Below are 56,056 nucleotides of genomic sequence, written 5' to 3'. Positions count from 1 at the left end.
CTGATGTCCCTGCTGCGCCCGGTGTACGAGAAGTACTTCCGGGTCGAGGTGAAGGGCCTGGAGAACATCCCGTCCGAGGGCGGCGCCCTGATCGTCTCCAACCACTCGGGGACGCTGCCGCTGGACGGCCTGATGCTCCAGGTCGCCGTGCACGACCACCATCCGGCGGGCCGGCATCTGCGCCTGCTCGCGGCGGACCTGGTGTTCGTGCTGCCGGTCGTCAACGAGCTGGCGCGCAAGCTGGGGCACACGCTGGCCTGCGCGGAGGACGCGGCGAAGCTGCTCGGCCAGGGGGAGCTGGTCGGGGTGATGCCGGAGGGGTTCAAGGGGCTCGGCAAGCCCTTCGGGGACCGCTACAAGCTCCAGCGGTTCGGCCGGGGCGGGTTCGTCTCCACGGCGCTGCGCGCGGGGACGCCGATCATCCCGTGCTCGATCGTCGGGGCCGAGGAGATCTACCCGATGATCGGCAACTCCCGGACCCTCGCCCGGCTGCTGGGCTTCCCGTACTTCCCGATCACGCCGACGTTCCCGTGGCTCGGGCCGCTGGGCGCGGTGCCGCTGCCGACGAAGTGGACGATCCAGTTCGGCGAGCCGATCCCCACCGACCACCATCCGGCGGAGGCGGCCGAGGACCCGATGCTGATGTTCAACCTGACCGACCAGGTCAGGGAGCAGATCCAGCACACCCTGTACAAGCTGCTGGTGCAGCGCCGGTCGGTGTTCTTCTGACAGACGCCGGTACGGCGGTGGAGACGCGCTCGTCCCCACCGCCGTACCGGCGAATGCCTCACCCGGTCATTCCGGGTCCTCGCCCTCGATGCCCAGGCCGGGCAGCAGGCCGGGGATGAGGGGCGGGAGGGTGATGTCCGGCTCGGGGACGGGCGTCTTGCTCTTGCTGCCGCCGGTGGGCGAGGAGGGGGCGCTGTCCTTCGGCGGGTCGAGCAGGCCGCCGGCGCCGCCGAGCAGGCCGTCGTCCTCGCTGCCGGATTCGGCGGGCTGGCTGGGCCGGTCGCTGCCGGTCCGCCCGCGCTCGGGGGTGTCGTCGCCGCCGGTGCTGGGGGGTGCCGTACGGCCGCTGCCGGGGGGGTCCGTGGTCGTGGGCCCGGAGTCGCCGCGCCGCTCGCCGTCGCCGCCGCTGTCCTTGGCGGGCGGCTCGGGGAGCAGGGAGCGCAGCGGGGCCACGTCCTGCTCTATGGCGTCGAACACCGACGACACCTGCTCGCTGACGTCCCCGAGCTGCACCGGCAGCCGGTCGCGCACGGCTCCCCAGGTCTCGCGGTGCGAGCGCGAGAAGGCGGAGAGGGTCCGCAGGGGGCCGAGCGAGTCGGGGTCGCGGGCGTAGGCCGAGCTGAGCAGCCGGTGGCCCTCGGCGGCGTCGTGCCGCATGCCGGTCAGGGCGCGGCGGATCTCGCCGAGGGACTCGTGGTCGAGCAGTCCGCCACGGTCGCGCTCCAGCAGCCGGCGGGCCTCGCTGAGCCGGGTGGACGCCAGGTCGAGGTAGGCCCGGCCGCGGTCGGCCTCGCCGTCGGCGAGGCCGAGCTTGAAGTCCTCGATGCCGCGTTTGAGCCCGTAGAGCGAGTCGCCGGGCAGGGCGTCGGTGCTGGCCGCGGCGATGGAGCCGAAGGCCCCGGCGGCGACGCCGACGCTGAGTCCGCCCGCGGTGAGCCCCTTGGCCAGTCGGCTGCGGGGGCGGAACCGCTTGAGCGGGGTCGCCCGGTGGGCGCCGCGGGACCGGCGCTGCTCGGGCACCGATGGGTCGGTCGCCTCGCCTTGGGCGGTGCCCTCCTGGAGCATGGCCTCGAACGCGGCCACCAACTGGGCTCGCTGGACGGCCTTGACCTCCGGGTCCAGCGTGGGTCTCGGCAGCGCGTCGAGTCCGGCGGCCAGGGCTACCAGCCGCCCTTGTCCGGTCGGGTCCGCGGCGGCCTCGGCCGGTGCCGGGGTGTCCGGCTGCTCGGCCGCCGTGTCCGGATCGGACTGCTCCTCCAGAGCCTGGGCGAAGGCGTTCGCCCGCCGGTGCGCCGATACGTTCGCGATCACTGGCGGCACCTCCTCTCGTCATCACGGTCGACTCCCCAGGGGGTCCTGAGGGTTGCACACCCCGACCACGACCACACGAACGTGTGACAGGAGTCGGCCAGGGTGTGACCACAGGGAGCCTGCATCCCGCACAACGAGCGGCGCGGCACTTGGGTTACGGACGACGGGCAAGCCGGCCGGTGAGTCAACGGTGCGTCACCGCTGGTGACTTGGGGTGGGGTCAGCGGGCGTCGTCGGGGAGCAGCCGGGCGAGGGTGCGCACGGCGCGGTACTGGAGGGTCTTGATGGCGCCCTCGTTCTTGCCCATCACGCGGGCGGTCTCGGCGACGGAGAGGCCCTGGAGGAAGCGGAGGGTCACGCACTCCTGCTGCTGGGGATTGAGCCGGCGGACGGCGTCCAGCAGGGCGGCGTTGGAGAGGGACTCCAGGACGGAGTCCTCCGGGGAGCGCTCGACCTCGTTGGCGTCGAGCATCTCGCCGGTGGTGACCTCCAGCCGGAAGCGGCTGGACTTGAAGTGGTCGGCGACCAGGTTGCGGGCGATCGTCACCAGCCAGGCGCCGAAGTCGCGGCCCTGCCAGGTGAAGGTGCCGATGCGGCGCAGGGCGCGCAGGAACGTCTCGCTGGTCAGGTCCTCGGCGGTGGCCTTGCCTCCCACGCGGTAGTAGATGTACCGGTACACGGTGTCGCTGTACTGGTCGTAGAGGCGGCCGAAGGCGTCGGCCTCGCCGGCCTGGGCGCGCTCGACCAGGTCCATCATGCGGGCGCTGTCGCTGTCCGCCGCGGGGCGGCGCACGGTCGTCCCCGGCGCGCGTCCGCGTCTGCCGACGGCGGCGCCGCCGTCGGTCAGCGCGTAGCACGGGCCGACGGGGGCGGTGGCCGTGGCGAGGGCGGGGACGGCGTACGCGGTGGGGACGAAGCCGCGCATCAGGTCTTGGACCGATTTGACCGTTGCGCGCAGCGTAGCCAGGCCCGAGGCGTCAACCCCGACGTGTGGGTACACGGGACTCCCAGAGGCAGAGCTTCCATCACGTGCAGTGCGGGACCGTTCACCCGTCGTAGCGACGGAGGGGTACCGGATTGCGTCTGAGGAGAATAACGCTTCGTACAGGTGCCGCTACACCCAGTTGCTCAAATCATCGATTACGTCGCTTGTGTAACCGATTGACGCCCGATCGACTGTCTGAGAGTGACCGTTTCCTGATCGGTTCGGTCCGTCTTCCGGCTGGCTACGGAGCGTGTCGTGCTCGGGTGAGGACAGGGGGACTGAGTGCCCGGTCCCCTGGGTACGCCAGAGGGATTGGCCGCCGGGCCCGGATCAGTGGCGGCGGCGGTGCAGGGCGATCGCCGCCGCCGTTCCGCCGGCCACCGCGCCGACGCCGGCCGCCGCGGGGATGCCGACCTTGGCGGCCTTGCGGCCGGTGCGGTAGTCCCGCAGCCGCCAGTCCAGTCGCCGCGCGTGTTTGCGCAGTTTCGCGTCGGGATTGATCGCGTAGGGGTGGCCCACCAGCGACAGCATCGGGATGTCGTTGTGCGAGTCGCTGTAGGCGGCGCACCGGCCCAGGTCCAGGCCCTCCGCCGTCGCCAGGGCGCGCACCGCCTCCGCCTTGGCCGGGCCGTGCAGGGGCTCGCCGACCAGCTTGCCGGTGTAGACGCCGTCGACGGACTCGGCGACCGTGCCGAGCGCGCCGGTCAGGCCGAGGCGGCGGGCGATCACCTGGGCGATCTCCACCGGGGCGGCCGTGACCAGCCAGACCTTCTGGCCCGCGTCCAGGTGCGCCTGGGCGAGCGCGCGGGTGCCGGGCCAGATCCGCTCGGCCATGTACTCGTCGTAGATCTCCTCGCCGATCGACTTCAGCTCGGAGACGCGGTGGCCCTTGACGATGGAGAGCGCCGAGTCGCGGGCCTCCTGCATGTGCTCGGGGTCCTCGACGCCGGCCAGCCGGAACCACGCCTGCTGCCAGGCGAACCGGGCCAGGTCGCGGGTCTCGAAGAACTTGCGCTTGTGAAGGCCTCGGCCGAAGTGGAAGAGGGCGGCGCCCTGCATCACCGTGTTGTCGAGGTCGAAGAACGCGGCCGCCCGCTCGTCGCCGTGCACCGGGAAGTCCGGTTCCTCGGCGGGGTGCGGGGCGGGGGCGTCCTGGGCGGACTTGCGGGCTGCCTCAGCCGAGGCCTCGCCGGCCAGCACGCTGCGCGCGGTGGCGGAGCGCCTACGGGGAGTGAGCCATCCGAGAGCGGCCATGCTCGTGAGCATAGTCAGTCTGTTCGGACACTTCGGAGCCGAGAGGTCGCGAGGCTGTGAACTTCGCGCGACCGGGCCGTCGAAGGACACGCGAGAATGGCCCGCATGAGTCCCGTCTTCCGCAGAAAGACGCAGCCGCGTCCTGAGCATCATCTGGTCACCCTCATCCGCAAGCCCGGCTGCCATCTGTGTGATGACGCACAGCAGGTGGTCGAGAAGGTCTGCGCCGAACTCGGCGTCCGGTGGGAGCCGAGGGACATCACCGAGGACCGGCGCCTGCACGACGAGTACTGGGAGCAGATCCCGGTCGTGCTCATCGACGGCAGGCAGCACACCTTCTGGCGTGTGAACGAGGAACGGCTGCGCAGGGCACTGACCGACCAGTCCGAGTAGTCCGGATGGTCGCTTAGGATCGATGGCGACTTGGTCTCGGGGGCGTTGATCGTGAGGAGCGTGTGCGGCTTTGCCCCCAATGAGAGAGGAACGCGTGTGCGGGCGCACCGGTTCCCCGCGAATGCGCCGGGGGCGCGTGACCCCGGTCACGTTGGCCGGGCAAATCGGACACCATCTTTGTGCACGCGTTCACAAAGACATAGCCTGCATTCGACGGGGCGGTCATGTAGGGACGTATGACCGCCTACAGCCCCGCTCTACCCGCAGGAGCACCGTGGCAACTGGCCGAACACACCGACCGGCGACCCGCAGCCGAGGGATTCCCGAGGCCACCGTCGCCCGGCTTCCGCTGTACCTCCGGGCCCTCACCGCGCTCTCGGAGCGCTCGGTGCCCACGGTCTCGTCCGAGGAACTGGCGGCAGCGGCGGGAGTCAACTCCGCGAAGCTGCGCAAGGACTTCTCCTACCTCGGTTCGTACGGGACCCGGGGCGTGGGCTACGACGTCGAGTATCTCGTCTACCAGATCTCCCGCGAACTCGGCCTGACCCAGGACTGGCCGGTTGTGATCGTAGGAATCGGCAACCTCGGGGCCGCGCTCGCCAACTACGGCGGCTTCGCCTCGCGGGGTTTCCGGGTCGCCGCGCTGATAGACGCCGATCCGGCAATGGCCGGAAAGCCCGTGGCCGGCATCCCCGTGCAGCACACCGACGACCTGGAGCGGATCATCCAGGACAACGGCGTCTCCATCGGCGTGATCGCCACCCCCGCCGGCGCCGCCCAGCAGGTCTGCGACCGGCTCGTGGCCGCCGGCGTCACCTCCATCCTGAACTTCGCGCCGACCGTGCTGAACGTGCCCGAGGGCGTCGACGTGCGCAAGGTCGACCTCTCCATCGAGCTGCAGATCCTCGCCTTCCACGAGCAGCGCAAGGCCGGCGAGGAGGCCGCCGCCGACACCGTCGCCCGGCCCGCCGCCCGCAAGCAGGCCGCCGACAAGGGACCCGACGGGGACGTGCCCGCCGTGATGCCGGCATGAGCCTCCTCGTCGTCGGCCTCAGCCACCGCAGCGCCCCGGTCAGCGTCCTGGAACGGGCCTCGCTCAGCGCGGACGCCCAGGTCAAGCTGCTCCAGGACACCGTCGCCGCCGAACCGGCCGCCGAGGCCGGGGTGCTGGCCACCTGCAACCGCATCGAGCTGTACGCCGACGTGGACAAGTTCCACGCCGGGGTCGCCGAGCTGTCCACGCTGCTCGCCCAGCACAGCGGGGTCGGCCTGGAAGAGCTGACTCCGTACCTGTACGTGCACTACGAGGACCGGGCCGTCCACCACCTGTTCTCGGTGGCCTGCGGCCTGGACTCGATGGTCGTCGGCGAGGGGCAGATCCTCGGCCAGATCAAGGACGCCCTCGCGCGGGCGCAGGAGCTGCACACCGCCGGCAAGCTGCTGAACGACCTCTTCCAGCAGGCCCTGCGGGTCGGCAAGCGCGCCCACTCCGAGACCGGCATCGACCGCGCCGGACAGTCCCTGGTCACCTTCGGCCTGGAGCAACTGGCCGCCGGCGGTGACGTGCGGAGCTGGGCCCGCGGCAAGAAGGCCCTGGTCATCGGCGCCGGGTCGATGTCCTCGCTGGCCGCCGCCACGCTGGCGCGGGCCGGGGTCGCCGAGGTCGTGGTCGCCAACCGCACCTTCGAGCGCGCCGAGCGCCTCGCCCGCATCCTCGCCGAGGGCGACGACACCGGGGTGACCGCCCGCGCGGTAGCCATGGACGCCGTCGCCGCCGAGCTGACACGTGCCGACGTGGCCGTCTCCTGCACCGGCGCGACCGGGCTGGTCCTGGGCACGGACGCCGTGGTCGCCGCCGTCGAGGACCGCACCGGCGAGCGCGTCGCGGTCACCGGGGCGTCCCGCACGGCCACCGTCCCCGGGCAGTCCCCGGCGCCCGCCGCCGAGGAGGGCTGCCCGCTCGACCTGACCGCCGTACCGACCGGCTTCTCCGTGATGGGGGAGGCCGCCGTGGCCGGCCTGGACGCGGCGGCGCTGGAGCAGCACGCCGCCTGGGTCGCCGGCGGCACGGCAGCGGACCGCACCCGCGAGTCCGGACGCCCCGGCCCGGAGGGCGACGCCGAGCTGATCGCCGCGCTGGCCGCCACCGCCGCGAGCACCGGCCGGGTGCCCGAGCTGCGCCGGCCCGAGCCGGTCGCCGAGGTGCCGCGCCCGCGGCCCGTGCTGTTCCTGCTCGACCTCGCCATGCCGCGCGACATCGACGCCGCCGTGCACCAACTGGCCGGGGTACGGCTGGTCGACATCGAGTCGCTCGCCGAAGCCTCCGCCGACGCCCCCATGGCCGCCGACGTCGACCAGGTCCGGCGGATCGTCGCCGACGAGGTCGCCGCCTTCGGGGCCGCCCAGCGGGCCGCGCACATCACCCCGACCGTCGTCGCCCTGCGCAGCATGGCCGCCGAGGTCGTGGCCGGTGAGATGGCCCGCCTCGAAGGGCGGCTGCCCGGCCTGGACGACAAGCACCGCGCCGAGATCACGCAGACCGTCAGGCGCGTGGTCGACAAGCTGCTGCACGCGCCGACCGTGCGGGTCAAGCAGCTCGCGGCCGAGCCCGGCGGCGCCGGGTACGCGGACGCGCTGCGCACCCTGTTCGACCTCGACCCCGAGACGGTGGCCTCCGTCTCCCGGGCCGGGAACAGCACCACCGGAGAGAACCGAGGGCCGGCATGACTGAGAAGGCACTGAGGCTGGGGACCAGGCGCAGCAAGCTCGCCATGGCCCAGTCCGGGCAGGTGGCGGACGCCGTGAGCCAGGTGACCGGACGGCCCGTGGAACTGGTCGAGATCACCACGTACGGCGATGTGTCGCGGGAGCAGCTCGCGCAGATCGGCGGCACGGGCGTGTTCGTGGCCGCGCTGCGCGAGGCGCTGCTGCGGGGTGAGGTCGACTTCGCGGTTCATTCGCTGAAGGACCTGCCCACCGCGCAGCCCGACGGCCTGGTCCTGGCCGCCGTACCCGAACGCGAGGACCCGCGCGACGTGATCGTCGCCCGGGACGCGCTGAAGTTCACCGACCTGCCCCGGGGGGCGCGCATCGGTACGGGCGCGCCCCGGCGGATGGCCCAGTTGAACGCGTACGCCCGGACGCACGGACTGGACATCGAGACCGTCCCGATCCGGGGCAACGTCGACACCCGCATCGGATACGTCCGCGGCGGTGAGCTGGACGCCGTCGTGCTGGCCGCCGCCGGGCTGAACCGGATCGGCCGGATCGACGAGGTGACCGACTTCCTGTCGGTCGACACGGTGTTGCCCGCCCCCGGCCAGGGGGCCCTGGCGATCGAATGCCCCGCGCACGACGCGGAGCTGATCGCCGCGCTCGGCGAACTCGACGACCCGTTCACGCGGGCCGCCGTCACCGCCGAGCGGTCACTGCTCGCCGCCCTGGAAGCCGGTTGCAGCGCGCCCGTGGGCGCGTTGGCCGACTTGCTGGCCGACGGGCAGATTGTCAAGGAAATGCGCCTGCGCGGCGTCGTCGGCACCACCGACGGCTCGACGCTGGTGCAGTTGTCCACCACCGGTCCCGTGCCCGAGACGCACGAGGCGGCACTGGCACTCGGTCGCGAACTCGCCACCGAGATGCTCGCCCAGGGCGCGGCCGGTCTGATGGGGGAGCGAGAACATTGAGCCCCACCACCCTTCCCGCCGGTCCGGAACACGGGCACGTCACCTTCCTGGGTGCCGGACCCGGAGATCCGGGACTGCTGACTCTGCGCGCCGTGGAGGCACTGGCGCACGCGGACGTCCTCGTCGCCGAGCACGAGGTGCTCGACGTCGTACGCACGCACGCCAGGCAGGGCGTCGCCGAGGTGCACACGGACGCGGACCCCGCCGGGCATCCGCTCCCGGGCACAGGCACGCCTCAACTGACGGTTGTTGACGGCGCGTCGACAACCGCCGGCGTCCCCGCCGTGCGGGATGCCGCACATCTTGTCATGGAGGCCGCGCGGGGCGGCAGGCGGGTCGTGCGTGCGGTGACCGGGGACCCCGGGCTCGACGCGTACGCCGCCGAGGAGATGCTGGCGTGCGCCGCCGCCGGGGTGCCCTTCGAGGTGGTCCCCGGGGTCGCGACCGCGGTCGGCGTGCCCGCCTACGCCGGTGTGCCGCTGCGGGACGCCGAGGGCGCGGACGTCCGGTTCGTGGACGCCCGGACCGCCTCCGACCGGTGCTGGACCGAGGTCGGCGCCTCCGACGGCACGGTGGTGGTGTCGGCGACGCTGGACTCGGTCGCCGCCGCCGCGGGCGAGCTGGTCTCGGCCGGCCGCAAGCCGGACACCCCGATGACCGTCACGGTCGCGGGCACGACGACCCGGCAGCGCACCTGGTCGGCGACGCTCGGCACCATCGCGCAGACCCTGAAGCAGGCCAAGGTGCTGCCGTCCCCGGACGGCGGCCGGCCGGTGATAGCCGTGGTCGGTGAGCGTTCCGCCCCCGCCCGGCGCGACCAGTTGTCGTGGTTCGAGTCCAAGCCGCTGTTCGGCTGGAAGGTGCTCGTGCCGCGGACCAAGGAGCAGGCGGCCTCGCTCTCCGACCAATTGCGGTCCTACGGCGCCGTCCCGCACGAGGTGCCGACCATCGCCGTCGAGCCGCCGCGCACGCCCCAGCAGATGGAGCGGGCGGTCAAGGGTCTGGTGACCGGCCGCTACGAGTGGATCGCCTTCACCTCGGTCAACGCGGTCCGCGCCGTCCGCGAGAAGTTCGAGGAGTACGGGCTCGACGCCCGCGCCTTCGCCGGGATCAAGGTCGCGGCGGTCGGGGAGCAGACCGCCAAGGCGCTCATCGCCTTCGGCGTCAAGCCCGACCTGGTGCCCAGCGGCGAGCAGTCCGCAGCCGGGCTGCTGGAGGACTGGCCGCCCTACGACCCGGTCTTCGACCCGATCGACCGTGTCTTCCTGCCCCGCGCCGACATCGCCACGGAGACCCTCGTCGCCGGGCTGATCGAGCTGGGCTGGGAGGTCGACGACGTCACCGCCTACCGGACGGTACGGGCCTCGCCGCCGCCGGCCGAGACCCGCGAGGCGATCAAGGGCGGCGGCTTCGACGCGGTGCTGTTCACCTCGTCGTCCACGGTGCGGAACCTGGTCGGCATCGCGGGCAAGCCGCACAACGTCACGGTGATCGCCTGTATCGGCCCCGCCACGGCCAAGACCGCCGAGGAACACGGGCTGCGGGTCGACGTCATGGCCCCCGAGCCGTCGGTGATGAAGCTGGCGGAGGCCCTCGCCGACTTCGGCACGCGGCGCCGCGCGGCGGCCATCGAGGCCGGCGACCCGGTGACGCGGCCGAGCGAACGCCGTCCGGGTGCCCGCAGACGCCGCTCCACGACGACGTGACACAGGACGAGGCGCCCTCGCCGGGCGCCTCGTCTCACCCGTTGTCCGGGGGTGTGGTCCCGGCGTACGGCAGGAAGCGCGTCCAGGCGGCGGAACCGATGGCCAGGTGGCCTCGATGCGGGGCCTTCGAGTCACGTACCCATATGTGGTCGTGGGCGGGGGTGGCGATCTCGACGCAGTCGGGGCCCTCGTCCGTGCTGTAGCTGCTCTTTATCCACTCCGGCGTCATGTCTCTCCCAGTACCTTCTCGATGAGGGCTGTCGACTCCCGGGGGCTGAGAGCCTGTGCCCGGATGATCCCATAGCGCATGTCGAGGAGTTGGACCTCTTTCGGATCGGTGATCACACGGCTGATGTGCTGCACCTCGACGTGCCCGACCGTGGTGCCGCCCTGGAGGCGGAGCAACCTGAATGATCCGGCGAGGCCCGAGTTCTCGTCGCGGTCCAGGGGCAGCACTTGGAGGTCGACGTTGCGCAACGCGGCGATCTCCAGCAGGTGTTCGAGCTGTCGGCAGAGGACCGCCCTTCCCCCGATGCTGCGGCGGAGGGTGGACTCGCACTGCACGAAGCTGAAAACCCGGAGCGGCGCCTCCTCAAGGATGTTCTGGCGAGCCACGCGGGCCGTCAGCCGCCGGTCCAGTTCCTCCGCCGGGAAGGGCGGGCGGCGCGCACTGAAGACACCCCGTGCGTACTCCTCCGTCTGCAACAGCCCATGGATCACGGAGTTGTTGTACGCGCACAGCTCGGTCGCGTCCGCCTCCAGTTTCTTGAGGTTCCGCACCTTCTTCGGGTACCGGACCTCCGCCACGTCCTCCTTCAGCGCGGCGATCTTGCCGTTCGCGCCCAGGACTTCGTCCGCGCGGTCCAGGTACTCGGGGCGGGGGATGCGTCGCCCGCGTTCGACGGAGGCGATGAGTTCCTCGCCGTAGCCGATGGCCGCCCCGAAGTCGGGGCGGGACAGGCCCGCCGACTCACGCCACAGGCGTAACTGCCGGGCCACCGTCCTGATCACCGCCCCCGCCTCGTCGTCCTCCGGACCCGCGTCCCACTCGCTCATGTCCACCACCCTCGCGTCGGCACTCACTTCACAGGGTACGCACGTTCCGACACGCTCTGTGACGTGAATCGCTTCCCCGGGACTGCGAACTGACCTGGTCCTGACCGGGGCGCCGGGATGACGACCGTCCTCGAACTGTCCGCCCGATACGCCCACTTCCTCGTCCATCCGCTGCCGCCCGGTCGGCGAATGCTTCTCGGGGGACGTCTGTGCTCTGCGAGGGTCCGCTCATGGCTGATTCGGCGGATTCAGTGGCCGACTCCGCGTCGGCAAAGGCACGGGCGGTGCGGGCGTAGCGTAGGTGGTATGTCGACGTACGGAAGCTTTCCCGGTACCCGCCCCCGGCGGCTGCGGACCACGCCCGTCATGCGTCGGATGGTCGCCGAGACCCGGTTGCACCCCGCCGACCTCATCCTCCCCGCGTTCGTGCGCGAGGGCGTGAGCGAGCCGGTGCCGATCGCGGCGATGCCCGGCGTGGTGCAGCACACGCGGGACACGCTGAAGAAGGCGGCCGCCGAGGCGGTGGCGGCCGGGATCTCCGGGATCATGCTGTTCGGCGTGCCGGAGGAGGACAAGAAGGACGCCCTCGGCACGGCCGGCACCGATCCCGACGGGATTCTCCAGGTCGCCCTGCGCGATGTGCGGGCCGAGGTCGGGGACGAGCTGCTCGTCATGTCCGACCTGTGCCTCGACGAGTTCACCGATCACGGGCACTGCGGGGTGCTGGACTCCGAGGGGCGGGTCGACAACGACGCGACCCTGGAGCGGTACGCCGAGATGGCCCAGGTGCAGGCCGACGCCGGCGCGCACGTCGTGGGGCCCAGCGGGATGATGGACGGGCAGATCGGCGTCATCCGGGACGCGCTCGACCAGATCGGGCGGGAGGACGTCGCGATCCTCGCGTACACCGTGAAGTACGCCTCCGCCTTCTACGGACCCTTCCGGGAGGCCGTCGGGTCCTCGCTGAAGGGCGACCGCAAGACCTACCAGCAGGACGCCGCCAATGTCCGGGAGGCGCTGCGCGAGCTGGCGCTGGACCTGGTGGAGGGCGCCGACATGGTGATGGTCAAGCCGGCCGGGCCCTACCTCGACATCCTCGCCAGGGTCGCGGACGCGGTGGACGTGCCCGTCGCCGCGTACCAGATCTCCGGTGAGTACTCGATGATCGAGGCCGCTGCCGAGAAGGGCTGGATCGACCGCGACCGGGCGATCCTGGAATCGCTCACCGGCATCAAGCGCGCGGGCGCCCGCAACATCCTGACGTACTGGGCGACCGAGGTCGCCCGCACGCTGCGCTGAGCCCGCGTGCCCTGGCCCGCCCCGGCGGGCGGGCCAGGCAGGGCGTACGTGCTCTTCAGTGGCTGAGGGCCTCGCCCATCGAGGTCAGCCAGTAGGTGACCTTCAGGGAGCTGTCGACGTAGACGCCGTCCGCGGGCAGGGCCACGGTGGCGATGGAACCGTTGTCGAAGGGGACCGTGAGGGTCTTCGCGGTGTAGCCGCCGGTGCCGCTGCCGTCGCCGGCGGACGTCAGCACGCCCGCGTAACCGGACTTGCCGGGGGCCAGGGTGGTCACCGCCTGCGGCTGGGAGTCCGCCACCACCGGCGGCACGGCCTGCGCCTCGCCGAACCGGGCCATCGGGTACGCCGGCAGGTAGCAGGTCGACGAGCCGGTGTTGGTGGCCGTCAGCAGCAGGTGGTTGATCGGGCGGGAGACCTCCGTGGCGGTGATCCGCACGTCGGAGGCGGAGCACTTGCCGGGCTTGTCCGAGGCGGTGCCCGTGCCGGTCCGGGCGGAGGTGTCGTCCTTCTTCGCGCCGCCGGCGTTCGGGGAGGCGTGCGAGCCGTCGGTCTTCCGCGCGCCGGTGTCCTGGTCCGTGCCGGACTGCGCGTCGGACTCCGCGTCGGGCTTGGCCTCGGGGGAGGCGGAGACCTCGGTGGTGGCGGTCGGGGCGGAGGTCGCGGCGGCGGAACCCAGGTCCGCGCCGTCCTCACAGGCCGTCAGCGACAGCGCGGCCAGCGCCACCGTGGAAGCGGCGAACAGGCGGATGCGGGTGGTGCGTGCGGACATGGGTCCCCCTTGGGTCACGTGGTGAGTTACGTGGTGAGTTACGTGGCTGGTACAGGCCGCTCGACCGTTTGCCGGGAGCGGCTGCTTGACTGGTCTCAGCCTGGGGCAGCGGCCGTGCCGCTCGCCAGCGCTGCCGGCCTTTACGGGACACTGGGATGCCGGGAACGGCCTGACCTGCGGGAACGTCTTCCCTCTGGGACGGCCCGCGGGGACGTGAGTACGGGGATACGGGGATTCGGGGAGTGGGAGGGACAGTGGCGGGGGACGACTTCGCTGGACTGCTGCGGGAGCTGAAGGAGCGGTCCGGGCTCAGCTACGGGGTGTTGGGCAAGCGGCTGCACATGAGCGCGTCCACGCTGCACCGGTATGTGAAGGGGGAGGTCGTCCCGGCGGAGTTCGCGCCCGTGGAGCGACTGGCGCGGCTCTGCCGGGCGACCCCCGAGGAACTGCTCGAACTCCACCGCCGCTGGCTCCGCGCGGACGCGTTGCGGGGGGTGAAGCCGGAACCGGCGGCCGGTGCGGCCCGTGCGGCGGGAGTGGCCGGTGCGGCGGGAGTGGCGGAGGCGGCTGCGGCCGGGGGCGCGGGGGCGGCATCGGAAGCGGTGAGGGTCGCGGGAGCGGCGGCTCAGGCGGCGCCGGGTGCGGCGCCCGGAACAGCGCCCCAAGCGCCGCCCGAGCCCGGGGCCGACGCGGCGTCCGAGGGCGCCGGGGAGCGCGGTGCCGGGGACGTACGTACCGTCCCTGCCGGGGATGTGCGTACCGCCCCTGCCGGGGACGTAGGTGCCGCCCGCACCGGCGACGTACGTACCGTTGCCGGCGGGGATGCAAGTGCCGCATCTGTCCGGCCCGTTGACGACCCGTCGGACGAGTCCGGTCCCGTCACCGTCGTAGGTGGCCCCCCGCGCGGCGAGGGCGGGCGGGTGCGGCGGCGGGCCGCTCTGTACGGCGGGGCCGGGGTCGGGGTCGCCGCCGCCGTCGCGCTCGTCGTGGCGCTGCTGCCGGGCGGGGGTACCGGTGACAAGGGGCCGGCCGGCGCGGTCGCCGAGGCGACCGTGTCCCCGCGGGCGTCGGAGTCCGCCTCGGCCCCGGCCTCGCCGTCCGCCGGTGCCCGGTCGAAGTCGCCCAGCGCGAGCGCCAGCGCGAGCGGCCGGGCCTCCGCCTCGCCGTCCGGGGCCGGGAAGCCCGAGGCCACCGCCGGCCGGGCCGACCCGGCCGCCCCGGCCGCCGGGGCCGGGGAAGCGGGCACGCCGGTCATCGTGCAGACCACGCCGTACTACTGGGACGTACCCTGCGAGCAGGACTTCCTGATCGACCGCAGCCCGGAGAACGTACCCGAGCCGCCCCCCATGCAGGACGCGGTCGGCTGGCTCACCCCGCTCGGGGCCGTCGCCGCCGACCGGCAGCAGGTCGCGCTCACCGTGCAGGGCACCGGCACGCAGACCGTCGTCCTGCGGGGCCTGCACGTCCGGGTCGTGGGCAGCGGGGCGCCGCTGGACTGGAACCGGTACACGATGGGCGTCGGCTGCGGCGGCGGCGTGGGCACCAAGTCCTTCGACGTCTCCCTCGACCTGGGCAACCCCATGGCGACGCCGATCAACGGGCATCGGGACTTCCCGTACAAGGTGAGCGAGTCCGACCCCGAGGTCTTCTTCGTCACCGCGCACACCAGCGGGCACGACGTCCGCTGGTACCTGGAGCTGGACTGGTCCAGCGGGACCCGCTCGGGCACCGTCCGGATCGACGACCACGGCAAGCCGTTCCGGACCAGCGCCGCGGGCAAGGACTACTACGGGTGGATGCTGGGCGGCACCAAGTGGGACCACTTCGACGGCGAGTGAGCGGAACCGGCGGGCGGGCCAACGGCCGTGCGACGTAAGGTGATCGAGCGTTCGAACGCCGTCCGTCCGCCTGCCCTCATTTCCCCATGGAGACGCCCATGACCGGTGACGCGCTCAGCCAGGACCCCGCGGAGCTGCGGAGGAGGATCGACAGCACCAAGGCGCACCCGGCCCGCGTCTACGACGTGTTCCTCGGCGGCAAGGACCACTACCTGGCCGACCGGGACGCGGCGGCCGCCGGGCTCGCCGCCAACCCGCGCGGCTACCTCGACGTACGGCACAACCGGGACTTCCTGCGCCGCGCCGTCACCGCGCTGTCCGGCGAGGACGGCATCCGGCAGTACCTCGACATCGGCACCGGGCTGCCGACCGCCGAGAACGTCCACCAGATCGCCCAGCGCATCGCCCCCGACTCCCGGGTGGTGTACGTCGACAACGACCCCGTCGTCCTCGCGCACGCCCGCGCGCTGCTGACCAGCGGGCCCGAGGGACGCACCGACTACATCGACGCCGACCTGCGCGACCCGGGGGCCATCCTCGAACAGGCCGCGAAGGTCCTCGACTTCGACAGGCCGATCGCGCTCTGCCTCGTCGCCGTACTGCACTTCGTGGAGGACGCCGAGGCGTACCCGATCGTGCGGGAGCTGGTGGAGGCGCTGCCCGCCGGCAGCCGGCTCGTGCTCAGCCACCTCACCGAGGACCTCAACCCGGAGAACATCCGCGCGGTCCAGCGGACGTACACCGAGCGGGGGTTCACCTTCGTGCTGCGGACGCGGGCGGAGGTGACGCGGTTCTTCACGGAGAACGGGCTGGAGCCGGCCGAGCCCGGGGTGGTGCCGGTGCACCACTGGCGGCCCGACCACGCCGCGCCCGTGCCCGAGCAGCCGGACGAGACGGTGCTCGCGGGCCTGGAGGACATCGAGAAGGTGCGCTACCAGGACATCAACGACGTGACGGACGCGGACATCAACGTGTACGCGGGGGTCGCCGCGAAGGGCTGATCCGGGGCCGCGGCGTCCGCATCACGGAAACGTGCCTGTAGGCGGCATGTATATGCCTAGGCTGCGGGACCAGCCGTGACCGCAGCCGAAGGGACCCGCCATGACCGTCACCGAGCCCGCCCCCGCCCCCGCCCCGGTCGCCGCCCCGGTCGAGCGCGCCCCGCTGCCGCCGCTCGCCGCGCGGGCCCGGTCGATCGGCGGGTCGCCGGTGCGGGACATCCTCGCCGTCACCGCCCGCCCCGAGGTGATCAACTTCGCGGGCGGGCTGCCCGCGCCCGAACTCTTCGACGCCGAAGGGGTCGCCGCCGCCTACCAGGCGGTCCTCACCACGGCACCCGGACGGGCCCTGCAGTACTCCACCACCGAGGGCGAACCCGCCCTGCGTGCCGCGCTCGCCGCCCGCACCACCGCCCGGGGCCTGCCCACCGGCCCCGACGACCTGCTCGTCACCACCGGTTCCCAGCAGGCGCTGTCCCTGCTCGCCACCGCCCTCCTCGAACCCGGCGACACCGTCCTGGTCGAGGACCCCTGTTACCTCGCCGCGCTCCAGGTGTTCGGCTTCGCCGGTGCCCGGGTGCTCCCCGTCCCCGGCGACGCGCACGGCCTCGACCCCGAGGCGCTGGAGGACCTGATCACGCGGGAACGCCCGAAGCTGCTCTACACCGTCCCCACCTTCCAGAACCCCACCGGCCGCACCATGCCCGCCGAGCGCCGCGCCGCCGTCGCCGAGGCCGCCGCCCGGCACGGACTGTGGATCATCGAGGACGACCCGTACGGGGAGCTGCGCTTCGAGGGCGAGCGGGTGCCGTGGACAGCCGCCCACGAGGCCGCCCGGGACCGGACCGTGCTGCTCGGCTCCCTGTCCAAGGTGATGGCCCCCGGCCTGCGGCTGGGCTGGCTGCGCGCCCCGGAGCACCTGCGGCGGGCCTGCGCGGTCGCCAAGCAGGCCGCCGACCTGCACACCCCGACCGTCAACCAGTTGGCCGCCGCCCGCTACCTGGCCGACCGGGACCTGGACGCCCACGTCCGCCGGGTCGCGGGGGTGTACGGCGAGCGCCGGGACGCCATGCTGGCGGGGCTCGCGGACGCGCTGCCCGAGGGGTCGGTGTGGAACCGTCCGGAGGGCGGCATGTTCCTGTGGGCCAGGCTGCCCGAGCGGTACGACACGGCCGCGCTGCTGCCCGAGGTGGTCCGGCACGACGTGGCCTACGTGCCGGGGGCGCCCTTCTACGCTGGTGAACCCGACCGCGCCACCCTGCGGCTCTGCTTCGTCACCCAGACCGTGGAGGAGATCGGGGAGGGGCTGCGCCGCCTGGGCGCGGCGCTGCGGGCCCGGTAGCGCTTCGTCCCGGCTCCGGGGTGGGGGTGAGTCCGCTGCCGGTCCGGCAGCGGATCGCCGGGCATCCGTCCGCAGCCGTCAGGCCCGCGGTGCCCGGGACGGGTGTCCCCCCGCCGGGGAGACGGGAGGCACCCGGGTGGGTCACACCGCCGCGGTGTGCCCCGTGATCGGGCAGGCGCCGGCCGCCGCGGTGCCGAAGGAGGCGGTCCTGGCGGTGGACGCCGTTCCGCCGATCTGCTGGAGGATCTCGTCGGAGAGCAGGTCCTCCTTGCCCTTGAGGGCGTCGGCGACCTTGAGGTCGGTGTTGAAGACCATCTCGGCGGCGACGTTGTCCTGGACGATCCGGGCCAGGTTGTCGAGGGCCACGGCGATCGGGTCCGAGGGGGTCTCGACGGTCGGCAGGTCGATGAGGTGGGTGTCCACCTTCGCCTGGTTCATGGTGCGGCGGATGATGATGGACGCCTGGTTCAGCTCGGCCGTGGTCCAGATCGACAGGACCGTGACGTAGAGGTCGCTCCACGCGGCCTCGCCGATCAGCGTGCGCCAGCGTTTCATCAGTCCTTCGATACCGGTGATCTGCGCGGTGGCGGCGAAGGTCATGTTGACGCGGATGGACGGGTAGACCTGGGCGGCGAACCGGTTGAACGACACCATGTCGAACGACTGCGCGGTGACGGAGGCGTCGATGAACGCGACGGCCTCGGAGAGGATCTTGGCGCAGGAGTTCTCCAGGTCCTCGGGGAGGTTCGCGGTGCCGAGCTTGGTGTACGCCGCCTGGAGCGTGGACTTGAAGGCGTTCAGCGGGGTGATCCAGCCCTTGTCGCCCGGCGCCTTGGTGACGACCATGGCGAGGTCGTGCGGGTCGATGCGGTCCGCGTTGGGGATGTTGGGGACCTGGTCGCTGAGGTAGGCGGCGAGCACCGAGAAGACGCCCAGGGGAACGTGGGCGATCGACTTGGCCAGTTCGAAGTACTCCGGGACCGGGTCGACGGTCTCGACCCGGGTGCCGTTGTTGATGAGGGTGAAGCGTCCGCCGACCGCGTTGTTGGACACGACGATGACGGGACTGAGCTGCGTCGTCAGTTCGCTCTTGAGGGTCGCGTAGTTCGCGCGCATCTTCGCGTTGACGGCGCGTATCGCGTCGCGGGCCGCCTTCTGGTCGGTCGCGGTGACTCCCGCGGTGGCCGCCGAGGCGGTGGAGGCCGATTGGCCGGTGAACAGCGTTGCCGCCCCGACGGCCGACGCGGTACCCAGGAATCCTCTACGTGTTGTCATGCCCCGTCTTTCCTGCTTCGGTGAGTGGAAGTGCCTTTTCGGCGATGTGGGGGGACAGCGTGGGGGGGATTCAGGGTGGGGGGATCTCAGGGTGGGGGGAGTCTCAGGTCAGGGACTTCTGCGACGGGACCACGACTCCGTAGAGATCCTGGACCGTGGCGAGAGCCGCCTCGTGGACCTGCTGGGCCGGGATGCCGTTCGGGTCGCCCTTCAGGGGCAGCGGCCGGGTCGCGGAGGCGTCGGCGACCACGGTCGGCGTGTTGCCGTTGAGGAATGCTCCCTGGGCGGTGAACAGGGTGCACATGTTCGTCATGAAGCCGGCGATGATGACGTTCTTGCGACCGGCCTTCTCGACCTGCTCGGCGAGGTCCGTGCCGTGGAATCCGTCGGGGACGCTCTTCTCGACGACGGGCTCGCCCTTGGCCGGCTTGAGCGCCGGGATGATCTGGCCCGCCTTCGATTTCAGGTCGTAGCCCTTGTCGACGATGTGGATGACCGGCGTGCCCGCCTCGCGGGCCCGCTTCAGCAGGGCCTCGGCGTTGTCCACCACCGGCTTCCAGCCGTCGAGTTCCATCACGCCGGAGGTGTAGGTGTTCTGGTAGTCGACGAGGATGAGCGTGGCGTCGGAGAGCGTCGCCGGGGTCTCGCCCAGGTCGTTCAGCTCGCGCAGGGTCGTCGTGTCCTTCGCGGCGTTCGTCGCGGTGGAGGCGGCGGCCGACGGCTCGTCCTTGGCGGTGGCGGCCTCGGAGTCACCGCCGCACGCGGTGGCGGTGACCGAGAGGACGGCGGCGGCGGCGAGCGCGACGGCCGGGCGGGACAGCTTCATCAGGAGATCTCCTTCTGCGACGGAACGACGACCCCGTACAGGTCGGCGATGGTGGCGAGGGCGCCCCGGTGCACCTGGTCGGCGTCCAGCTCGGTGCCCGCGACCGGCAGCGCGCGGGTGGCGCAGGCGTCGGCCACGACGGTGGGGCGGTTGCCGCGCAGGAAGGCGCCCTGGGCGGTGAAGGCCACGCACATGTGCGTCATGAAGCCGGCGATCACGAGGTCGCCGTTGCCCGCGGCGTCGACGTGCCGGTCGAGATCCGTGTCGACGAACGCGTTCGGCGCCTTCTTGACGACGACGGGCTCACCGTCGCGCGGCGCGACGCTCGGGTGGATCGCGCCGATCTCGGCCCGGATGTCGTAGGGGGTGCCCTCGCCGCCGTCATTGACGACGTGGATCACCTTCGCGCCCTCCTGGCGGGCCCGCGCCAGGAGCCGGGCGCCGGCGTCGAGCGCGTCGCGCCAGTTGTCCAGCTCCATGACGCCGGTCGTGTAGGTGTTCTGGTAGTCGATCAGGACCAGGGTCGAGTCGGCGAGCTTCGCGGGGGTGTCGTCGAGTCCGTTGAGCTGGCGCAAGGTCGTTCTGGGCATGGGAAACCGCCTCATGTGGCTTGTCGGGAAAGGCAGTTCACCGGCTCGGTGACCTGCGCCTATGACGCTACGGGCCACCTGTGGTGTCGGCAATGTCATCTAGCATGCAGTTACCGACATGGGGGTCGGTCTGAGTGTCGTCCGGTGTGGGGGTCCCGTGAGCGCTGTCCGAAGGCTGATCGTCATCGTCCTCTTCGAGCACGTCGACCTGCTCGACGTCACCGGTCCGCCGGAGGTGTTCTCCCTCGCGCGCCGGGAGACGGACGAGGCGGCGGGCTACGACGTGGTCCTCGCCGCGGAGACCATGGACCCCGTCACCACCGGCGCCGGGGTCCGGGTCCTGCCCGACACCACCTTCGACGAACTGTCGGTGCGGAGCATCGACACCCTGATCGTGCCCGGCGCCGTCGAAGTGGACGAGCGGCGCCGCGTCCACCCGCTCACCGACCCCGCCGTGGTGGCGCGGGTGGGGCAACTCGCGCGCCGGACGCGCAGGGTGACGTCCGTCTGCGTCGGCGCGCACATCCTGGCCGCCACCGGCCTGCTCGACGGCAAGCGCGCCACCACGCACTGGTCGACGGCCCAGCGGCTCGCCGCCGATCACCCGGCGGTCGAGGTCGACGCCGATCCGATCTTCATCCGCGAGGGGGATGTCTGGACGGGCGCCGGCATCAGCGCCTGCCTCGACCTCTCCCTCGCCCTGATCGCCGACGACCTCGGCGAGGCCGTCGCCCTGCGTGTCGCCCGGCAACTGGTGATGTACCTGAAGCGGCCGAGCGGCCAGAGTCAGTTCAGTGTCCCCCTGGAGCAGGTCTCCACGACCCGCCGCGTCGAGGACCTCCGCCACCACATCATGCGCAACCTCGCCGAACCGCTCACCGTCGCCGACCTCGCCGGGCACGCCCACATCAGCGACCGGCAGCTCACCCGGATCTTCAAGAACGAACTCGGCACGACCCCGCACGCCTACATCGAGTCGGTCCGCGTCGAGGCGGCGCGCCACCACCTGGAGTCCACCGACGCCACCCTCGAACGGATCGCGTCCGACTGCGGACTCGGCACCGTCGACACCCTGGTCAGAGCCTTCCGCCGCCGCCTCGACACGACCCCGACGGAATACCGGCGCCGCTTCCGGACCGGCGCGCACGGCTGACGCTGCCCCCGCGCGAGTCCGCTTCTCGCCTCGGGCCCGCCCTGCTGCGCGACCGCTCCAGCGACTGCTCCGGCCGGGCCGGGTTCCGGCCGGGGCGGGCGAGCCGGGCGTGTCACCCGTTCCGTACCGTGTGTCCATGGCTCACAGCACCCGGGAAACCCCCTTCGACCTCGACGGGTATCTCGAACGGATCGGCTGGCAGGGGCCCCGGCGGGCCGACGCGGACACCCTGCGGGGCCTGCACCTCGCCCACCTGCGGGCGATCCCGTTCGAGAACCTCGACGCCCTCGCCGGCCGGGCCCCCTCCCTCGACCCGGAGGACCTGACGGCCAAGCTGGTGCGCGGGCGGCGCGGCGGCTACTGCTACGAGCACAACACGCTGTTCGCCCGCGCCCTGCGCGCACTGGGCTTCGGCGTGACCCTGCTCGCCGCGCGGGTCGTGGTCGGCGCCGACCGGATCGAGGACCGGCCCCGCACCCACATGGCGCTGCTGGTCGAGGCGCCCGGCACACCGGAGCCCTACCTCGCCGACGTCGGGTTCGGGGCGATCGGGTCGCTGCTGGAGGCGGTGCCGCTGCGGGCGGACACCGAGTTCCACGACGCGGGCCGCCGGCACCGGCTGACGCGGACGCCGCACGGGGGACCGCTGGACCTGTGGCTGCTCCAGGCCTGGACCGGGGAGAGCTGGCAGGGGCAGTACGCCTTCACGCCGGAGCCGTTCGCCGAGTCCGACTACGAGGTCTTCAACTGGCACGTGGCGACCAACCCCCGCTCCCCGTTCAGCCGCCGCCCCTACGTCCAGCGGCTCACCCCGCGCGGGCATCTGCTGCTCGACGGCGACCGCCTGGTGGAGACCCGCGACGACGGCACCGTCACCGAGCGGAAGCTCACCGGGGACGACGAAGCCCGCCGGGTCGTCGAGGCGGAGTTCGGCCTCGACGTCCCGGCGGGCCTGGTGCTGCTCAGAGGCGCTCGGGCGTCCTGATGCCCAGCAGCGCCATGCCCCGGTGCAGGGTACGGGCCGTGATGTCGCACAGGAACAGGCGGTTCTCCACCTGCTGAGGCGACTCGGCCTTCAGCACCGGGCACTTGTCGTAGAAGGACGTGTAGAGGGAGGCGACCTGGTACAGGTACGCGGTCAGCTTGTGCGGCGCGTACTCCGCCGCCGCCTCCGCGACCGTCTCCCCGAACGCGTCCAGGTGCAGCCCGAGGGCCCGCTCGGCGGCGTGCAGCGCCAGCTCCGGGTGGGCCACCGGCCGCACCTCGTCCGCCTTGCGCAGGATCGACCGGATACGGGCGTACGCGTACTGGAGGTAGACGGACGTGTCGCCGTTCAGCGAGACCATCTGGTCCAGGTCGAACTTGTAGTCCCGGTTCGCCGACGTCGACAGGTCCGCGTACTTCACCGCGCCGATGCCCACCTGGGCGCCCCGCTCGGCGATCTCCGCCTCGGACAGGTCCTGCGCCTTCTCCCGTACCACCGCCGAGGCCCGGTCGACGGCCTCGTCCAGCAGGTCGACCAGCCGGACCGTCTCGCCCTCGCGGGTCTTGAACGGCTTGCCGTCCTTGCCGAGGACCGTGCCGAAGGCCAACTGCACGGCCTTCACGTCGTCGTTGAGCCAGCCCGCCCTGCGCGCCGTCTCGAAGACCATCTTGAAGTGCAGCGACTGACGGGCGTCGACCACGTACAGCAGCGTGTCCGCCTTCAGGTCGAAGACCCGGTCGCGGATCGCCGACAGGTCGGTGGCCGCGTAGCCGTAACCGCCGTCCGACTTCTGCACGATCAGCGGGACCGGCTTGCCGTCCGGGCCCTTGATGTCGTCGAAGAAGACGCACAGCGCGCCCTCGGAGCGGACCGCGACCCCGGACTCCTCCAGGAGCCGGCAGGTCTCCGCCAGCATGTCGTTGTACCCCGACTCGCCGACGATGTCCGGGTCCCGGATCTCCATGTCGAGCTTCTCGAAGACGGAGAAGAAGTAGATCTTCGACTCGTCGACGAACTTCTGCCACATGGCCAGCGTGTGCGCGTCCCCGGCCTGGAGGTCGACCACCCGGCGCCGCGCCCGCGTCTTGAACTCCTCGTCGGAGTCGAACAGCCTGCGCGCGGCCTTGTAGAGCCGGTCCAGGTTGGACATCGCCTCCTCGCCGGAGACCTCGCCGGCCCGGTGGTCCAGCTCGTGCGGGTGCTCGTCCAGGTACTGGATGAGCATGCCGAACTGGGTGCCCCAGTCGCCGATGTGGTGCCGCCGCACGACCGTCTCGCCGGTGAACTCCAGGATCTGGCGGACCGAGTCGCCGATCACCGCGGACCGCAGATGGCCGACGTGCATCTCCTTCGCCACGTTCGGCTGGGCGTAGTCGATGACCGTCGTGCCCGGGTGCCCCGCGAGCGGCACGCCGAGGCGGCCGGTGTCGTCCGCGTACCGCGCGGCCAGGTTCCCGGTGATCGCCCGGTCGCCGACCGTGATGTTCAGGAAGCCGGGGCCGGAGACCTCGACGTCCGCGATCAGCTCGCCCGTCGTGACGTGCGCGACGACCTCGGCGGCCAGCTCCCGCGGATTGGCCTTCGCCTTCTTGGCCAGCGCCAGGATGCCGTTGGCCTGGTAGTCCGCCCGGTCGCTTCGTCGCAGCAGCGGGTCCGCGGCGGCCTGGGGCCGCACCGCGGCGAGGGCGGACGCGAGCTGCTGCTGGACGGAGTCGCTGAGGGACGTGACCGAAGCCATAGGAAGGGGTGCCGTTCTCCTCGTGGGGATCGATAGACACGCCCAGTCTCTCACGGGGGCAAAGCGGTTTTCCCGAGCGCGATCCCGTCTGTGAGAATGGGCTGTCACCCCGTTCAGAAAGAAGGACGTGCCGATCGTGGCTCAGAGCACCGAGACCACCGACTGGGTCTCCCGTTTCGCGGATGAGGTCATCGCCGAGTCGGAGCGTCGGGCCCCGGGCAAACCGGTCGTGGTCGCGTCCGGCCTGTCCCCGTCGGGCCCCATCCACCTCGGCAACCTCCGCGAGGTCATGACCCCGCACCTGGTCGCCGACGAGATCCGGCGCCGCGGCCACCAGGTCCGCCACCTGATCTCCTGGGACGACTACGACCGCTACCGCAAGGTCCCGGCCGGCGTCGAGGGCATCGACGAGACCTGGGCGGAGCACATCGGCAAGCCGCTCACCTCCGTCCCCGCCCCCCAGGGCTCCCCGCACCCCAACTGGGCCGAGCACTTCAAGGCCGCGATGACCGGGGCCCTCGCCGACCTCGGCGTGGAGTTCGACGGCATCAGCCAGACCGCGCAGTACACCTCCGGCGTCTACCGCGAGCAGATCCTGCACGCCATGCGGCACCGCGCCGACATCGACGCGGTCCTCGCCCAGTACCGCACCAAGCCCAAGACCGCCAAGAAGCCCCAGCAGAAGCCGGTCGACGCCGCCGAGCTGGAGGCCGAGGAGGGCTCCGGCGCCGCCGCCGAGGACGACGGCAGCTCCGGCTCCGCCGGGTACTTCCCGTACAAGCCGTACTGCGGCAACTGCGAGAAGGACCTCACCACGGTCACCGCCTACGACGACGACTCCACCGAGCTGACCTACGCCTGCACCGCGTGCGGCTTCTCCGAGACCGTCCGGCTCAGCGAGTTCAACCGGGGCAAGCTGGTCTGGAAGGTCGACTGGCCGATGCGCTGGGCCTACGAAGGCGTGATCTTCGAGCCCAGCGGCGTCGACCACTCCTCGCCCGGCTCGTCCTTCCAGGTCGGCGGGCACATCGTCGGCATCTTCGGCGGCCGGCAGCCCATCGGCCCGATGTACGCCTTCGTCGGCATCAGCGGCATGGCCAAGATGTCCTCCTCCAAGGGCGGCGTGCCCACCCCCGCCGACGCCCTGAAGATCATGGAGCCGCAGCTCCTGCGCTGGCTCTACGCCCGCCGCCGGCCCAACCAGTCCTTCAAGATCGCCTTCGACCAGGAGATCCAGCGGCTCTACGACGAGTGGGACCGCCTCGACGCCAAGGTCGCCGACGGCACCGCCCTGCCCGCCGACCTCGCCGCCCACTCCCGGGCCGTCCGCACCGCCGCCGGCGACCTGCCGGCCACGCCCAGGCCGCTGCCGTACCGCACCCTGGCCTCGGTCGCCGACATCACCGCCGGCCACGCCGACCAGGCCCTGCGCATCCTCAGCGAGCTGGACCCCGCCCACCCGCTGACCTCCCTGGACGAGGCCCGCCCCCGCTACGACAAGGCCGAGGCGTGGATCAACACCCACGTCCCCGCCGACCAGCGGACCATCGTGCGCCAGGAACCCGACGCCGAACTGCTGAAGTCGCTGGACGAGCCGTCCCGGCAGTCCCTGCGCCTGCTGCTCGACGGCCTCGCCGACCACTGGTCGCTGGACGGGCTCACCCACCTCGTCTACGGCGTGCCCAAGGTCCAGGCCGGGTTCTCCCCCGACGCCACGCCCAAGGAACTGCCGCCGGAGATCAAGACCGCCCAGCGGTCCTTCTTCGCCCTGCTCTACCACCTGCTCGTCGGCCGCGACACCGGCCCCCGGCTGCCCACGCTGCTGCTGGCGGTGGGGCAGGAACGGGTGCGGGCACTGCTCGGGGAGTAGACCGGAACCAGAAAAAGAGGGGGCCCTCGTCGGAGGGTCCCCTCTTCTCTCGTGCTTCTCTCCTGCCTCAGGCGATGTGGTCTTCCTCCAGCTCCGCGTTGTACCGGTTGGTGAAGCGGTTCACCATGCGCTTGGCCTCCTCCGCAGGCAGCGAGATGCCGAACTCCGCCTCGACGTTCTCACCGAACTCGCGGGGCGTCGGGTAACCACCGCCGGGGATCGCCTTCTTGAAGACCTGGTAGTAGTCCTCCTCGTCCGGCTCCGCGACCGGCGTGCCACCGCCCTCGCCCAGCTCGCGGGTACGCCCCGGACTCACCGGAATGGGGAAACCGCCCGTCTCCTCCGGCGGCGGCTCCTCCTCGTACTGCTCCCGGTACTCCTCCGCCAGCCGCTGCTCCTCGTACCACTCGGCGTACTGGTCGGGGTCGTAGTCCGGGTCGTAGCCGCCGTGGTACTCGACGGACTGCGGGTCGCGGGCGTGCAGCCACGGATTGCGGTCCTCGGCGGGCTTCGCGCCGGCCGGCCCGGCCTCCGGGGCACCGGCCAGCTCGGGCCGCTGCTCACCGACGGCCACCGGCTGAAGCCGCGGTTGGGTCTGGGCTTGGGCCTGGGTCTGGGTCTGGGCCTGCGGCTGCGGCTGCGGGGCCGGGGGCAGCACCGCCGGTTCGATGCCCGCCGCCGCCAGACCCGCCGGGGCGGTCTCCGCGAGCGGGACGCCGTACCGGGCCAGCCGCAGCGGCATCAGCGACTCCACCGGAGCCTTGCGGCGCCACGCGCGGCCGAACCGGGAGCGCAGCCGGGCCTGGTAGACCAGCCGCTCCTGCTCCAGCTTGATCACCTGCTCGTAGGACCGCAGCTCCCACAGCTTCATCCGCCGCCACAGCAGGAACGTCGGCACCGGCGACAGCAGCCAGCGGGTGAGGCGGACGCCCTCCATGTGCTTGTCGGCGGTGATGTCCGCGATCCGGCCGATCGCGTGCCGGGCGGCCTCCACCGAGACCACGAACAGCACCGGGATCACCGCGTGCATCCCGACGCCCAGCGGGTCCGGCCAGGCCGCCGCGCCGTTGAACGCGATCGTCGCCGCCGTCAGCACCCACGCCGTCTGCCGCAGCAGCGGGAACGGGATACGAATCCAGGTCAGCAGCAGATCGAGGGCGAGCAGCACACAGATGCCCGCGTCGATGCCGATCGGGAAGACGTAACTGAAGTTCCCGAAGCCCTTCTGCAGCGCCAGTTCGCGGACGGCCGCGTAGGAACCCGCGAAGCCGATCCCGGCGATGATCACCGCACCGAAGACGACGACGCCGATCAAGACGCGGTGCATCCGTGTCAGCTCAAGTGGCGCGGCCACTCGTACTCCCCTCCCAGTGCGTGTTGTTGCGCGCAACAGAGTGGCACATGTGTGCGGGAGCCGAGTGGCCGGACGGGTGAGTGGGCCCCGGGTCAGCTCTGGGTGGCGGACTCCGACGGCGACGCGGAGGCCGACGCGGAGGGGGACTTCGAGGACGAGTCCGAGGACGGCTTCGACGAGTCCGAGGACGGCTTCGAGGACGACTCGGACGGGGAGGCGGCGGTGTCGCCGTTGGCCTCGGCCACCGCGGCGACCACCTCCTTCGCCGCCTTCTCGGCGTCCTTCACCAGGTCGGATGTGTCGGGCGTCCTGTCGCCCGCCAGACCGGCACCGTTGTAGTCGACGGTGACGACGACGTTCTCCGCCCGCACCACCACCGTCTGCTGCTTGAAGGTGCCTTCCTTCTTCTTCAGCTCGTACGTCACCACCGACGCCTCGTCACCCGCACCGGTGAACGGCTCCGTCTTCACGCCCTTCGCGCCGTCCGCGCTCTGCGCGTCCTGGAGCTGCTTCGTGTAGTAGTCCCCCGCCAGCGCGTCGCCCGCGCCGCGCGTCGCGTCCGACTCGAAGCGCAGCATCGACACGTTCAGCCAGCGGAACTGCGAGCCCTTGACGCCGTTGTTGTCCAGGCTGTCCCAGGAGCAACTGCCGCGCGTCCCGGTGTCGCTGGAGGTGCCCTCCTTGCCCGACTTGGTCCCCTCCGGCACCAGGTCGCCCAGCGTCTTCTTCGTCAGCACCGCGCACGGCTCCGGCAACTTCCGGTACGCCGCCGCCTGCACGGTCGGGGACGGGCTCGCGGACGCCGACGCGGACGCCGTGCCCTCGGCCTTCTTGTCCCCGCCGGCGCTGCCGCCGCCGTCTCCGGAGCCGGAGTCGGAGGAGCAACCGGCGGCGACCAGCATCACGGGGACGGCCGCCGCGCAGACAAGGACGCGGTGGAGGCGCTTGGCTCGCTGGTCACGCTGGTCTCGCTGGGCTCGTCGCTGCATGGTTCCTTCACTCATGACGCTCGTGGTTCCTGCGGTCCGGAACGGGTCCGGTGGGCCACGGTACGCGTTGGGAAAACCCCGTGTTCCCCCTTCGGCGGCTTCGCGAACGCGCCCCGCGGCCGGTGGACGCGGCTCAGCTTCCGAGCGAATCGGCCAGCCGGACGGCCAGTTTCCGCGCTCTGTCCTGCAATTCCTCGCTGTCGGGCACGACTCCGACGGTGGTCGGCTGCTCGGTGTACTCGATGGTCACGATGACGTTCGACGTGCGGAACGCCACAGTCACCGTGCGGCGTTCGGCCGTCGAGCCGGAGCTGTTCAGCTCGTCGTCCAGGAACGCCTCGTCGCCGAGACCTTCCAGGAGCCGGGGCTGGAGGTCGGTGGGGGCGGCACCGGGGCCGGTGGGCGAGCCGGACGGATCGTCGGCGGAGGGGGAGGCGGAGGCGGACGAGGAGGGGGAGGCGGAGGCGGACGCGGACGCGTTCGGGGAGGGCGCGTTCGCGCCCGTACCGGTCTCGTCGTCCGTGCCGGTCCCGGTCTCCGTCTCCGTCTCCGTCTCCGTCTCCGTCTCCGTCTCGGAGACGAGGGGCTCGGGGAGGTCCGCCGCGTCCTGCTTCGTCGCGAACAACTGCTCGGCCTGGCTGTCGTCGCTGACCGTGTTGTCGTACGACACCACCCGCTCGAAGTCGACGAGCAGATGGTCCGTCGCGTCCGCCGAGTCGACCTTCCAGCGGCAGCCGACCTTGCGGTCGGTGTCGTACGTGAGCGTCGCCTCGCCCGCGTACGCCTTCTCCCGGCGCTCCTCGTCCGTGATCTGCCGCAGACCCGGCAGCAGCGAGTCCAGCGCCTCCTTGCCGACCGCGCGGCAGGGGTCCGGGAGGGTGCGGTACTTGCCGGGCTGGGCGGCGGCGGTGGTGGCGCCGGTGCGGCCCGGGTTGGAGTCGTCGGTCGTGCCCCCGTCGCCGGAGCCGCCGGTGCAGCCGGTCAGCAGCGCCGCGAGGAGGGCGGCGGCGCCGGATACGTACGCCTTCCGCTGCACGGTCAGGCTCCTCTCGACGGTGGCCGTCTGCTCGGTCCTTCAGTGTCCCCGCTGGTTATTCGCTTGCCGCGCGGGGGTGTCCCCTGGGGACAATGTGTATCGCACGCGCTGCCGCGGACGCCGGTCCGATGTCTTATTCGTTGATCCAGGCGCCGGTTTTTGCGTTTCGAGACTTCTGTTGGGTTCCCGGGGGAACGAGGGCGATATGTCGTACGTGGAAGTGCCGGGCGCGAAAGTGCCGATCCGCATGTGGGCCGACCCGGCGTCGGTCGAGGACGGCGCGATGCAGCAGTTGCGGAACGTCGCGACGCTGCCGTGGATCAAGGGCCTGGCCGTCATGCCGGACGTGCACTACGGCAAGGGCGCGACCGTCGGTTCCGTCATCGCCATGCGGGGCGCGGTGTGCCCGGCGGCGGTGGGCGTCGACATCGGCTGCGGCATGTCGGCGGTCCGCACCTCCCTCACGGCGAACGACCTCCCGGGCGACCTCTCCCGGCTGCGCTCGAAGATCGAGCAGGTGATTCCGGTGGGGCGGGGGATGCACGCCGACCCTGTCGACCCGGGGCGCCTGCACGGCCTCGCGACGGCCGGGTGGGACGACTTCTGGGGGCGGTTCGACGGGGTCGCGGAGGCGGTTCGGTTCCGTCATGACCGTGCGGAGAAGCAGATGGGAACACTCGGTGGCGGGAATCATTTTGTCGAATTTTGTATAGATTCGTCCGATTCGGTCTGGTTGATGCTGCACTCCGGTTCCCGGAACATCGGCAAGGAACTCGCCGAGCACCACATCGGCATCGCCCAGAAACTCCCGCACAACCAGGGCCTGGTCGACCGCGACCTCGCCGTCTTCGTCGCGGACACCCCGCAGATGGCGGCGTACCGCAACGACCTGTTCTGGGCGCAGGAGTACGCGAAGTACAACCGCACGATCATGATGGCGCTGTTCAAGGACGTGGTGCGCAAGGAGTTCAAGAAGGCGAGGCCGACCTTCGAGCCGGAGATCTCCTGCCACCACAATTACGTCGCGGAGGAGCGGTACGAGGGAATGGACCTGCTCGTGACCCGCAAGGGCGCGATCCGGGCCGGTTCCGGGGAGTACGGCATCATCCCCGGGTCGATGGGCACCGGCTCGTACATCGTGAGGGGCCTCGGCAACGACAAGTCCTTCAACTCCGCGTCGCACGGCGCCGGCCGGCGCATGAGCCGCAACGCGGCCAAGCGCCGGTTCTCCGCGAAGGACCTGGAGGAGCAGACCCGGGGCGTGGAGTGCCGCAAGGACTCCGGGGTCGTCGACGAGATCCCGGCCGCCTACAAGCCGATCGAGCAGGTCATCGACCAGCAGCGCGACCTCGTGGAGGTCGTGGCGAAGCTGAAGCAGGTCGTCTGCGTGAAGGGCTGACGCCCCACGGTCACGCCTCCCGGTGGACCTTCGTGTTCGACGCCTGGGCGCGGGGGCGGACGACCAGGAGGTCGATGTTGACGTGGGAGGGGCGGGTGACCGCCCAGGTGATGGTGTCGGCCACGTCGTCCGCGGTCAGGGGGTCGGGGACGCCCTGGTAGACCTTGGCGGCCTTCTCCTCGTCGCCGCCGAAGCGGGTCAGGGCGAACTCCTCGGTCATGACCATGCCGGGCGCGATCTCGATGACGCGGACCGGGCGGCCGACGATCTCCAGGCGGAGGGTCTCGGCGAGGACGTGCGCGCCGTGCTTGGCGGCGACGTAGCCCGCGCCGCCCTCGTAGGTGGCGTGGCCGGCGGTGGAGGAGACGACGACGACCGTGCCGTCGCCGCTCGCCTCCAGCCTGGGCAGCAGGGCCTGGGTGAGGTTGAGGGTGCCGATGACGTTGGTCTCGTACATCCGGCGCCAGTCCTCCGGGTCGCCGGTGGCCACCGGGTCGGCGCCGAGGGCTCCGCCGGCGTTGTTGACCAGCACGCCGATGGTCTTGAAGGCCGTCGCGAACTCGTCCACCGCGGCGCGGTCGGTGACGTCCAGGGGGTAGGCCGTCGCCTTGTGGCCGGCCGCCTGGATCTCCTCCGCCAGGGCCTCGATGCGGTCCTTGCGGCGGGCGGTGAGGACGACGCGGTAGCCGGCGGCGGCGAGCCGGCGGGCGGTGGCGGCGCCGATGCCGCTGCTCGCGCCGGTGACTACGGCGATGGGGGACGGGGTCGTGGACATCGTGCTCCTCGGGCTGCGGCGGGCGCGGCGGGCTGCGGCCCAGGATAGGGCGGGGGGTGGGTGGGGCCGGGTGCGGGTGGGGCCGGGTGCGGGTGGCCGGGGGCTCAGGCCGTCCTCGGGGGCCACATGATCACGGCCATGCCGGCCAGGCAGATCAGGGCGCCCGCGATGTCCCAGCGGTCGGGCCGGTAGCCGTCGGCGACGGTGGCCCAGAGCAGGGAGCCGGCGACGAAGATGCCGCCGTACGCGGCCAGGACGCGGCCGAAGGGGGCGTCCGGCTGGAAGGTGGCGACGAAGCCGTACGCGCCGAGGGCGAGGACGCCGCCGGCCGCCCAGAGCCAGCCGCGGTGTTCGCGCACGCCCTGCCAGACCAGCCAGGCGCCGCCGATCTCGAACAGCGCGGCGACGACGAAGAGGGCGGCGGAGCGGAGGATCAGCATGGGGGCAGCCTGGCACGGACGGGTTTTGTCGCCTGTGGGGGGCGGTCGGGCCGGGCCGGTCCGGGTCGGGCCGGTCCGACTGTCGGCCGTGTCGCCGTCCCCCCGCGCTTCGGTCCCGCCCCGCCCCGGGTCCCCCGGCCGGAACCCCGTGCTCCGGTCCCGACCCGCCCCAGGTCCCCCGGCCGGAATAACGTCGGACGGGCAGTCGTTCAGCGGTATAGTTGAACGGTCAACAACTTGGAGGTTGAGCGACCATGCAGTTCGGCATCTTCACCGTCGGCGACGTCACCCCGGACCCGACCACGGGCCGTACGCCGACCGAGCGCGAGCGCATCAAGGCCATGGTCGCCATCGCGCTGAAGGCCGAGGAGGTCGGTCTGGACGTCTTCGCGACCGGTGAGCACCACAACCCGCCGTTCGTGCCGTCCTCACCGACGACCATGCTCGGCTACATCGCGGCGCGGACCGAGAGGCTGATCCTGTCGACGTCCACCACGCTGATCACCACCAACGACCCGGTGAAGATCGCCGAGGACTTCGCGATGCTCCAGCACCTGGCCGACGGGCGCATGGACCTGATGATGGGGCGCGGCAACACCGGCCCGGTCTACCCCTGGTTCGGCAAGGACATCCGCGAGGGCATCAACCTCGCCATCGAGAACTACGCCCTGCTGCACCGCCTGTGGCGCGAGGACGTGGTCAACTGGCAGGGCAAGTTCCGCACCCCGTTGCAGGGCTTCACCTCCACCCCGCGCCCCCTGGACGGCGTCGCCCCGTTCGTCTGGCACGGCTCGATCCGCTCCCCGGAGATCGCCGAGCAGGCCGCGTACTACGGCGACGGCTTCTTCCACAACAACATCTTCTGGCCCGCCGACCACACCAAGCGCATGATCGAGCTGTACCGCGACCGGTACGCCCACTACGGGCACGGCACCGCGGAGCAGGCGATCGTCGGGCTGGGCGGCCAGGTGTTCATGCGGAGGAACAGCCAGGACGCGGTGCGCGAGTTCCGGCCGTACTTCGACGTCGCCCCGGTCTACGGGCACGGGCCGTCGCTGGAGGAGTTCACCGCGCAGACCCCGCTCACCGTCGGCTCCCCGCAGCAGGTGATCGAGAAGACGCTGTCCTTCCGCGAGTACGCCGGTGACTACCAGCGCCAGCTCTTCCTGATGGACCACGCCGGGCTGCCGCTGAAGACCGTCCTGGAGCAGCTCGACCTGCTCGGCGAGGAGGTCGTGCCGGTGCTGCGCGAGGAGTTCGCCAAGAACCGGCCGGCGACCGTGCCGGACGCCCCGACCCACGCGTCCCTGCTCGCGAAGAAGTCCGGGAACGCCGAGACCACCGAGAACGCCCAGAACTCCGAGAACGCCGAAGAGGTGAGTGCCCGATGAGGCTCGTCGTCGTCTCGGCGGGGCTGAGCGTCCCGTCCTCCACCAGGCTGCTGGGCGACCGGCTCGCCGCCGCCACCGGTGCCGACGAGGTCCGCGTGGTCGAGCTGCGCGACCTCGCGGTGGAGATCGCGCACACCTTCACCAACGGGTTCCCGGGACCGGACCTGTCCGCCGCCTTCGAGGCGGTCGCCGCCGCCGACGGGCTGATCGTCGTCACGCCGGTGTTCTCCGCCTCGTACAGCGGGCTGTTCAAGTCCTTCTTCGACGCGCTGAGCGGCAGCGACCCGGAGGCGCTCGGCGGCAAGCCGGTGCTGATCGCCGCGACCGGCGGCAGCGCCCGGCACTCGCTGGTCCTCGACCACGCCCTGCGGCCGCTGTTCTCCTACCTCAAGGCCGTCGTCGTCCCGACCGGGGTGTACGCCGCCGCCGAGGACTGGGGCGCCGAGGGCCTGGACGCCCGTATCGGCCGGGCGGCCGGGGAACTGGCGGCGCTGGTCTCCGGGACCTCCGGGACGCCCGCCCGGCCCGCCCGGAAGGCGGACACCTTCGAGGACGTCATGCCCTTCGAGGAGCGGCTCGCGGGGCTGCGGCCCACCGGGTGAGAGCCCGGTAAGAACGGCGTGCGCCGGGGTCCCGGCCCCGGTGCGCCGGCCGCGGCCTTGGCAGACTGGGCAGGTGCCCCAGACAGCCCAGACGGTTCTGCTCGCCGAAGACGACCGCGCCATCCGCAACGCCCTGGAACGCGCCCTCACCCTGGAGGGTTACCAGGTCACCGCGGTCGCCGACGGCGCCACGGCGCTGGCGCGGGCCCGCTACAGCCGCCCCGACGTGCTGGTGCTGGACGTGATGATGCCGGGCATCGACGGCCTCCAGGTCTGCCGGGCGCTGCGCGCCGAGGGCGATCCGACGCCGATCCTGATGCTGACCGCGCTGGTGGAGACCGCCGACCGGATCGCGGGCCTGGACGCGGGCGCCGACGACTACGTGGTCAAGCCGTTCGACGTCGAGGAGGTCTTCGCCCGGCTGCGCGCCCTGCTCCGCCGTACCGGGGCCTCCCGCTTCGCCGTCCCCGAGGACCTGCCCAAGCCCCCGCCCGACCCCGCCGGGACCCCCGGGCGGTACATCGAGGCGGCCGGGCTGCGGATGGACCCGCAGGCCCGCCGGGTCTGGCGCGGGGACCGGGAACTGGAGCTGACCCGCACCGAGTTCGAGCTGCTGGAACTGCTGGTGCGCAACGCCGGCATCGTCCTGGACCACGCCACCATCTACGACCGGATCTGGGGCTACGACTTCGGGCCCGGCTCCAAGAACCTCGCCGTCTACGTCGGCTATCTGCGCCGCAAACTCGACGAGCCGGGCGCGCCGCAGCTCATCCAGACGGTGCGTGGCGTGGGTTACGTGCTGCGGGAGGGCTGAGTGGGCGGGCGCCCGTGGTCCTCCCGGCGCGGCCGGCCGGGGGCGGGAGCGGAGCACGAGGGGGAGCGGCCGGTGGCGGGGCAGGGGCGGCGGCCCCGGCTGGCGTCGCTGCGGACGACGTTCGCGGTGTCGTTCGCCACGGTCACGGCGGTCGTCACGGTCCTGGTCGGGCTGCTGTCGTACGGCGCCGCCGCCCGGCTGGTCCGGGTCGACCAGGAGACCGTGTTCGGGCAGGTCGTACGGGATCTGCGGGACGAGGTGCGGCAGCAGCGGATGTCGCCCGACGACTTCTCCTCCGCCGCGCCCGGCCACGACATCGTCCGTCCGGCCCGCACCGACGTGCAGGTCCTCGGGCCCGACGGCGCGGTCTCCGACGCCTCCGAGCCCGAACTGCCGGTGACCGCCGCCGACCGCCGTACCGCCGCCGCGGCGCCCGCCGGGCGGATGGTGCAGCACAAGGACGTCGACGTCGGCGACGACGTCTTCCGCGTCGCCACCGTCTCGCTGGGCGGCGGGCGGGGCGCGGTGCAGGTGGCGCAGGAGTTCAGCGACACCGAGGACCTGCTGCGCACCCTCCAGCAGCGGACGCTGCTGCTGATGGCCGTGGTGGTGACCGCCGCCGGGCTGTTCGGCTGGTGGCTGGCCCGGCGCATCACCCGGCGGCTGGTCGCGCTGACCGCCGCCGCCGAGGACGTCGCCCGCACCCGGCGACTGGGCATCCAGGTGCCGGTGACCGGGTCCGACGAGGTGGGCCGCCTCGGCCGGGCCTTCGACCGGATGCTGGGCCGGCTCGCCCAGTCGGAGGAGGACCAGCGCCGGCTGGTCCAGGACGCGGGCCATGAGCTGCGTACGCCGCTGACCTCGCTGCGGACCAACATCTCGCTGCTCGGGCGGATCGACGAGCTGCCGCCCGCCGCCCGTGAGGAACTCGTCGCCGACCTCGGCCAGGAGGCCCGCGAACTGACCGACCTCGTCAACGAACTGGTCGACCTCGCGGCCGGCCAGGCCGACACCGAGCCGCCGCAGCGGGTCGACGTCGCCGAGATCGCCCGTGACGTGGCGTCCCTGGCCCGGCGCCGCACCGGCCGCGCGATCACCGTACGGGCGTGCGGCGAGACCACGACCGAGGGGCGGCCGACGCTGCTGACCCGGGCGCTCTCCAACCTGGTCGAGAACGCCGCGAAGTTCGACCCGGACGGCACCACGCCCATCGAGGTCGCCGTCGCCGGGCCGGCCCTGCCGGGGACCCTGCGCGTCGAGGTCCGCGACCGCGGGCCGGGCATCGCCGACGGCGACCTGGACCGGGTCTTCGACCGCTTCTACCGCGCCACCGACGCCCGCTCCCGCCCCGGCTCCGGCCTCGGCCTGTCCATCGTCCGGGAGGTGGCCCTGGCCCATGGGGGAGCGCCGTTCGCCTACCGGCGGGAGGGGGGCGGGTCGGTGATCGGGTTCACGATCGGAGGGGTGGGGGCGGGGGCGGGGGTGGGGGCGGGGGCCGGGTAGGTGCGGTTCGCGGTGGGGGTGGGCGGTGGTGCGGGCTGTTCGCGGTGACGGTGGGTGGTGGTGCGGGCTGTTCGCGGTGACGGTGGGTGGTGGTGCGGGCGGTTCGCGGTGGGGGTGGGCTGCTGGGATGGGGCGTTCGCGGAGGGTGGGGTGCTGGTGTGGGCCGTTCAGTGTGGGCTGTTCACGGTGACGCCGTCCAGCGGGGTGCCGTCTCCGCCCAGCGGGCGTCCCATTCGGCGAGGTTGCGGCGGCGCAGCAGGGCCGCCGAGGCCCACTGGGCGGCGACGCCGAGAAGGGCGACGGCCAGGAAGGCGAGGATGGCCCAGCCCATGGCGAAGCTGCGGACCTCCTCGGCGGTGAGCGGCGGCTCGGTGAGCGACCCGTCGGCGCCGACCCAGACCCGGACGGCGCTGTCCGCGGGCGTGCCCGGCGGTACGTCGGTCGTGCCGGTGCGGGGGCGGCCGTGCGGGTCGGTGAAGCGGACCTCGACCGGGTAGCGCGCCCGGCGGGCCTCGTCGGAGCCGGGCTCCGGGTGCCGGGGGGCGTCGCGCAGGAGGACGGCGGTGGTGTGGTGCCGGGTGTGGGCCTGCCGCTCGGCGGTCGCCCGGTAGTGCCGGTCGGCGGTGTCGCCGACGGCGAGCGCGGCGAGCAGGCCGAGGAGCGGCACGGTCAGCAGCAGCCCGAGCGCGATCCAGCCCTGGAGCCGGTCGGTGCGCCGGCACAGGGGGTTGTGCCGGTGGCGCCACGGGAGCACGGGACGGACGTACCGCTCAGGGGCGGGAGGTGGCTGGGCGGGAGGTATCGCGCCGGACACCGGGGTCCTCCTTCCGGCGGCGGGGGCCGGGGGCCGAGGGAGACGGGGCTCAGGGGAACGGGGGATCACCGGCGCCGGTGCCCGGCGGGTGCGGGTGCGGGTCCGAGTGCGGGTGCGGGCCCGTGACCGACGGATGGGCGTGGGCGGCGCGCAGCACCAGCGCGGCGCCGCGGACCGCCGCGGTGTGCGGCGCGGGAACGGTCCGCAGCGGCGCGCGCAGACCGGCGAGCAGCCGCCAGGTGAGGTCGGGCCGCAGCGCGCCGCCGCCCGCCAGCAGCGCGCCCCGGCGCAGGGCACCGGCGGTGACGGACGTACCGTCCTGCCGGCGCATCGAGGCGACCATGGCGGTGACGGCGTCGCTCAGTTCCGCCGACGTCCCCGCGTCGGAGAGGTCGGTGGTGCCCAGGGCGGTGCGGCGGGCGTCCCACACCGCGCCGTCGACGAGGAGCACCACCTCGGTGAGATGGGCGCCGATGTCGATCACGAGCAGCGGCCGGGAGAGGTCGGCGTCCGCGGCCAGGGCGACGGCGCGGGCGGCGGGGACGGTCAGTACCGCCCGTGGCCGCAGCACCGCCAGGGCCGTACGGGCCCGTTCCCGCCAGGCCGGACCGCCCAGCACCGGCGCGGTCACCACCACCAGCGGCCGGGCCGGGCGCGGCAGCCGGTGGCCGAGCAGCCGGTCGAGCATCCGCGCGGTGCCCGGTACGTCGACGATGGTGCCCCGCTGGACCGGCCGCACCGCGCCGGTGACGGTGGGCGCGTCGAGCACCGTGCCGCGACCGGAGATCCAGGCACGGGTACGGGCGCTGCCCAGATCCAGGGCGAGCCCCGAACACTGCCGGCACAGCGGCCATGGGCGGTGCCGGTGCCGGTGCCGGGCCGGGGAGCCGGGTCGGGGGCTGCGGGGGAGGGTCATCGTGCGGCCTCCGGCGGTCGTCGGCACGGCGGGCTGGGCCGGTCCGGGTGCTGGGCCGGGGGGCCGGGTCGGGGGCTGCGGGGGAGGGTCATCGTGCGGCCTCCGGCGGTAGTCGTCGGCATGGCGGGCTGGGCCGGTTCGGGTGCCCGGCCGGGGGGCGGGGGTGGCGGGCGGCGGTCATCGGCCGCTCTCCCGCACTCGTCGGCACGGCGGGCAGTAGCGGATCTGCGGCACGATCAGCAGCAGCTCGCGGTCGAGGGGGCACCGGCACCGGCCGCAGACGCCGTAACCGCCGCCGTCGATGCGGCCCAGTGCCGCCTCCACGTCGGCCAGGACCATGCGCGCGGAGGCCGCGAGCCGGGCGCGTACCGCGTCCCGCGCGGGGGTACGGCACCGGCGGGCGTCCTCGGCGCCGGGTTCGGCGGCGATCCGCCGGAGCTGTTCGCGGCGGAACAGGCGCTGTTCGCGCAGGTTCTCCCGCAGCGCGGCGAGGTCCTCGGGCGACAGGTGGGTGGCGGTCTCGCCGATGGTCTGGTGGTGCACCACTTCACCCCTCCGGGCGGCGTCGGCGTACGGGGGCCGGTCAGGCGGCGGCGCGGCTCTGGCAGCCGACGCAGTACCGCGTGTACGGGAGGATCTCCAGCCGCTCGGCAGGGACCGGCTTGGCGCAGCCCAGGCAGGTGCCGTAGGAACCGTCGTCGACCCGGGCGAACGCCGCGTCGATCTCCTTCAGCACCCGCTGGATCGCCTCGGCCTGCGCGGACATCAGGTGGTCGTCCGCGCTCTGCCCGGTCTCCCGCAGCGCCCGCAGTTGCGCCAGCCGGGTGTCCCGGGCGTGCTCCAGCCTCAGCCGGACGTCGGGGGCGGCGGGCCGGCCGGGGCGACGGTCGGCGGTCGGGGAGGTGTCGAGCGTCATGGTGGTCGGGTCCTTTCCCATGGCGTGGCGGTACGCGGCGGCCGTCCGGTCCGGGCCGGGCCCGCGGCCCGCGGCACCGCGGGCACGGTCCGGACCGGACGGCCCGGTCACCCACGACCCTGCCGCTCCCGGCCCGCGAAACCCATCGGGCGCGGACCCCATTCACCGGGGACCGCGGTAACCACGTCCGGCCGGCGGCGGGCACCGCATGGGCACCCCGCGCGGACGAATATGGGGGCCGGACCCCATCGACCCCGGCCGGTGCCGAGGGGCAGGCTGGGGGCGGTATCGGTCGTGAACCGGGGCCGCGACTCCACCCGGGGCGTGCGGGGACCGAGGACGAGAGGACCGAGGACGAGAGCACCGACACGGCCGCCGGCCGGGATCGGTCCTGAAGGAGGAGTCACCCCGGTGTCGCTGTTCTGGCGGATCTTCGGGCTGAACGCCGTGGTGCTGGGCACCGCGACGGGCCTGCTGCTGTGGGCGCCGGTGACCGTGTCGGTGCCGGTGCTGCTGACCGAGGCGGTCATCCTGGTCGGCGGGCTGGCCGTGATGCTCGTCGCCAACGCCGCCCTGCTGCGCTGGGGCCTGACCCCGCTCGGCCGGCTGACCCGCCTGATGGCCACCGTCGACCTGCTCCGCCCCGGCCAGCGGCTGCCCGTGCCCGGGGCCGGCGGGGGCGGCGAGGTCACCGAGCTGGTCCGCACCTTCAACGCCATGCTGGACCGCCTGGAGCACGAACGGGCCACCTCCAGCGCCCGCGTCCTGCTCGCCCAGGAGGCCGAACGCCGCCGTATCGCCCAGGAACTGCACGACGAGGTCGGGCAGGGCATGACCGCGATCCTGCTGGTGCTCAAGCGGGCCGCCGACGACGCCCCCGAGCCGCTGTGCGGGGAACTCCACCAGGCGCAGGAGATCACCCGGGCCAGCCTGGACGAGGTACGGCGCCTGGTGCGCAGGCTGCGGCCGGGGGTCCTGGACGACCTGGGGCTGGTCAGCGCGCTGACCTCGTTGACGCAGGACTTCGCCACCCACACCGGGCTGCGTGTGGTGCGCCGCTTCGCCACCGACCTGCCCGTACTGGACCCGGAGACCGAACTCGTCCTCTACCGGGTGGCCCAGGAGAGCCTGACGAACGCCGCCCGGCACGCCGACGCCGCCCGGATCGAGGTCGCGCTGCGCCGGTCCGGGGAGGCGGTGACGCTGGAGATCACCGACGACGGCCGGGGCATCGAGGCCCTCTGCGAGGGCGCCGGCATACGCGGCATGCGCGAACGGGCCCTGCTCGCCGGCGCCGCCCTTGACCTCACCTCCACGCCCGGCACCGGAACCCGCGTCCGCCTCACCGTCCCCGCCTCCAGGAAGCAGCCCTGACCATGTCCGAGCCCACCCCGGCCGCCACGCCGATCCGCATCCTGCTCGCCGACGACCACGCCCTCGTACGCCGCGGGGTACGGCTGATCCTCGACCGGGAACCCGACCTGGAGGTGGTCGCCGAGGCCGGGGACGGCGCCGAGGCGATCGAGGCGGCCCGCAGCGAACGCGTCGACCTCGCCGTCCTCGACATCGCGATGCCCCGCCTCACCGGGCTCCAGGCCACCAGGGAACTGGCCGCGCTGAAGCCGGGGCTGCGCATCCTGATGCTGACCATGCACGACAACGAGCAGTACCTGTTCCAGGCGCTCAAGGCCGGGGCCTGCGGATACGTGCTGAAGTCGGTGGCCGACCGGGATCTGGTCGCCGCCTGCCGGGCCGCGATGCGCGACGAGCCGTTCCTCTACCCCGGCGCGGTCACCGCCCTCATCCGCAACTACCTGGACCGGGTCCGGCACGGAGAGGAGAATGCCGACCACATCCTCACTCCGCGCGAGGAGGAGGTCCTCAAGCTCGTCGCCGAGGGCCACTCCTCCAAGGAGATCGCCGAGGTCCTGTTCATCAGCGTCAAGACCGTGCACCGCCACCGCGCCAACCTCCTGCACAAACTCGGCCTGCGCGACCGCCTCGAACTCACCCGCTACGCCATCCGCGCCGGCCTCATCGAACCCTGACCCCCCCTCCAGGAAACGGACGGCGCCATGCCCCGGGCCCCGCACCGCTCGGCGACACCCCTGGCGGTGCTGCTCGCGGTCCTGTCGGTGCTGCTGCCGACGGGCGGGGTGCCGGGCGGGACGGGGGCCGTCCCGGCGGGGGCGGCGCGGGGCGGCGCGACGGTCGCCGTGACCGAGGTGGCGCACACCCCGCACACCCCGGGCGCCACTCCCCGCACCCCCGACTTCACCCCTCACGCTCCCGCCACCACTCCCCACACCCCGGGCTTCACCCCTCACACCCGCGCTACCACTCCCCGCACTCCCGCCACCACTCCCCACACCCCCACCCTCCGGGCCCACACCCCCACTCCCCGGGCCGACGCGCCCACCCCCCGGGCCGACGCTCCCGCCCCCCGGGCCGACAACCCCTGCCCCGCCACCTGCTCCGCGCAGGCCAGGACGCGGCACGAGCATCTCGGTGAGCGTCCGTCCCCGCCCGACCAGCACGCCACCCCCACCTCCCCCGGCACCCCCCGGCCCTCCGCCGCGCGCACCGCGGCGCGGCCGACGTACCCGCCGCCCCTCACCGTCCGCCGAACGACGCACGACCGCGGCCGCGCACCCCCCGCACCCTCCGGCATCCGCATCCACCCCCTTCTCCTCTCCTCGAACACGCCTGCCGGAGGCCCGTCTTGTCACGCCGGACCCATTTCTCGCGCGCCCGCGCGCTGCTCGCCCTCGCGGTGATCGTCGGATCACTGGCCATCGCCCTGACCACGCCGGTCCGTCTGGGGCTCGATCTGCGGGGCGGCACCCAGATCGTGCTGGAGACCCGTGCCACCTCCACCACCGAGGCCGGCCGGGAGGCCACCGACCGCACGGTGGAGGTACTGCGCGGCCGGATCGACGCGCTCGGCGTCGCCGAACCGACCCTCGTCCGCTCCGGCGAGGACCGCATCATCGTCGAACTGCCCGGCGTACAGGACCCCGAGGAGGCCGCCGACGTCCTCGGCCGCACCGCGCAGCTCACCGTGCACGAGGTCCTCGGCGCACCCGGGACGGACGGGAAAGCGGCCGGCCGGGCGGGGGAGCGCACCCTCCCGGACGAGTCCGGCGAGCCGCTGCGGCTGAAGTCCGCCGGGCTGACCGGCCAGGACGTCAAGGGCGCCGACGCCCGGTTCGACCAGCAGAGCGGCGCCGGATGGCATGTCACCGTCGACTTCACCGGCAGCGGGCGCGACCGGTGGACGCGGATCACCGCGCAGGCCGCCTGCCACCCGGCCGGTGACCCGCAGCGCCGGGTCGCCATCGTCCTCGACGACAAGGTCATCTCCTCACCGCAGGTCGACCCGTCCGTCGCCTGCGGCACGGGCATCCCGGGCGGGAGCACGCAGATCACCGGTTCCTTCGACGACACCGAGGCCCGCGAACTCGCGCTGCTCATCTCCGGCGGCGCCCTCCCCGTACCGGTCGAGACGATCGAACAGCGCACGATCGGCGCCACCCTCGGCGACGCCGCGATCGAGGCCGCGGCCCGCGCCGCCATCGTCGGCACCGCGCTGACCGGGCTGTTCGTCATCGCCGTGTACCGGCTCATGGGCCTGCTCGCGACCGTGGCCCTGGCCTGCTACGGCCTGATCTCGTACGCCGCCCTGGCCGCGCTCGGCGCGACGCTGACGCTGCCGGGCCTGGCCGGGTTCGTCCTGGCGGTCGGCATGGCCGTGGACGCCAACGTCCTGGTCTTCGAACGGGCCCGCGAGGAACACGCCGCCCGGCGCCGCCCCAGCCCCCGCTCGGCGCTGACGGCCGGGTTCCGGGGGGCGCTCAGCGCGATCGCCGACTCCAACGTCACCACGCTGATCGCGGCGGGCCTGCTGTTCGCGCTCGCCTCCGGCCCGGTCCGCGGCTTCGGCGTCACCCTCGGCATCGGCGTCCTCGCCTCCATGGTCAGCGCGCTGCTGATCACCCGGGTGCTCGCCGAGTACGCGGCGAACCGACCGGCCGTCCTGCGCCGCCCCCGCCTCACCGGCATCGGCGCCACCGGCTGGGTCCGCGACAGGCTGCTGCGCCGGGAACCGCACCTGATGCGGCACCCGCGGCGCTGGCTGGCCGCATCCGCCGCGGCGCTCGTGCTGGCCGCCTCGGGCGTCGTCGTACGCGGTCTCGACCTCGGCATCGAGTTCACCGGCGGCCGGCTCATCGAGTACTCCACCGGCCACGCCGTCGACCCGGACCGGGCCCGCGCCGCGCTGACCGACGCCGGGTTCCCGCGTGCGGTGGTGCAGTCCGCCGGCGACAGCGGGCTCACCGTGCGCGCGGAGAAGCTGACCGACGCGGAGGCGGCGGCCGTCACCGATGCCGTCGGGAAGGCCGGCGGCGGGGCGGAGAAGGTGCGCGACGAACTGATCGGCCCGAGCCTGGGCGACGAGCTGCGCCGCAACGCCCTGATCGCCCTCGGCCTCGCCCTGGGTGCCCAGCTCCTGTATCTCGCCGTCCGGTTCCGCTGGTACTTCGGCGCGGCGGCCGTCGCCGCGCTCGCCCATGACGTCGTGATCCTCGTCGGCGTCTTCGCCTGGCTCGGCAAGCCCGTCGACGGGGTGTTCCTGGCCGCCCTGCTGACCGTGGTCGGCTACTCGGTCAACGACTCCGTGGTCCTCTTCGACCGCATCCGCGAACTCCTCGGCCGCGACCGCACGACACCGCTGCCGCGGCTGACCAACCGGGCCATCCTCCAGACCCTTCCCCGCACCCTGAACACCGGCCTGGGCGCGGCCCTGGTCCTCACCGCGCTGGCCGTCCTCGCCGACGACACGCTGACCGACTTCGCCCTGGCCCTCCTGATCGGCCTGGCCGTCGGCACGTACTCCTCGGTCTTCACGGCGGCCCCGCTGACCCTCCGACTGCACCGGACGGAACGGTGAGGTCTGCCGGCCCGGCGGACCGGCCCCGACGGGACCCGGCGTACGCGGCCTCGCGCAGTCGGGCCAGCCGCCGGGTGGGGTGCAGGCCGGGCAGGCTGTGGGCGTAGGGGTCGTAGGACACGGTGCCGGTGGCCGGGGCGGGGCGGACGGCCTCCAGGGCCAGGGTGGCGAAGGTGCGCCAGGGCTCGTCGGGGGCGGCGGCGCGCAGGTCGAAGCGGACCGGCCGGCGGGCGAGCTGCTGCCAGAGCGTCGGCATGGTCCGGTCGGCGTCGTCGTCCGGTCCGGGCTCGGGAAAGGCCGCCAGCACCCGCTCCCGCTCACCCGTCCGGTAGGACAGCAGGGTGGAGTACGGCCCCCGCAGGGCGTTCGGCCGCAGCAGGGGCACATGGCGGCCGAGGCGCCCGGCGCGACTGGAGGTGAACAGCAGGTCGAGCGGGCGGCCCGGCCCGTCGGCGTCCTCGACCCGGACGGCCAGGCCCAGGCCGTCCGGCAGCGGCCGGGGCAGCCCGAGCGCACGGGACCAGCGGACCGTCGCCCGGTAGGAGCCGGGCCGGTCCAGCCAGGCCGCGCCCCAGGCGCCGCCGGTGACGGCGAGCGTGCCGGAGCACAGCACGCCGTGGGGATGCAGGGCCGGTGCCGAACGCCGCCGGGCCACCCGGCCGGCGACCCGGTGCGCGGTCCGGTCGATGATCATGGGCCCTCCGGAATGTCGACGCCTGCCCGGCGGAGCACTGCCGGTGCACCCTCCGCCCCGGGTTTCCGCGACCGCACCGGCGAAACGGCGAGCTCCTCCCACCGGGGGCAGGTGAGCCGGAAGAACCCTGGGTACTCGCCGGGGCATGATGAAACGCGCGCTGTGGCAGGGCCTGCTGGCCGGTACGGCCGGAGTGGCGGCGATGACACTGGCCGAGAAGGCCGAGCAGCGGCTGACCGGCCGGCCCGACTCCCACGTCCCCGCCCGCACCCTGGAACGCCTGACCGGCATGCGGGAGTACCCCGGCCGCCAGCCGGTGCCGGTGAACCTGGCCATGCACGTGGGCCAGGGCGCCCTCCTGGGCATCCTGCGGTCGGTGATGTCCCACGCGGGGATGCGCGGACCGTGGTCGTCGGCGAAGTTCGCCGTCGTCCGGCTCACCAGCGACCAGATCCTGGAGAACGCCACCGGCGCCGGCGCCCCGCCGCAGACCTGGCCACGCCGCGAACTCGTCATCGACCTGCTCCACAAGACGGTGTACGCCTTCACCACCGGCGCCCTCGCCGACACCCTGGCAGCCCGCTCGGGCCCAGGCCCCGGCCAACGCCACGCCGCGCTCCGCCCCGGCCGCCACCCGGACGCGGGGCCACCGGCCCGGGGACGGTGACGGACCCACCACCGGACGGAGGCGACCCCGCCTCACGGCCCCCAGGCGGTACGATCACCGCTTCGATTGCGGCCCGGCCAGTCCTGACACCGACAATCAGGCTAGGAGCGAGTAGAGGACCCGCCTGGCTCCCAAGTCCCCATTGGCGCTCCGGCCGGGAGATGGCGTCGCTGGCCTACTTCGGACCGCCGTCGAAGGTGCCGTACCGATTCCACGGGCTACCTGTTGCCGCGCAGGGCATGCAGGTGGGTATGGAAGGCGACCGCGTGACCCGCCATCGAAGCCTTCCAGGGCGCGGCATCGGCGTGGGCGATCTCCTGCCAGGCCGCAGCGTTGGCGGCGGCGAACGCCTCCTTGGCCTCCGCTGGTGCGGTGCGCCAGGAGGGAAAGCGGCGGGCGAAGGCGTCCGCCTCAACGAGCGTGTGTCCGGCTTCGAGCAGGCGCAGGGTGAGGATGGCGGGATCGATCCAGGCCGCGCCGCGTGTGGGCCAGGCCCAGTCGATGATGTGGGCACGGTCGTCCACGATCAGGTTGTGCGGGGCGAGGTCGGTGTGCAGGAGGGTGTCGCCGGAGAAGAGGGCGGCAGATCCTGGCGGGGCGTAGGCGGCCCAGCGCTGTTCGGCGGCCTTGATGGGAACGTCCGTGGGAGCGGTGGTCTCTTGGAGTTCCGCAAGAGCGGCAGCGACGAGGGGCAGGTCTGGGGAACCCGGGCTGTAGTCGGCGTGCCGCCCCGGGAGGACCTCGTATCCGAGGAGGTCCCAGTCGGCCACCTCAATGTGCCAGTACAGGCGGGGGCAGGCACGGGGGAGGTGTGGGTTGATCGCCGCTTCTCGCCGCTGGGCCGGGGCCTGTGGGTGGTCGGTGGGGATGCCCTTGACGAAGACCGGGCCGTGATCGGTCTCGAGGAACGCGGCGATGCCGCCGAGTCGGGGGAGGGCGGTCAGACCCTCGGTCATGAGGTTCACGCTGGGGTCGCGGCCGATCTTGCAGACCGAGGCGATGCCGTGCGGGTCCACGTGGAAGAAGGTGTGGCCGGCGTTGCAGCCGGTGAAGACACGGCGGGCGCGGACGTACTTCTGGGCCTGTGAGGCGAGCGGCTTCGCCTCTCCGTCGATCGTCGGGGACATGTTCGTGAAGACCTGGTACGGGAAGTCCCAGCGGTCTTCCACCAGGCGGACCATGTCGTCCACCTCGTGGGCGTTTTCGTCGGCGACGATGATGTTGATCCGGACGGGCAGGCCCGCCGTGCGGGAGGCGTCCAGGCCGTGGGTGAACCGGTCGAAGGCGCCGCGGTTGCGGGTGACGGCGTCGTAGGTCTCTCCCGTCGCCCCGTAGAGGCTCACCGTCAGGCGGTAGGGCCGCAGGCGGGCGAACAACTCCTGCATCCTCGCTTTGTGGAGCTGGCTGCCGTTCGTCGAGATCTGGATCATCATCCCGAGTCCGGTGGCGTACTCGTAGGCGGCGGCGAACTGCGGGTCGATCAGGGCCTCGCCGCCGGTGATCTGGAGCCACAGGACGCCGGCGTCTCGCAGCATTGTGAGCAGGCGTGTCTTGCCGTCCCAGTCCAGGCCCTCGAACCGCTTCTCGCCGAGGTAGCAGAAGCCGCAGTCGTGGTCGCAGCCGAGGTTGATCTCCCATGACGCCTTCGCATACCCGTAGGTGGAGCGTTCGCGGACGAGGAGGGTGTCCCGCAGTGGCCCGGTGGGCAGGGGAATCTGCCATGCGGTCGTGGCCGCCTCGGCGAGCCAGGCCGGGGCCGACCGGTCCTCGGTGGCCGCCGTGTGCAGTTCCTCGAAGCGGGACTCGGGGAGGGCCACTCCCTTGGCGTGACCGGGCCGGAGGAGGAGGTACTGGCCCAGGAACGGACTCGTGATCAGTTGGTGCACGTTGCCTCCATGTCGTTTGGCAGGGGGTGGGGCGGGTCCGTACAGAGGTGGAGTCGGGGGACTCCCCGGACCCGCCCCGCTCACCGGCCACCTGTCCTTCGGCTGGTCGGCCGGTGAGGCTGGAGGGCCCCGGGATCTACGAGACAGTGGCCAGATCGTTGATGAGCTCGTCCAGGCTGACCTACGCGCAGTCGGCGATCCGGACGCCCCGGGAGAGGGTCGGCCATCGGCTTCGAGGCTCCCGTCGCGGGAGGAGCGTTTCCACGCCGTCGCTACGCCGTCTCCCCGCCGTCTGGGCGGCGGAGAAGTGTCGGTCGGCGGCGTGGAGCCGCGCTGCGGATAAGCGGAACCTGTGGGTCACGCCCATTCGTACGACCGGAAGAGCGACCGCGATGCTGAACGACTCAAGTCCGGCAGTTCACAGTCCGCACACGCACTGGGTGGCCCTGGCCGGTCGGTGTGAGCCCCTTGGCCCGGCCCGTGACCAGGTTCGTAGTGTGCTGGCCGGCGTCGTCCCTTGCGTAGACGATGCGGCGCTGGTCGTGTCCGAGCTGGTGGGCAACGCCGTGCGGCACACGACGGCCGGCCCCGACTGCCTGACCATCGAGATTGACGGGGATCAGGTCGTCGTCGCGGTCCACGACCCGGAGCCCGACGACGGCCGTGTGCACCTGTCGGAGACGGCTGCCGATCCGCTTGCCGAGTCCGGCCGTGGGCTATGGCTGGTGCAGACGCTGGCATGTCGGTGGTACGTGGAGACCACCACCGTCGGTAAGGCGGTCGTTGCCGTCCTGCCGCGTGGGCAAACGGCAGTCAGCCGAGCGGCAGCCTCTCGATGGCGTCCCACCGATAGGCGCGGTCCTCGCGTCGCAGCTCCACCAACTGCACTTCCTGGACGTGCAGATGGACTGGTGCAAGTCCCCGGAGGGGGGTGACGGCCTCGATGACCGGGGCAGCGGGGCGGGGCCGGTTGTTGTAGGCCAGGCTCAGATGCGGGCGGAACAGCGCGGTCGGTTTCCGGGGAGTCAGCCCTAGCGAAGCCATGGATTCGCTGAGGGCCGAGTGCAGCGCCAGTACCGGGCCCCAGGGCGCTACCGTCAGGCGTACGGCTCCCCGGGAACCCGCGAGCGGGACCGCCCGCAGGCGGAAGGCCGCCGGGAGAAGCGGGGCCGCCGCGCTGATGACGTCATCGAGACGGGGCAGCGGCAGCGCTGCGGCGGTACCGACGCGTGTGAGCGTGATGTGCAGCCCGTCGTCGGGGACCGGGTCCAGGCCGAGCGGCGCGAGGTGCTGCTGGCAGCGAAGAGCGAGGTCGGCCAGCTCTGAGTTGTCGGGGAAGGTGAGTATCCAGTAGTACGCCCGGGTCTGTGCCGTCCAGCCGGGCCGGTCCCAGTGATCGACCATGGTCTCCACGGCGTCGAAGGCGGCCTGATCGTGCGCCGCGATCACCACCGGGTCACTCAGGTCGGTCGGCGGGTGGGCAGGGAAAGCTGCGGGATCGGCGCTGAGCTGGACGTGCGGCCAAGACACCCGGCGAACTCCTCCACGATCACCCCCCCTCAGCAGGCGGGAGTTGACAGCCCCAGGCGCGGAGCTGTTCGCCATACTCGCGCACCGCCGGCCGGGACCGCCAAGGGGCTGCTCGCTCGTAAAGGTCCCGAGAGCGTTGCCGCACCGAGCTGATCGGCAGCGGGCTGGCCAGAGTGATCGCCTGTTGCCCGAGGGACATGGCGTGTTCCACGTCCGGTGCTCGCTGTTGAAGTATCGCGGTGGCCACGTCGAGGCGGACCAGCGAGCGGCTCCACGCGGAGTCGGACTTCTCGACCAGGTCGTCGAGGTTCTCGGCGTCTCGCAGCACGTGCCCGGTGTCGTGCAGAGCGACACGGGCCGTCAGCGCGTTGGCCAGGGTGCGGGCCCGCCCATACGGCGAGAAGGAGATGCAGGAGGTCAGGCCGGGGGCCACGGCATGCCGGTCGGAGAGTTCCAGCGCCCGCCCGATGGCCCGCTCGGCCTGGGCCCGGTCACCGAGCTTGCCGAGCGCTCGGGCCCGGCCGTTGACCAGCAGCCGGATGGCCTGCGGGTGGTTAGGCGCCCGGTCCACCGCGGCGGCGGCCCGCGCGTCGGCCTCGTCGTAACGGCCTGTGTAGTACGCCGCGAAGGACTGGGTGCCGCAGGCCCACAGCTCGGTGTCGAGATCACCGATCGCCAGACTCAGTGTCAGCGCTTCGGCGCAGTACGCCTCAGCCAGGGGGAACGCGCCGGTGTTCACTGCCATGTAGCCGAGCAGTCCGCCAGCGCGTGCGGTGACTCGGAACAGTTCCCTGCGTGCGGACGGAGGTTGCTGACCGGCGAGCAGGGTGTGCGTCATGCTGTGCAGGCTCTTCGTCTGTCCCCACAGGCCGTCCGGCCCTTCCTTCTCGTACCGCTCGGTGATCGCCTCGATCCGGGAGGTGAGAAAGGACAGAGTGGTCTGGTCGACGTTGCCGCAGGTCAGTTGGCGGGCTCGGGCGACAATGTCCGTCGGGTCGTCGGCGGGGGTTGTCGGGCCCGGCTGGGGAAAAGGTGGAACGTCCGCAGGGAGGGGCTCTGGGGCGGACGGCGGATAGGCCGAGGGCAAAGTGAATAGGTCGCGGGCGGCCCTGCCCAGCAGCTCCTCCAGAATGCGGCACGTGTCCGGGCGGGGAAGCTGCTTCAGTTCCCCACTCATCCACCGGTCGAACTGCCGCGATGAGACCGCGACTGAGGCCAGCCGAGGGTCATCCGCATGCTTGGCCAGGTTCTTGGCCGCGCGGGAGAACTGCACCTCGAACGCCGTGTAAGTCGTGAGGTGGCGCTCTTCGAGTAACTGCCGAAGCAGCGTGCTCCGGGGCATGGAAGACCTCCCCACACGTCGACGGAACCACGGGCCCCTCGGCCAACGGCACGCACGCCGGACCGTGCGGCGTACGGGATGTCCTACGCAAGAGTGCCGACGCAAAGGACAACTAGGCAATATGTCCGGCTGAGTTGTCCCGTCCGGGTTGTCCGTCAACGGGTGGATGGACAGACTGCCTCCATGGCACTGCCCTCGATGTGCCCCGGACGCCTGACAGCCCGTCCCCGGCACTGACAGGGCGAGGCCCCAAGACCCCGCCCGGCCCCTACGAAATCCCAGCTCAGGGCCACACCAAGCAGTACGGCTGATGTCCCGCCTCGTGCAGCCGGTGTGAGAAGTCCTGCCACTCGTGCAGCAGCCGGTACACGTTGAACGCGTCCCTCGGCCCCCCGCGGTCCGGGACCGTGGACCAGATGAACGCCGCCGCGCCGACCGCCTCCTCGCCGATGCCGCGCAGGGGGTCGACGACCGTCATCGGGAGTTTGACGACGGCGTAGTCGGGGTGGAGGACGACGAGTTCGAGCGGGGGGACCCGGTGGAGGGGGACGCCCTCGATGCCGGTGAGGACCATCGCGGCCATGGTCTCCGGCTTGATCTTGGTGAACATGCCGTTCATGCCCAGCTCGTCGCCGCCGAGTTCCTCGGGGCGCATCGAGATCGGGACGCGGGCCGCGGTCGCGCCGTCGGGCGCGCCGAAGTACTTGTACGTCACCCCCACCCGACCACCATTCCTGCTCCCCGCTCCCGGGCGGTCCACCCGGCGGTCGATCCGCCGCTCGGCCGGCTCCGGCTCGATCGGTACGCCGTATGCCTGACGCGCCTCGGTCGTCTCCTCCGCCTCGCGCCGGTGTCTTCCCCGCCGGGCACGTCGAGGACCGAGGTCGCCGGTCCCCTCGCCCAGTCCGCCACCGCGATGCATATCTCCACCCGACTGCTTTTCTAGGACGCGTGGCCCCCGCCGCGCAACCCGATCATCGTGTCAGTGACCTCCCCCACGGCCGCCCGGCGAAACGTGCGCCGAAACATCTGGCCGCAGGATGTCCGCCGTAGGCCGGCAGTCCCCGCCCGCGCGCCCGCGTGAGCGGCGCGTACCGGGCCTCCAGTCTTGCAGACGACGGGGCGTGCGGCCCGGTTGTCCCGATCTTCCCTCGCCCGCCCCCGGCCGGCACCCGCCCCTGGCCTACCCTGAGGAGGTCACCCAGGGCAACCGGAGTCCGAGAAGTCGGAGAAGGTCGAGAAGGTCGGAGAAGTCGCAGGTCATGAGCGAACTGGCATATCCATACGAAGCACCGGCCTCGCAGGCGCTGTTCGACCGGGCGGCGGCCGTGACGCCGGGCGGGGTGAACTCCCCGGTGCGGGCCTTCGGCGCGGTGGGCGGCACCCCGCGGTTCATGGTGTCCGGTGACGGCCCGTACCTCACCGACGCCGACGGCCGCGAGTACGTCGACCTGGTCTGCTCCTGGGGGCCGATGATCCTCGGGCACGCGCACCCCGAGGTGATCGCCGCCGTCCAGGAGGCGGTCGGGCGCGGCACCTCGTTCGGCACGCCCGCCGAGGGCGAGGTCGCGCTGGCCGAGGCCATGGTCGAGCGGGTCGCGCCGCTGGAGCAGGTGCGGCTGGTGTCCAGCGGCACCGAGGCGACCATGTCGGCGATCCGGCTGGCCCGCGGGTTCACCCGGCGCACCAAGGTGATCAAGTTCGCCGGGTGCTACCACGGCCACGTCGACTCGCTGCTCGCCTCCGCCGGCAGCGGGGTGGCCACCTTCGCGCTGCCCGACACGCCCGGCGTCACCGGCGCCCAGGCGAGCGACACGATCGTGCTGCCGTACAACGACCTGGACGCCGTGCGCGCCGCCTTCGCCGCGCACCCCGGTGAGATCGCCTGCGTGATCACCGAGGCCGCGCCGGGCAACATGGGCGTGGTCACCCCGCTGCCCGGGTTCAACCAGGGGCTGAAGGACGCCTGCGCCGCCAACGGCGCGCTGTTCATCTCGGACGAGGTGATGACCGGCTTCCGTACCAGCAAGGCCGGCTGGTACGGCGTCGAGGGCGTCGTCCCCGACCTGATGACCTTCGGCAAGGTGATGGGGGGCGGGTTCCCCGCCGCCGCCTTCGGGGGGCGCGCGGACGTCATGGCGCACCTCGCCCCGGCCGGGCCCGTGTACCAGGCGGGCACCCTCTCCGGGAACCCCGTCGCCACCGCCGCCGGGCTCGCCCAGTTGCGGCTGCTCGACGACGCGGCGTACGCCAAGGTGGACGCCGTGTCGGCCGAGATCCAGGCCCTGATCACCGAGGCGCTGAGCAAGGAGGGCGTGGCGCACACCGTGCAGACCGCCTCCAACATGTTCTCCGTCTTCTTCACCGACGGGCCGGTGCGCGACTACGCGGACGCCAAGGCGCAGGAGTCGTTCCGCTTCACCGCGTTCTTCCACGCGATGCTGGCGGGCGGGGTCTATCTGCCGCCGTCGTCCTTCGAGTCCTGGTTCGTCTCCACCGCGCACGACGAGCGCGCGGTGCAGCGGATCGCCGACGCCCTCCCGGCGGCGGCCCGCGCGGCGGCGGAGGCGGCCGCATGAGCGCCACGCCCGAGAAGGACATCACCGTCGTCCATCTGATGCGGCACGGCGAGGTCGAGAACCCCACCGGTGTGCTGTACGGCCGGCTGCCCGGCTACCACCTCTCCGAGCTGGGCCGGCGCATGGCCGACCGGGTCGCCGAGCGCCTCGCCTCCCGGGACATCACCCATGTCGTCGCCTCCCCGCTGGAGCGGGCGCAGGAGACGGCGACGCCGATCGCCAAGGCGCACGGCCTGGACCTGGCCACCGACGCCCGGCTCATCGAGGCCGAGAACGTCTTCCAGGGCAAGACCTTCGGCATCGGCGACGGCGCGCTGCGCCGCCCGGCCAACTGGAAGCACGTCGTCAACCCGTTCAAGCCGTCCTGGGGCGAGCCGTACGTCGACCAGGTGGTACGCATGATGGGGGCGCTGGACGCCGCCAAGGACCGTGCCCGCGGGCACGAGGCGGTGCTGGTCAGCCATCAGTTGCCGATCTGGATCGTGCGGTCCTACGTCGAGCGGCGCCGGCTCTGGCACGACCCGCGCAAGCGGCAGTGCACGCTCGCGTCGTTGACGACGTTCACGTACCAGGGCGACCGGATCGTCTCCGTCGGCTACTCGGAGCCGGCCCGCGACCTCGTCCCGCCGCACCTGCTGGCGGGCGCCCGGCCGGTGAAGGGGAAGGGCAAGGCGTACGGCGCCTGACCCCTCCGGCCTGGGCCGACGCGGTATGTGACCCTTGTTACGGAATCCGAACAGATTTCCGGAACCCACCTGTTCGTCCCGTCCTCTGACCGGGTGACCACCAGAGGACGTGACGAACGGGGACACCATGCCCACCTACACCCGCAGGGACATGCTCGGGCTCGGCGCGGGGGTCGCGGCGGCCGTCGGACTGGCGGCCTGCGGCACCCACGCCGCGTCGGACGGGGCAGGCGACGCGGCCGGTCCCGGCCACGGCGCCGGCCCCGGCGGTAAGCCCACGCCCAACGCCCGCCCCCTCGGCGACGGCTCCACCGAGTACACCGGCGAGCAGCCGCGCCAGCCGGACGCGCCCGAGCCGCTGGAGCCGGGGCAGGCCCCGCCGCAGTTCGTCGTCTTCTCCTGGGACGGGGCCGGCGAGATCGGCAACGGCCTGTTCCCGCGCTTCCTCGACCTCGCCGAGGAGCACGGCGCGCACATGACCTTCTTCCTGTCCGGCCTGTATCTGCTGCCCGAGTCGAAGAAGCGGCTGTACGAGCCGCCGAACAACCCGCGCGGCGCCTCCGACATCGGCTACCTCACCGACGCGCACATCAAGGAGACCCTGAAGAACGTGCGCCGCGCCTGGCTCGACGGGCACGAGATCGGCACCCACTTCAACGGGCACTTCTGCGGCGGCGGCGGCACGGTCGCCCACTGGACGCCCGAGCAGTGGCGCAGCGAGATCGACCAGGCGAAGTCCTTCGTCACCCGGTGGCGGACCAACACCGGCTGGACCGACCTGCCCGCCCTGCCGTTCGACTACGACAAGGAACTCGTCGGCGGCCGGACGCCCTGTCTGCTCGGCCAGGACAACCTGCTGCCCACCGCCCGCGAACTGGGCTGGCGCTACGACGCCTCCTCGCCCGGCGGCCGCCAGGTCTGGCCGGTCAAGCGGAACGGCGTCTGGGACCTGCCCCTCCAGCAGATACCTTTCCCCGGACACTCCTTCGAGGTCCTCTCGATGGACTACAACATCCTCGCCAACCAGTCGGTCAACTCCACCAAGGCGCCCGCGTACAACTACCCGGGCTGGCGCGAGCAGGCCACCCGGTCCTACATAGCCGGCTTCGAGCGGGCCTACGGGACGAACCGGGCGCCCTTCTTCATCGGCAACCACTTCGAGGAGTGGAACGGCGGCATCTACATGGACGCCGTCGAGGGCGCCCTGAAGCACATCGCCCGGGAGAAGGAGAAGGGCGCCGACATCCGGCTGGTCTCCTTCCGGCAGTTCACCGACTGGCTGGACGCGCAGCGCCCCGAGGTGCTGGACAGGCTGCGCACCCTGGACGTCGGCACCGCGCCGGCCGGCGACTGGCACGCCTTCCTGAAGGCGGCGCCCACGCCCGCCTGAAATGCGGTTTCCCTCCCGCGAGGGGGGTGCGCAAGATCCCCGGAACGGACATGCGAAACTTTTCACATGAGTGCCGCCAGCCGCGCCCCCCTGCGCTCGAACCGCACCACCGCCCGCGCCCGCCGCCGCGCCGCCCTGACCACCGGTGCCGTCGCCTGCGCGCTGCTCGTGTCCGCGTGCGGCTCCGGAGGCACCTCCGGCGGAGGCGGCAACACCAACTACATCACCGGCTCGGACGGCATCGCCACCGTCGGCGAGGGCGACCGCGCCGACGTCCCCGACCTGTCCGGCAAGACCGTCGACGGCGCGCGGCTCGACATCGACGACTACCGCGGCAAGGTCGTCGTCCTCAACGTGTGGGGCTCCTGGTGCCCGCCCTGCCGGGCCGAGGCGAAGAACTTCGAGAAGGTGTACCAGGACGTCAAGGACCAGGGCGTCCAGTTCGTCGGCATCAACACCCGCGACACCTCCACCGGCCCCGCCAGAGCCTTCGAGAAGGAGTACGGCGTCAGCTACCCCAGCCTGTACGACCCGACCGGGAAGCTGATGCTCCGCTTCAAGAAGGGCACCCTCAACCCCCAGGCCATCCCCTCCACGCTGGTCATAGACCGCGAGGGGAAGATCGCCGCGCGCACCCTCCAGGCACTCAGCGAGGACAAGCTGCGCAAGATGCTCGACCCGGTCCTGGCGGAGAAGTGACGTGATGGCAGTGGCCACGCTCGCCGCGGACCCCGGCGAGACCGTACGCAGCGGCGCGCTGCTGCTCGCCCTGCCGATCGCCCTGCTCGGCGGCCTGGTCTCCTTCTTCTCCCCGTGCGTCCTGCCCCTCGTCCCCGGCTACCTCTCCTACGTGACCGGCGTCACCGGCACCGACCTGGCCGAGGCCCGGCGCGGCCGGATGGCCCTGGGCGCCACCCTGTTCGTGCTGGGCTTCACGGCCGTGTTCGTCTCCGGCGGCGCCCTGTTCGGCTTCTTCGGCCAGACGCTCCAGGAGGAGCGGGACGTCCTGACCAAGGTGCTGGGCGTCCTCATGGTCGTCATGGGCGTCTTCTTCATGGGCCTGATGCCCTGGCTCACCCAGCGCGAGTACCGCTTCCACCGGCGGCCCACCGCCGGGCTGGTCGGCGCCCCGCTGCTCGGCGCCCTGTTCGGCATCGGCTGGACGCCCTGCATCGGCCCGACCCTCGCCTCGGTCCTCGCGCTCTCCTCCGACCAGGCCAGCGCCGGACGCGGGGCGATACTGACCGTCGCGTACTGCGCCGGCCTCGGCGTGCCCTTCGTGCTGGCCGCGGTCGCCTTCCGCAAGGCGCTCGGCGCCTTCGGCTGGGTCAAACGCCACTATGTCTGGGTGATGCGGGTGGGCGGCACCATGATGATCGCGACCGGTCTGCTGCTGCTGACCGGCGCGTGGGACAGCATCGTGCAGCAGATGCAGACCTGGTCCAACGGCTTCACTGTAGGGATCTGACTCGATGAGCACGACCGCCAAGACCGGGCGCGACGAGACGCCGCCGACCGGTGACGAACGGGAACTGGGCGCGGCCGGCGCCCAGCTCTCCACCGCGCCCGCGGAAGAGGCACC

General features: G+C 72.5%; 52 protein-coding genes and 1 pseudogene (2 of these 53 only partly in view). 29 read left to right on the top strand and 24 right to left on the bottom strand.

Annotated features, from left to right (window positions below):
- Positions 1–729: the 3' portion of a lysophospholipid acyltransferase family protein gene (locus ACFY32_RS06880; RefSeq protein ID WP_359189782.1), read on the top strand. It extends 324 nt beyond the left edge of the window; only the last 729 of its 1,053 coding nucleotides appear in the window; the start codon falls outside the window, past its left edge; the stop codon is at positions 727–729.
- 66 nt (positions 730–795) lie between these two features.
- Here the strand turns inward: ACFY32_RS06880 and ACFY32_RS06875 are convergent, their stop codons facing one another.
- From ACFY32_RS06875 to ACFY32_RS06865, 3 genes are all read right to left on the bottom strand, one after another.
- A complete protein-coding gene (locus ACFY32_RS06875; protein WP_390673601.1) occupies positions 796–2,040 on the bottom strand; it encodes a DUF5667 domain-containing protein in 1,245 nt (414 codons plus the stop codon).
- Between the two features lie 220 nt (positions 2,041–2,260).
- A complete protein-coding gene (locus ACFY32_RS06870) occupies positions 2,261–3,040 on the bottom strand; it encodes an ECF subfamily RNA polymerase sigma factor, BldN family (protein WP_359189777.1) in 780 nt (259 codons plus the stop codon).
- Positions 3,041–3,355: 315 nt separating this feature from the next.
- Positions 3,356–4,279: an HAD family hydrolase gene (locus ACFY32_RS06865; RefSeq protein ID WP_390673600.1), complete on the bottom strand. Its 924-nt coding sequence runs from the start codon at positions 4,277–4,279 to the stop codon at positions 3,356–3,358.
- 105 nt (positions 4,280–4,384) lie between these two features.
- Here ACFY32_RS06865 and ACFY32_RS06860 point away from each other — a divergent pair, with 105 nt between their 5' ends.
- From ACFY32_RS06860 to ACFY32_RS06840, 5 genes are all read left to right on the top strand, one after another.
- Positions 4,385–4,672 (top strand): glutaredoxin family protein, encoded by a 288-nt coding sequence (locus ACFY32_RS06860; protein ID WP_359189771.1) that lies wholly within the window; start codon positions 4,385–4,387, stop codon positions 4,670–4,672.
- A 274-nt stretch (positions 4,673–4,946) separates the two neighbouring features.
- Positions 4,947–5,705 (top strand): redox-sensing transcriptional repressor Rex, encoded by a 759-nt coding sequence (locus tag ACFY32_RS06855; protein WP_359189769.1) that lies wholly within the window; start codon positions 4,947–4,949, stop codon positions 5,703–5,705.
- Positions 5,702–7,399, top strand: a complete 1,698-nt coding sequence (locus tag ACFY32_RS06850; RefSeq protein WP_359189766.1) for a glutamyl-tRNA reductase — start codon at positions 5,702–5,704, stop codon at positions 7,397–7,399. The genes ACFY32_RS06855 and ACFY32_RS06850 overlap by 4 nt, the downstream gene beginning before the upstream one ends.
- The gene (gene hemC, locus ACFY32_RS06845) at positions 7,396–8,355 is read left to right on the top strand and encodes a hydroxymethylbilane synthase (protein ID WP_190207589.1); all 960 of its coding nucleotides are present in this window, start codon (positions 7,396–7,398) and stop codon (positions 8,353–8,355) included. The genes ACFY32_RS06850 and hemC overlap by 4 nt, the downstream gene beginning before the upstream one ends.
- Positions 8,352–10,061, top strand: a complete 1,710-nt coding sequence (locus tag ACFY32_RS06840; RefSeq protein WP_359189763.1) for a bifunctional uroporphyrinogen-III C-methyltransferase/uroporphyrinogen-III synthase — start codon at positions 8,352–8,354, stop codon at positions 10,059–10,061. The genes hemC and ACFY32_RS06840 overlap by 4 nt, the downstream gene beginning before the upstream one ends.
- A 34-nt stretch (positions 10,062–10,095) precedes the next feature.
- Here ACFY32_RS06840 and ACFY32_RS06835 read toward each other — a convergent pair whose 3' ends face one another.
- Both ACFY32_RS06835 and ACFY32_RS06830 read right to left on the bottom strand, forming a co-directional pair.
- Positions 10,096–10,290 (bottom strand): DUF397 domain-containing protein, encoded by a 195-nt coding sequence (locus ACFY32_RS06835; protein ID WP_390673599.1) that lies wholly within the window; start codon positions 10,288–10,290, stop codon positions 10,096–10,098.
- Positions 10,287–11,117 carry a Scr1 family TA system antitoxin-like transcriptional regulator gene (locus tag ACFY32_RS06830; protein ID WP_390673598.1) on the bottom strand — a complete coding sequence of 277 codons (831 nt, stop codon included), beginning with the start codon at positions 11,115–11,117 and terminating at the stop codon, positions 10,287–10,289. The genes ACFY32_RS06835 and ACFY32_RS06830 overlap by 4 nt, the downstream gene beginning before the upstream one ends.
- 306 nt (positions 11,118–11,423) lie before the next feature.
- Here ACFY32_RS06830 and hemB point away from each other — a divergent pair, with 306 nt between their 5' ends.
- Complete coding sequence (gene hemB, locus ACFY32_RS06825) at positions 11,424–12,416, top strand: porphobilinogen synthase (protein WP_390673597.1); 993 nt, start codon at positions 11,424–11,426, stop codon at positions 12,414–12,416.
- A gap of 55 nt (positions 12,417–12,471) precedes the next feature.
- Here the strand turns inward: hemB and ACFY32_RS06820 are convergent, their stop codons facing one another.
- Positions 12,472–13,185 carry a DUF4232 domain-containing protein gene (locus ACFY32_RS06820; protein ID WP_390673596.1) on the bottom strand — a complete coding sequence of 238 codons (714 nt, stop codon included), beginning with the start codon at positions 13,183–13,185 and terminating at the stop codon, positions 12,472–12,474.
- A 254-nt stretch (positions 13,186–13,439) separates the two neighbouring features.
- On the opposite strand from ACFY32_RS06820, the gene ACFY32_RS06815 reads away from it, so the two are divergent.
- From ACFY32_RS06815 to ACFY32_RS06805, 3 genes are all read left to right on the top strand, one after another.
- Positions 13,440–15,023 (top strand): helix-turn-helix domain-containing protein, encoded by a 1,584-nt coding sequence (locus ACFY32_RS06815; protein WP_390673595.1) that lies wholly within the window; start codon positions 13,440–13,442, stop codon positions 15,021–15,023.
- 98 nt (positions 15,024–15,121) lie between these two features.
- On the top strand, positions 15,122–16,024 hold the full coding sequence (locus ACFY32_RS06810) for an SAM-dependent methyltransferase (protein WP_359189732.1): 903 nt from the start codon (positions 15,122–15,124) through the stop codon (positions 16,022–16,024).
- Positions 16,025–16,124: 100 nt separating this feature from the next.
- Positions 16,125–17,363, top strand: a complete 1,239-nt coding sequence (locus ACFY32_RS06805; RefSeq protein WP_390673594.1) for a PLP-dependent aminotransferase family protein — start codon at positions 16,125–16,127, stop codon at positions 17,361–17,363.
- Positions 17,364–17,504: 141 nt separating this feature from the next.
- On the opposite strand, the gene ACFY32_RS06800 is transcribed toward ACFY32_RS06805, so the two are convergent.
- From ACFY32_RS06800 to ACFY32_RS06790, 3 genes are all read right to left on the bottom strand, one after another.
- Positions 17,505–18,638: a hypothetical protein gene (locus ACFY32_RS06800; protein WP_359189726.1), complete on the bottom strand. Its 1,134-nt coding sequence runs from the start codon at positions 18,636–18,638 to the stop codon at positions 17,505–17,507.
- Positions 18,639–18,741: 103 nt separating this feature from the next.
- Positions 18,742–19,464 (bottom strand): cysteine hydrolase family protein, encoded by a 723-nt coding sequence (locus ACFY32_RS06795; protein ID WP_390673593.1) that lies wholly within the window; start codon positions 19,462–19,464, stop codon positions 18,742–18,744.
- Complete coding sequence (locus tag ACFY32_RS06790; RefSeq protein ID WP_359189720.1) at positions 19,464–20,054, bottom strand: cysteine hydrolase family protein; 591 nt, start codon at positions 20,052–20,054, stop codon at positions 19,464–19,466. Before ACFY32_RS06790 ends, ACFY32_RS06795 begins: the two co-directional genes overlap by 1 nt.
- 157 nt (positions 20,055–20,211) lie before the next feature.
- On the opposite strand from ACFY32_RS06790, the gene ACFY32_RS06785 reads away from it, so the two are divergent.
- Complete coding sequence (locus tag ACFY32_RS06785) at positions 20,212–21,207, top strand: GlxA family transcriptional regulator (protein WP_390673592.1); 996 nt, start codon at positions 20,212–20,214, stop codon at positions 21,205–21,207.
- A gap of 136 nt (positions 21,208–21,343) precedes the next feature.
- Entirely contained in the window at positions 21,344–22,192 is an 849-nt protein-coding gene (locus tag ACFY32_RS06780; RefSeq protein ID WP_390673591.1) for an arylamine N-acetyltransferase, read from the top strand.
- Here ACFY32_RS06780 and argS read toward each other — a convergent pair.
- Complete coding sequence (gene argS, locus ACFY32_RS06775; RefSeq protein ID WP_359189711.1) at positions 22,170–23,930, bottom strand: arginine--tRNA ligase; 1,761 nt, start codon at positions 23,928–23,930, stop codon at positions 22,170–22,172. The two genes, ACFY32_RS06780 and argS, sit on opposite strands and share 23 nt — an antisense overlap.
- A gap of 127 nt (positions 23,931–24,057) precedes the next feature.
- Between argS and lysS the strand changes: the two genes are divergently transcribed.
- Complete coding sequence (lysS, locus tag ACFY32_RS06770; RefSeq protein ID WP_390673590.1) at positions 24,058–25,800, top strand: lysine--tRNA ligase; 1,743 nt, start codon at positions 24,058–24,060, stop codon at positions 25,798–25,800.
- Between the two features lie 67 nt (positions 25,801–25,867).
- Here the strand turns inward: lysS and ACFY32_RS06765 are convergent, their stop codons facing one another.
- From ACFY32_RS06765 to ACFY32_RS06755, 3 genes are all read right to left on the bottom strand, one after another.
- On the bottom strand, positions 25,868–27,127 hold the full coding sequence (locus ACFY32_RS06765) for a DUF2637 domain-containing protein (protein ID WP_390673589.1): 1,260 nt from the start codon (positions 27,125–27,127) through the stop codon (positions 25,868–25,870).
- A 119-nt stretch (positions 27,128–27,246) separates the two neighbouring features.
- On the bottom strand, positions 27,247–28,143 hold the full coding sequence (locus ACFY32_RS06760) for a DUF3558 family protein (protein WP_390673588.1): 897 nt from the start codon (positions 28,141–28,143) through the stop codon (positions 27,247–27,249).
- A 133-nt stretch (positions 28,144–28,276) separates the two neighbouring features.
- Positions 28,277–29,179 carry a DUF3558 domain-containing protein gene (locus ACFY32_RS06755; RefSeq protein WP_390673587.1) on the bottom strand — a complete coding sequence of 301 codons (903 nt, stop codon included), beginning with the start codon at positions 29,177–29,179 and terminating at the stop codon, positions 28,277–28,279.
- A 205-nt stretch (positions 29,180–29,384) separates the two neighbouring features.
- Here ACFY32_RS06755 and ACFY32_RS06750 point away from each other — a divergent pair, with 205 nt between their 5' ends.
- Complete coding sequence (locus tag ACFY32_RS06750) at positions 29,385–30,578, top strand: RtcB family protein (protein WP_390673586.1); 1,194 nt, start codon at positions 29,385–29,387, stop codon at positions 30,576–30,578.
- A 10-nt stretch (positions 30,579–30,588) separates the two neighbouring features.
- On the opposite strand, the gene ACFY32_RS06745 is transcribed toward ACFY32_RS06750, so the two are convergent.
- A complete protein-coding gene (locus ACFY32_RS06745) occupies positions 30,589–31,353 on the bottom strand; it encodes an SDR family NAD(P)-dependent oxidoreductase (protein ID WP_390673585.1) in 765 nt (254 codons plus the stop codon).
- A gap of 104 nt (positions 31,354–31,457) precedes the next feature.
- Positions 31,458–31,793 carry a YnfA family protein gene (locus tag ACFY32_RS06740; RefSeq protein WP_359189689.1) on the bottom strand — a complete coding sequence of 112 codons (336 nt, stop codon included), beginning with the start codon at positions 31,791–31,793 and terminating at the stop codon, positions 31,458–31,460.
- Positions 31,794–32,047: 254 nt separating this feature from the next.
- Between ACFY32_RS06740 and ACFY32_RS06735 the strand changes: the two genes are divergently transcribed.
- From ACFY32_RS06735 to ACFY32_RS06720, 4 genes are all read left to right on the top strand, one after another.
- A complete protein-coding gene (locus ACFY32_RS06735) occupies positions 32,048–33,184 on the top strand; it encodes an LLM class flavin-dependent oxidoreductase (protein WP_359189686.1) in 1,137 nt (378 codons plus the stop codon).
- On the top strand, positions 33,181–33,786 hold the full coding sequence (locus ACFY32_RS06730; protein ID WP_390673584.1) for an FMN reductase: 606 nt from the start codon (positions 33,181–33,183) through the stop codon (positions 33,784–33,786). The genes ACFY32_RS06735 and ACFY32_RS06730 overlap by 4 nt, the downstream gene beginning before the upstream one ends.
- Before the next feature lie 73 nt (positions 33,787–33,859).
- Entirely contained in the window at positions 33,860–34,600 is a 741-nt protein-coding gene (locus tag ACFY32_RS06725) for a response regulator transcription factor (protein WP_359189680.1), read from the top strand.
- Positions 34,601–34,672: 72 nt separating this feature from the next.
- Complete coding sequence (locus ACFY32_RS06720) at positions 34,673–36,103, top strand: ATP-binding protein (protein ID WP_390673612.1); 1,431 nt, start codon at positions 34,673–34,675, stop codon at positions 36,101–36,103.
- A gap of 181 nt (positions 36,104–36,284) precedes the next feature.
- Here ACFY32_RS06720 and ACFY32_RS06715 read toward each other — a convergent pair whose 3' ends face one another.
- The 4 genes from ACFY32_RS06715 to ACFY32_RS06700 all read right to left on the bottom strand — a co-directional run bounded on the left by ACFY32_RS06715 (position 36,285) and on the right by ACFY32_RS06700 (position 38,749).
- Entirely contained in the window at positions 36,285–36,917 is a 633-nt protein-coding gene (locus tag ACFY32_RS06715; protein ID WP_390673583.1) for a hypothetical protein, read from the bottom strand.
- A gap of 49 nt (positions 36,918–36,966) precedes the next feature.
- Complete coding sequence (locus tag ACFY32_RS06710) at positions 36,967–37,833, bottom strand: rod shape-determining protein (protein ID WP_359189863.1); 867 nt, start codon at positions 37,831–37,833, stop codon at positions 36,967–36,969.
- A 177-nt stretch (positions 37,834–38,010) separates the two neighbouring features.
- On the bottom strand, positions 38,011–38,379 hold the full coding sequence (locus tag ACFY32_RS06705) for a hypothetical protein (protein WP_359189674.1): 369 nt from the start codon (positions 38,377–38,379) through the stop codon (positions 38,011–38,013).
- A 37-nt stretch (positions 38,380–38,416) separates the two neighbouring features.
- A complete protein-coding gene (locus ACFY32_RS06700) occupies positions 38,417–38,749 on the bottom strand; it encodes a TraR/DksA C4-type zinc finger protein (protein ID WP_359189860.1) in 333 nt (110 codons plus the stop codon).
- Positions 38,750–39,160: 411 nt separating this feature from the next.
- On the opposite strand from ACFY32_RS06700, the gene ACFY32_RS06695 reads away from it, so the two are divergent.
- The 3 genes from ACFY32_RS06695 (at position 39,161) to secD (ending at position 43,700) form a co-directional block, all read left to right on the top strand.
- Complete coding sequence (locus ACFY32_RS06695) at positions 39,161–40,123, top strand: histidine kinase (protein ID WP_390673582.1); 963 nt, start codon at positions 39,161–39,163, stop codon at positions 40,121–40,123.
- A 2-nt stretch (positions 40,124–40,125) separates the two neighbouring features.
- The gene (locus ACFY32_RS06690; protein WP_359189668.1) at positions 40,126–40,797 is read left to right on the top strand and encodes a response regulator transcription factor; all 672 of its coding nucleotides are present in this window, start codon (positions 40,126–40,128) and stop codon (positions 40,795–40,797) included.
- Positions 40,798–41,471: 674 nt separating this feature from the next.
- Positions 41,472–43,700, top strand: coding sequence for a protein translocase subunit SecD (secD, locus tag ACFY32_RS06685; protein WP_359189665.1), 2,229 nt, complete (start codon positions 41,472–41,474; stop codon positions 43,698–43,700).
- On the opposite strand, the gene ACFY32_RS06680 is transcribed toward secD, so the two are convergent.
- On the bottom strand, positions 43,654–44,394 hold the full coding sequence (locus tag ACFY32_RS06680) for a phosphodiesterase (RefSeq protein WP_390673581.1): 741 nt from the start codon (positions 44,392–44,394) through the stop codon (positions 43,654–43,656). The genes secD and ACFY32_RS06680 overlap by 47 nt on opposite strands.
- Before the next feature lie 145 nt (positions 44,395–44,539).
- Between ACFY32_RS06680 and ACFY32_RS06675 the strand changes: the two genes are divergently transcribed.
- Positions 44,540–45,061, top strand: coding sequence for a hypothetical protein (locus tag ACFY32_RS06675; protein WP_359189659.1), 522 nt, complete (start codon positions 44,540–44,542; stop codon positions 45,059–45,061).
- 218 nt (positions 45,062–45,279) lie between these two features.
- On the opposite strand, the gene ACFY32_RS06670 is transcribed toward ACFY32_RS06675, so the two are convergent.
- Positions 45,280–46,947 (bottom strand): radical SAM protein, encoded by a 1,668-nt coding sequence (locus ACFY32_RS06670; protein WP_390673580.1) that lies wholly within the window; start codon positions 46,945–46,947, stop codon positions 45,280–45,282.
- A 161-nt stretch (positions 46,948–47,108) separates the two neighbouring features.
- Here ACFY32_RS06670 and ACFY32_RS06665 point away from each other — a divergent pair.
- A pseudogene (locus ACFY32_RS06665) lies at positions 47,109–47,723 on the top strand (ATP-binding protein); the annotation flags it as partial.
- A gap of 37 nt (positions 47,724–47,760) precedes the next feature.
- Here ACFY32_RS06665 and ACFY32_RS06660 read toward each other — a convergent pair.
- The 3 genes from ACFY32_RS06660 to ACFY32_RS06650 form a co-directional block, all read right to left on the bottom strand.
- A complete protein-coding gene (locus ACFY32_RS06660) occupies positions 47,761–48,477 on the bottom strand; it encodes a 2'-5' RNA ligase family protein (protein WP_359189652.1) in 717 nt (238 codons plus the stop codon).
- Between the two features lie 19 nt (positions 48,478–48,496).
- Positions 48,497–49,819, bottom strand: coding sequence for a hypothetical protein (locus ACFY32_RS06655; protein WP_359189649.1), 1,323 nt, complete (start codon positions 49,817–49,819; stop codon positions 48,497–48,499).
- 283 nt (positions 49,820–50,102) lie between these two features.
- A complete protein-coding gene (locus tag ACFY32_RS06650; protein WP_359189646.1) occupies positions 50,103–50,741 on the bottom strand; it encodes a hypothetical protein in 639 nt (212 codons plus the stop codon).
- A 340-nt stretch (positions 50,742–51,081) separates the two neighbouring features.
- Here ACFY32_RS06650 and hemL point away from each other — a divergent pair, with 340 nt between their 5' ends.
- From hemL to ACFY32_RS06620, 6 genes are all read left to right on the top strand, one after another.
- Complete coding sequence (gene hemL, locus ACFY32_RS06645; protein WP_390673579.1) at positions 51,082–52,398, top strand: glutamate-1-semialdehyde 2,1-aminomutase; 1,317 nt, start codon at positions 51,082–51,084, stop codon at positions 52,396–52,398.
- Positions 52,395–53,084, top strand: coding sequence for a histidine phosphatase family protein (locus ACFY32_RS06640; protein ID WP_359189640.1), 690 nt, complete (start codon positions 52,395–52,397; stop codon positions 53,082–53,084). The genes hemL and ACFY32_RS06640 overlap by 4 nt, the downstream gene beginning before the upstream one ends.
- Before the next feature lie 127 nt (positions 53,085–53,211).
- The gene (locus tag ACFY32_RS06635; protein WP_390673578.1) at positions 53,212–54,474 is read left to right on the top strand and encodes a hypothetical protein; all 1,263 of its coding nucleotides are present in this window, start codon (positions 53,212–53,214) and stop codon (positions 54,472–54,474) included.
- A 66-nt stretch (positions 54,475–54,540) separates the two neighbouring features.
- Positions 54,541–55,173, top strand: a complete 633-nt coding sequence (locus tag ACFY32_RS06630) for a TlpA disulfide reductase family protein (RefSeq protein WP_359189634.1) — start codon at positions 54,541–54,543, stop codon at positions 55,171–55,173.
- 1 nt (position 55,174) lies between these two features.
- Complete coding sequence (locus ACFY32_RS06625) at positions 55,175–55,942, top strand: cytochrome c biogenesis protein CcdA (protein ID WP_359189632.1); 768 nt, start codon at positions 55,175–55,177, stop codon at positions 55,940–55,942.
- Positions 55,943–55,946: 4 nt separating this feature from the next.
- Positions 55,947–56,056, top strand: the beginning of a protein-coding gene (locus tag ACFY32_RS06620) for a cytochrome c biogenesis protein ResB (RefSeq protein ID WP_390673577.1). 1,633 nt of this gene lie beyond the right edge of the window; 110 of the gene's 1,743 nt are visible here — the first part of the coding sequence; it begins with the start codon at positions 55,947–55,949; its stop codon lies beyond the right edge, outside the window.

Source organism: Streptomyces sp. NPDC000134, from assembly GCF_042899225.1.
Taxonomy (GTDB): domain Bacteria; phylum Actinomycetota; class Actinomycetes; order Streptomycetales; family Streptomycetaceae; genus Streptomyces.
This window is presented reverse-complemented; position numbering and strand designations above follow the sequence as displayed.

Bases quoted from the DNA above. Each gene is read 5' to 3' on its own strand.
- ACFY32_RS06835 (WP_390673599.1), bottom strand. From the start codon at position 10,290: ATGACGCCGGAGTGGATAAAGAGCAGCTACAGCACGGACGAGGGCCCC.
- hemC (WP_190207589.1), top strand. From the start codon at position 7,396: ATGACTGAGAAGGCACTGAGGCTGGGGACCAGGCGCAGCAAGCTCGCC.
- ACFY32_RS06830 (WP_390673598.1), bottom strand. From the start codon at position 11,117: ATGAGCGAGTGGGACGCGGGTCCGGAGGACGACGAGGCGGGGGCGGTG.
- ACFY32_RS06765 (WP_390673589.1), bottom strand. From the start codon at position 27,127: ATGCACCGCGTCTTGATCGGCGTCGTCGTCTTCGGTGCGGTGATCATC.
- ACFY32_RS06635 (WP_390673578.1), top strand. From the start codon at position 53,212: ATGCCCACCTACACCCGCAGGGACATGCTCGGGCTCGGCGCGGGGGTC.
- ACFY32_RS06655 (WP_359189649.1), bottom strand. From the start codon at position 49,819: ATGCCCCGGAGCACGCTGCTTCGGCAGTTACTCGAAGAGCGCCACCTC.
- ACFY32_RS06675 (WP_359189659.1), top strand. From the start codon at position 44,540: ATGATGAAACGCGCGCTGTGGCAGGGCCTGCTGGCCGGTACGGCCGGA.
- ACFY32_RS06740 (WP_359189689.1), bottom strand. From the start codon at position 31,793: ATGCTGATCCTCCGCTCCGCCGCCCTCTTCGTCGTCGCCGCGCTGTTC.
- hemL (WP_390673579.1), top strand. From the start codon at position 51,082: ATGAGCGAACTGGCATATCCATACGAAGCACCGGCCTCGCAGGCGCTG.
- ACFY32_RS06805 (WP_390673594.1), top strand. From the start codon at position 16,125: ATGACCGTCACCGAGCCCGCCCCCGCCCCCGCCCCGGTCGCCGCCCCG.
- ACFY32_RS06850 (WP_359189766.1), top strand. From the start codon at position 5,702: ATGAGCCTCCTCGTCGTCGGCCTCAGCCACCGCAGCGCCCCGGTCAGC.
- ACFY32_RS06690 (WP_359189668.1), top strand. From the start codon at position 40,126: ATGTCCGAGCCCACCCCGGCCGCCACGCCGATCCGCATCCTGCTCGCC.
- ACFY32_RS06750 (WP_390673586.1), top strand. From the start codon at position 29,385: ATGTCGTACGTGGAAGTGCCGGGCGCGAAAGTGCCGATCCGCATGTGG.
- ACFY32_RS06745 (WP_390673585.1), bottom strand. From the start codon at position 31,353: ATGTCCACGACCCCGTCCCCCATCGCCGTAGTCACCGGCGCGAGCAGC.
- ACFY32_RS06795 (WP_390673593.1), bottom strand. From the start codon at position 19,464: ATGAAGCTGTCCCGCCCGGCCGTCGCGCTCGCCGCCGCCGCCGTCCTC.
- ACFY32_RS06730 (WP_390673584.1), top strand. From the start codon at position 33,181: ATGAGGCTCGTCGTCGTCTCGGCGGGGCTGAGCGTCCCGTCCTCCACC.
- ACFY32_RS06865 (WP_390673600.1), bottom strand. From the start codon at position 4,279: ATGGCCGCTCTCGGATGGCTCACTCCCCGTAGGCGCTCCGCCACCGCG.
- ACFY32_RS06780 (WP_390673591.1), top strand. From the start codon at position 21,344: ATGGCTCACAGCACCCGGGAAACCCCCTTCGACCTCGACGGGTATCTC.
- ACFY32_RS06800 (WP_359189726.1), bottom strand. From the start codon at position 18,638: ATGACAACACGTAGAGGATTCCTGGGTACCGCGTCGGCCGTCGGGGCG.
- ACFY32_RS06640 (WP_359189640.1), top strand. From the start codon at position 52,395: ATGAGCGCCACGCCCGAGAAGGACATCACCGTCGTCCATCTGATGCGG.
- ACFY32_RS06820 (WP_390673596.1), bottom strand. From the start codon at position 13,185: ATGTCCGCACGCACCACCCGCATCCGCCTGTTCGCCGCTTCCACGGTG.
- ACFY32_RS06860 (WP_359189771.1), top strand. From the start codon at position 4,385: ATGAGTCCCGTCTTCCGCAGAAAGACGCAGCCGCGTCCTGAGCATCAT.
- argS (WP_359189711.1), bottom strand. From the start codon at position 23,930: ATGGCTTCGGTCACGTCCCTCAGCGACTCCGTCCAGCAGCAGCTCGCG.
- ACFY32_RS06760 (WP_390673588.1), bottom strand. From the start codon at position 28,143: ATGCAGCGACGAGCCCAGCGAGACCAGCGTGACCAGCGAGCCAAGCGC.
- ACFY32_RS06710 (WP_359189863.1), bottom strand. From the start codon at position 37,833: ATGACCCTCCCCCGCAGCCCCCGACCCGGCTCCCCGGCCCGGCACCGG.
- ACFY32_RS06630 (WP_359189634.1), top strand. From the start codon at position 54,541: ATGAGTGCCGCCAGCCGCGCCCCCCTGCGCTCGAACCGCACCACCGCC.
- ACFY32_RS06790 (WP_359189720.1), bottom strand. From the start codon at position 20,054: ATGCCCAGAACGACCTTGCGCCAGCTCAACGGACTCGACGACACCCCC.
- ACFY32_RS06680 (WP_390673581.1), bottom strand. From the start codon at position 44,394: ATGATCATCGACCGGACCGCGCACCGGGTCGCCGGCCGGGTGGCCCGG.
- ACFY32_RS06700 (WP_359189860.1), bottom strand. From the start codon at position 38,749: ATGACGCTCGACACCTCCCCGACCGCCGACCGTCGCCCCGGCCGGCCC.
- ACFY32_RS06810 (WP_359189732.1), top strand. From the start codon at position 15,122: ATGACCGGTGACGCGCTCAGCCAGGACCCCGCGGAGCTGCGGAGGAGG.
- ACFY32_RS06735 (WP_359189686.1), top strand. From the start codon at position 32,048: ATGCAGTTCGGCATCTTCACCGTCGGCGACGTCACCCCGGACCCGACC.
- ACFY32_RS06650 (WP_359189646.1), bottom strand. From the start codon at position 50,741: ATGCATCGCGGTGGCGGACTGGGCGAGGGGACCGGCGACCTCGGTCCT.
- hemB (WP_390673597.1), top strand. From the start codon at position 11,424: ATGTCGACGTACGGAAGCTTTCCCGGTACCCGCCCCCGGCGGCTGCGG.